At 33.7% G+C, this 57,536-nt stretch carries 61 protein-coding genes, 1 tRNA gene and 2 pseudogenes (1 of these 64 running past the window's edge); 36 read left to right on the top strand and 28 right to left on the bottom strand.

The window, feature by feature from the left end:
• The 9 genes in view from ACR1PN_RS06795 to ACR1PN_RS06755 are tightly spaced (at most 49 nt apart) and all read left to right on the top strand, a layout consistent with a single transcriptional unit that may run on beyond the window.
• Window positions 1-1,218 carry the 3' end of a TraG family conjugative transposon ATPase gene (locus tag ACR1PN_RS06795; RefSeq protein ID WP_433979396.1) on the top strand. It extends 1,293 nt beyond the left edge of the window, so 1,218 of the gene's 2,511 nt are visible here — the last part of the coding sequence; its start codon lies beyond the left edge, outside the window; its stop codon occupies window positions 1,216-1,218.
• A gap of 49 nt (window positions 1,219-1,267) precedes the next feature.
• Complete coding sequence (locus tag ACR1PN_RS06790; protein WP_433979535.1) at window positions 1,268-1,873, top strand: DUF4141 domain-containing protein; 606 nt, start codon at window positions 1,268-1,270, stop codon at window positions 1,871-1,873.
• Between the two features lies 1 nt (window position 1,874).
• Window positions 1,875-2,867, top strand: coding sequence for a conjugative transposon protein TraJ (gene traJ, locus ACR1PN_RS06785; RefSeq protein WP_433979395.1), 993 nt, complete (start codon window positions 1,875-1,877; stop codon window positions 2,865-2,867).
• A 15-nt stretch (window positions 2,868-2,882) separates the two neighbouring features.
• Complete coding sequence (gene traK, locus ACR1PN_RS06780) at window positions 2,883-3,506, top strand: conjugative transposon protein TraK (protein WP_433979394.1); 624 nt, start codon at window positions 2,883-2,885, stop codon at window positions 3,504-3,506.
• Between the two features lie 9 nt (window positions 3,507-3,515).
• Complete coding sequence (locus ACR1PN_RS06775; protein ID WP_433979393.1) at window positions 3,516-3,797, top strand: hypothetical protein; 282 nt, start codon at window positions 3,516-3,518, stop codon at window positions 3,795-3,797.
• Complete coding sequence (gene traM / locus ACR1PN_RS06770; RefSeq protein WP_433979392.1) at window positions 3,781-5,076, top strand: conjugative transposon protein TraM; 1,296 nt, start codon at window positions 3,781-3,783, stop codon at window positions 5,074-5,076. Before ACR1PN_RS06775 ends, traM begins: the two co-directional genes overlap by 17 nt.
• Before the next feature lie 14 nt (window positions 5,077-5,090).
• Window positions 5,091-5,987, top strand: coding sequence for a conjugative transposon protein TraN (gene traN, locus ACR1PN_RS06765; protein WP_433979391.1), 897 nt, complete (start codon window positions 5,091-5,093; stop codon window positions 5,985-5,987).
• A gap of 1 nt (window position 5,988) precedes the next feature.
• Window positions 5,989-6,543, top strand: coding sequence for a conjugal transfer protein TraO (locus tag ACR1PN_RS06760; protein WP_433979390.1), 555 nt, complete (start codon window positions 5,989-5,991; stop codon window positions 6,541-6,543).
• A gap of 10 nt (window positions 6,544-6,553) precedes the next feature.
• Window positions 6,554-7,000, top strand: a complete 447-nt coding sequence (locus tag ACR1PN_RS06755; RefSeq protein WP_433979389.1) for a DUF3872 domain-containing protein — start codon at window positions 6,554-6,556, stop codon at window positions 6,998-7,000.
• A 323-nt stretch (window positions 7,001-7,323) separates the two neighbouring features.
• On the opposite strand, the gene ACR1PN_RS06750 is transcribed toward ACR1PN_RS06755, so the two are convergent.
• A complete protein-coding gene (locus ACR1PN_RS06750; protein WP_433979388.1) occupies window positions 7,324-7,929 on the bottom strand; it encodes a hypothetical protein in 606 nt (201 codons plus the stop codon).
• A 295-nt stretch (window positions 7,930-8,224) separates the two neighbouring features.
• Here ACR1PN_RS06750 and ACR1PN_RS06745 point away from each other — a divergent pair, with 295 nt between their 5' ends.
• Window positions 8,225-8,629 (top strand): hypothetical protein, encoded by a 405-nt coding sequence (locus tag ACR1PN_RS06745; RefSeq protein ID WP_433979387.1) that lies wholly within the window; start codon window positions 8,225-8,227, stop codon window positions 8,627-8,629.
• Window positions 8,630-9,180: 551 nt separating this feature from the next.
• Here the strand turns inward: ACR1PN_RS06745 and ACR1PN_RS06740 are convergent.
• The 6 genes from ACR1PN_RS06740 to ACR1PN_RS06715 all read right to left on the bottom strand — a co-directional run bounded on the left by ACR1PN_RS06740 (window position 9,181) and on the right by ACR1PN_RS06715 (window position 12,676).
• Window positions 9,181-10,077 (bottom strand): NmrA family NAD(P)-binding protein, encoded by an 897-nt coding sequence (locus tag ACR1PN_RS06740; RefSeq protein WP_433979386.1) that lies wholly within the window; start codon window positions 10,075-10,077, stop codon window positions 9,181-9,183.
• 12 nt (window positions 10,078-10,089) lie between these two features.
• Window positions 10,090-11,019 carry an alpha/beta fold hydrolase gene (locus ACR1PN_RS06735; protein WP_433979385.1) on the bottom strand — a complete coding sequence of 310 codons (930 nt, stop codon included), beginning with the start codon at window positions 11,017-11,019 and terminating at the stop codon, window positions 10,090-10,092.
• A gap of 70 nt (window positions 11,020-11,089) precedes the next feature.
• Window positions 11,090-11,653: a Crp/Fnr family transcriptional regulator gene (locus ACR1PN_RS06730; RefSeq protein WP_433979384.1), complete on the bottom strand. Its 564-nt coding sequence runs from the start codon at window positions 11,651-11,653 to the stop codon at window positions 11,090-11,092.
• A 59-nt stretch (window positions 11,654-11,712) separates the two neighbouring features.
• Window positions 11,713-12,066 (bottom strand): VOC family protein, encoded by a 354-nt coding sequence (locus ACR1PN_RS06725; RefSeq protein WP_433979383.1) that lies wholly within the window; start codon window positions 12,064-12,066, stop codon window positions 11,713-11,715.
• A gap of 188 nt (window positions 12,067-12,254) precedes the next feature.
• A complete protein-coding gene (locus ACR1PN_RS06720; RefSeq protein ID WP_433979382.1) occupies window positions 12,255-12,419 on the bottom strand; it encodes a hypothetical protein in 165 nt (54 codons plus the stop codon).
• Window positions 12,420-12,421: 2 nt separating this feature from the next.
• Window positions 12,422-12,676: a hypothetical protein gene (locus ACR1PN_RS06715; protein WP_433979381.1), complete on the bottom strand. Its 255-nt coding sequence runs from the start codon at window positions 12,674-12,676 to the stop codon at window positions 12,422-12,424.
• Window positions 12,677-12,865: 189 nt separating this feature from the next.
• Between ACR1PN_RS06715 and ACR1PN_RS06710 the strand changes: the two genes are divergently transcribed.
• Window positions 12,866-13,447: a TIGR00730 family Rossman fold protein gene (locus ACR1PN_RS06710; protein WP_433979380.1), complete on the top strand. Its 582-nt coding sequence runs from the start codon at window positions 12,866-12,868 to the stop codon at window positions 13,445-13,447.
• Window positions 13,448-13,503: 56 nt separating this feature from the next.
• Here the strand turns inward: ACR1PN_RS06710 and ACR1PN_RS06705 are convergent, their stop codons facing one another.
• Complete coding sequence (locus tag ACR1PN_RS06705) at window positions 13,504-14,907, bottom strand: MFS transporter (protein WP_433979379.1); 1,404 nt, start codon at window positions 14,905-14,907, stop codon at window positions 13,504-13,506.
• Between the two features lie 142 nt (window positions 14,908-15,049).
• On the opposite strand from ACR1PN_RS06705, the gene ACR1PN_RS06700 reads away from it, so the two are divergent.
• Window positions 15,050-15,520, top strand: coding sequence for an Lrp/AsnC family transcriptional regulator (locus tag ACR1PN_RS06700; protein WP_433979378.1), 471 nt, complete (start codon window positions 15,050-15,052; stop codon window positions 15,518-15,520).
• A gap of 54 nt (window positions 15,521-15,574) precedes the next feature.
• Window positions 15,575-15,900 (top strand): annotated as a pseudogene (locus ACR1PN_RS06695) (DMT family transporter).
• Between the two features lie 75 nt (window positions 15,901-15,975).
• On the opposite strand, the gene ACR1PN_RS06690 reads toward ACR1PN_RS06695, so the two are convergent.
• From ACR1PN_RS06690 to ACR1PN_RS06630, 13 genes and pseudogenes are all read right to left on the bottom strand, one after another.
• Complete coding sequence (locus ACR1PN_RS06690; protein WP_433979377.1) at window positions 15,976-16,320, bottom strand: hypothetical protein; 345 nt, start codon at window positions 16,318-16,320, stop codon at window positions 15,976-15,978.
• Window positions 16,280-17,035, bottom strand: a pseudogene (locus tag ACR1PN_RS06685) (hypothetical protein). Before ACR1PN_RS06685 ends, ACR1PN_RS06690 begins: the two are co-directional and overlap by 41 nt.
• Window positions 17,036-17,248: 213 nt before the next feature.
• Window positions 17,249-17,389 (bottom strand): hypothetical protein, encoded by a 141-nt coding sequence (locus tag ACR1PN_RS06680; RefSeq protein WP_433979376.1) that lies wholly within the window; start codon window positions 17,387-17,389, stop codon window positions 17,249-17,251.
• A gap of 242 nt (window positions 17,390-17,631) precedes the next feature.
• Window positions 17,632-18,051, bottom strand: coding sequence for a DUF1761 domain-containing protein (locus ACR1PN_RS06675; protein WP_433979375.1), 420 nt, complete (start codon window positions 18,049-18,051; stop codon window positions 17,632-17,634).
• A gap of 24 nt (window positions 18,052-18,075) precedes the next feature.
• Window positions 18,076-19,053 carry an aldo/keto reductase gene (locus ACR1PN_RS06670; RefSeq protein ID WP_433979374.1) on the bottom strand — a complete coding sequence of 326 codons (978 nt, stop codon included), beginning with the start codon at window positions 19,051-19,053 and terminating at the stop codon, window positions 18,076-18,078.
• Window positions 19,054-19,148: 95 nt separating this feature from the next.
• Window positions 19,149-19,541 carry a RidA family protein gene (locus ACR1PN_RS06665; RefSeq protein ID WP_433979373.1) on the bottom strand — a complete coding sequence of 131 codons (393 nt, stop codon included), beginning with the start codon at window positions 19,539-19,541 and terminating at the stop codon, window positions 19,149-19,151.
• An 80-nt stretch (window positions 19,542-19,621) separates the two neighbouring features.
• Window positions 19,622-20,314 carry a helix-turn-helix transcriptional regulator gene (locus ACR1PN_RS06660; RefSeq protein ID WP_433979372.1) on the bottom strand — a complete coding sequence of 231 codons (693 nt, stop codon included), beginning with the start codon at window positions 20,312-20,314 and terminating at the stop codon, window positions 19,622-19,624.
• A gap of 57 nt (window positions 20,315-20,371) precedes the next feature.
• A complete protein-coding gene (locus tag ACR1PN_RS06655) occupies window positions 20,372-20,695 on the bottom strand; it encodes a type II toxin-antitoxin system PemK/MazF family toxin (RefSeq protein WP_433979371.1) in 324 nt (107 codons plus the stop codon).
• Window positions 20,683-20,931: an AbrB/MazE/SpoVT family DNA-binding domain-containing protein gene (locus ACR1PN_RS06650; protein WP_433979370.1), complete on the bottom strand. Its 249-nt coding sequence runs from the start codon at window positions 20,929-20,931 to the stop codon at window positions 20,683-20,685. The genes ACR1PN_RS06655 and ACR1PN_RS06650 overlap by 13 nt, the downstream gene beginning before the upstream one ends.
• 47 nt (window positions 20,932-20,978) lie before the next feature.
• Entirely contained in the window at window positions 20,979-21,584 is a 606-nt protein-coding gene (locus ACR1PN_RS06645; RefSeq protein ID WP_433979369.1) for a recombinase family protein, read from the bottom strand.
• A 290-nt stretch (window positions 21,585-21,874) separates the two neighbouring features.
• A complete protein-coding gene (locus ACR1PN_RS06640) occupies window positions 21,875-22,318 on the bottom strand; it encodes a JAB domain-containing protein (RefSeq protein WP_433979368.1) in 444 nt (147 codons plus the stop codon).
• 59 nt (window positions 22,319-22,377) lie between these two features.
• On the bottom strand, window positions 22,378-23,451 hold the full coding sequence (locus ACR1PN_RS06635; protein WP_433979367.1) for a DUF932 domain-containing protein: 1,074 nt from the start codon (window positions 23,449-23,451) through the stop codon (window positions 22,378-22,380).
• Window positions 23,452-23,493: 42 nt separating this feature from the next.
• A complete protein-coding gene (locus ACR1PN_RS06630) occupies window positions 23,494-23,913 on the bottom strand; it encodes a single-stranded DNA-binding protein (protein WP_433979366.1) in 420 nt (139 codons plus the stop codon).
• 492 nt (window positions 23,914-24,405) lie between these two features.
• Between ACR1PN_RS06630 and ACR1PN_RS06625 the strand changes: the two genes are divergently transcribed.
• The gene (locus ACR1PN_RS06625) at window positions 24,406-24,621 is read left to right on the top strand and encodes a hypothetical protein (RefSeq protein ID WP_433979365.1); all 216 of its coding nucleotides are present in this window, start codon (window positions 24,406-24,408) and stop codon (window positions 24,619-24,621) included.
• Window positions 24,622-24,721: 100 nt separating this feature from the next.
• Window positions 24,722-26,284, top strand: a complete 1,563-nt coding sequence (locus tag ACR1PN_RS06620) for a recombinase family protein (RefSeq protein WP_433979364.1) — start codon at window positions 24,722-24,724, stop codon at window positions 26,282-26,284.
• Here the strand turns inward: ACR1PN_RS06620 and ACR1PN_RS06615 are convergent.
• Window positions 26,250-26,323, bottom strand: a tRNA-Arg gene (locus tag ACR1PN_RS06615). The genes ACR1PN_RS06620 and ACR1PN_RS06615 overlap by 35 nt on opposite strands.
• Window positions 26,324-26,371: 48 nt before the next feature.
• Here ACR1PN_RS06615 and ACR1PN_RS06610 point away from each other — a divergent pair.
• The 3 genes from ACR1PN_RS06610 to ACR1PN_RS06600 are packed head-to-tail and all read left to right on the top strand — an operon-like array spanning window position 26,372 to window position 30,152.
• Window positions 26,372-27,418, top strand: coding sequence for an ABC transporter substrate-binding protein (locus tag ACR1PN_RS06610; protein WP_433979363.1), 1,047 nt, complete (start codon window positions 26,372-26,374; stop codon window positions 27,416-27,418).
• 42 nt (window positions 27,419-27,460) lie between these two features.
• Window positions 27,461-28,105, top strand: a complete 645-nt coding sequence (gene mtgA / locus ACR1PN_RS06605) for a monofunctional biosynthetic peptidoglycan transglycosylase (protein ID WP_433979362.1) — start codon at window positions 27,461-27,463, stop codon at window positions 28,103-28,105.
• Between the two features lie 13 nt (window positions 28,106-28,118).
• Window positions 28,119-30,152, top strand: a complete 2,034-nt coding sequence (locus ACR1PN_RS06600) for a recombinase (RefSeq protein WP_433979361.1) — start codon at window positions 28,119-28,121, stop codon at window positions 30,150-30,152.
• Here the strand turns inward: ACR1PN_RS06600 and ACR1PN_RS06595 are convergent.
• The 4 genes from ACR1PN_RS06595 to ACR1PN_RS06580 are packed head-to-tail and all read right to left on the bottom strand — an operon-like array spanning window position 30,130 to window position 32,855.
• Complete coding sequence (locus ACR1PN_RS06595; protein WP_433979360.1) at window positions 30,130-30,426, bottom strand: hypothetical protein; 297 nt, start codon at window positions 30,424-30,426, stop codon at window positions 30,130-30,132. The two genes, ACR1PN_RS06600 and ACR1PN_RS06595, sit on opposite strands and share 23 nt — an antisense overlap.
• A 2-nt stretch (window positions 30,427-30,428) precedes the next feature.
• Window positions 30,429-31,013 carry a hypothetical protein gene (locus ACR1PN_RS06590; RefSeq protein ID WP_433979359.1) on the bottom strand — a complete coding sequence of 195 codons (585 nt, stop codon included), beginning with the start codon at window positions 31,011-31,013 and terminating at the stop codon, window positions 30,429-30,431.
• 3 nt (window positions 31,014-31,016) lie between these two features.
• Complete coding sequence (gene recF, locus ACR1PN_RS06585) at window positions 31,017-32,096, bottom strand: DNA replication/repair protein RecF (protein WP_433979358.1); 1,080 nt, start codon at window positions 32,094-32,096, stop codon at window positions 31,017-31,019.
• Between the two features lie 3 nt (window positions 32,097-32,099).
• Complete coding sequence (locus tag ACR1PN_RS06580) at window positions 32,100-32,855, bottom strand: hypothetical protein (protein ID WP_433979357.1); 756 nt, start codon at window positions 32,853-32,855, stop codon at window positions 32,100-32,102.
• 18 nt (window positions 32,856-32,873) lie between these two features.
• Here ACR1PN_RS06580 and ACR1PN_RS06575 point away from each other — a divergent pair, with 18 nt between their 5' ends.
• The 14 genes from ACR1PN_RS06575 (at window position 32,874) to ACR1PN_RS06510 (ending at window position 48,720) form a co-directional block, all read left to right on the top strand.
• Window positions 32,874-38,819: an alpha-2-macroglobulin family protein gene (locus tag ACR1PN_RS06575; RefSeq protein ID WP_433979356.1), complete on the top strand. Its 5,946-nt coding sequence runs from the start codon at window positions 32,874-32,876 to the stop codon at window positions 38,817-38,819.
• Window positions 38,820-39,121: 302 nt separating this feature from the next.
• Window positions 39,122-39,607, top strand: a complete 486-nt coding sequence (locus tag ACR1PN_RS06570; RefSeq protein ID WP_433979355.1) for an ecotin — start codon at window positions 39,122-39,124, stop codon at window positions 39,605-39,607.
• Window positions 39,608-39,759: 152 nt separating this feature from the next.
• Complete coding sequence (locus ACR1PN_RS06565) at window positions 39,760-40,215, top strand: DUF1569 domain-containing protein (protein WP_378182405.1); 456 nt, start codon at window positions 39,760-39,762, stop codon at window positions 40,213-40,215.
• Between the two features lie 90 nt (window positions 40,216-40,305).
• Window positions 40,306-40,776 (top strand): hypothetical protein, encoded by a 471-nt coding sequence (locus ACR1PN_RS06560; protein WP_378182408.1) that lies wholly within the window; start codon window positions 40,306-40,308, stop codon window positions 40,774-40,776.
• A gap of 5 nt (window positions 40,777-40,781) precedes the next feature.
• A complete protein-coding gene (locus ACR1PN_RS06555; RefSeq protein ID WP_433979354.1) occupies window positions 40,782-41,180 on the top strand; it encodes a hypothetical protein in 399 nt (132 codons plus the stop codon).
• Between the two features lie 89 nt (window positions 41,181-41,269).
• Complete coding sequence (locus tag ACR1PN_RS06550; protein ID WP_433979353.1) at window positions 41,270-41,641, top strand: VOC family protein; 372 nt, start codon at window positions 41,270-41,272, stop codon at window positions 41,639-41,641.
• Between the two features lie 66 nt (window positions 41,642-41,707).
• Window positions 41,708-42,157: a VOC family protein gene (locus ACR1PN_RS06545; RefSeq protein WP_378182417.1), complete on the top strand. Its 450-nt coding sequence runs from the start codon at window positions 41,708-41,710 to the stop codon at window positions 42,155-42,157.
• A 497-nt stretch (window positions 42,158-42,654) separates the two neighbouring features.
• Window positions 42,655-43,047, top strand: a complete 393-nt coding sequence (locus tag ACR1PN_RS06540; RefSeq protein WP_433979352.1) for a DUF1398 domain-containing protein — start codon at window positions 42,655-42,657, stop codon at window positions 43,045-43,047.
• An 85-nt stretch (window positions 43,048-43,132) separates the two neighbouring features.
• Window positions 43,133-43,807 (top strand): DUF2490 domain-containing protein, encoded by a 675-nt coding sequence (locus tag ACR1PN_RS06535; protein ID WP_433979351.1) that lies wholly within the window; start codon window positions 43,133-43,135, stop codon window positions 43,805-43,807.
• Window positions 43,808-43,911: 104 nt separating this feature from the next.
• Window positions 43,912-45,522 (top strand): Na+/H+ antiporter, encoded by a 1,611-nt coding sequence (locus ACR1PN_RS06530; RefSeq protein WP_433979350.1) that lies wholly within the window; start codon window positions 43,912-43,914, stop codon window positions 45,520-45,522.
• A gap of 108 nt (window positions 45,523-45,630) precedes the next feature.
• On the top strand, window positions 45,631-46,656 hold the full coding sequence (locus ACR1PN_RS06525) for a glutaminyl-peptide cyclotransferase (RefSeq protein WP_433979349.1): 1,026 nt from the start codon (window positions 45,631-45,633) through the stop codon (window positions 46,654-46,656).
• Between the two features lie 90 nt (window positions 46,657-46,746).
• On the top strand, window positions 46,747-47,652 hold the full coding sequence (locus ACR1PN_RS06520; RefSeq protein WP_433979348.1) for a hypothetical protein: 906 nt from the start codon (window positions 46,747-46,749) through the stop codon (window positions 47,650-47,652).
• Window positions 47,653-47,676: 24 nt separating this feature from the next.
• Window positions 47,677-48,291: a deoxynucleoside kinase gene (locus ACR1PN_RS06515; protein WP_433979347.1), complete on the top strand. Its 615-nt coding sequence runs from the start codon at window positions 47,677-47,679 to the stop codon at window positions 48,289-48,291.
• A gap of 78 nt (window positions 48,292-48,369) precedes the next feature.
• Window positions 48,370-48,720: an ArsC/Spx/MgsR family protein gene (locus ACR1PN_RS06510; protein WP_034675394.1), complete on the top strand. Its 351-nt coding sequence runs from the start codon at window positions 48,370-48,372 to the stop codon at window positions 48,718-48,720.
• A 73-nt stretch (window positions 48,721-48,793) separates the two neighbouring features.
• Here the strand turns inward: ACR1PN_RS06510 and ACR1PN_RS06505 are convergent, their stop codons facing one another.
• Together ACR1PN_RS06505 and ACR1PN_RS06500 are read right to left on the bottom strand one after the other, a co-directional pair.
• A complete protein-coding gene (locus ACR1PN_RS06505) occupies window positions 48,794-49,099 on the bottom strand; it encodes a DUF493 family protein (protein WP_378182441.1) in 306 nt (101 codons plus the stop codon).
• Between the two features lie 41 nt (window positions 49,100-49,140).
• Complete coding sequence (locus ACR1PN_RS06500; RefSeq protein ID WP_433979346.1) at window positions 49,141-49,818, bottom strand: DUF4197 family protein; 678 nt, start codon at window positions 49,816-49,818, stop codon at window positions 49,141-49,143.
• Window positions 49,819-50,246: 428 nt separating this feature from the next.
• Between ACR1PN_RS06500 and ACR1PN_RS06495 the strand changes: the two genes are divergently transcribed.
• From ACR1PN_RS06495 to ACR1PN_RS06480, 4 genes are read left to right on the top strand one after another with little or no spacing between them, the layout of a single operon-like run.
• The gene (locus ACR1PN_RS06495; protein WP_378182447.1) at window positions 50,247-53,141 is read left to right on the top strand and encodes a SusC/RagA family TonB-linked outer membrane protein; all 2,895 of its coding nucleotides are present in this window, start codon (window positions 50,247-50,249) and stop codon (window positions 53,139-53,141) included.
• Between the two features lie 12 nt (window positions 53,142-53,153).
• On the top strand, window positions 53,154-54,584 hold the full coding sequence (locus ACR1PN_RS06490; protein WP_433979345.1) for a RagB/SusD family nutrient uptake outer membrane protein: 1,431 nt from the start codon (window positions 53,154-53,156) through the stop codon (window positions 54,582-54,584).
• Window positions 54,585-54,588: 4 nt separating this feature from the next.
• Window positions 54,589-56,001 (top strand): glucoamylase family protein, encoded by a 1,413-nt coding sequence (locus ACR1PN_RS06485; protein WP_433979344.1) that lies wholly within the window; start codon window positions 54,589-54,591, stop codon window positions 55,999-56,001.
• Between the two features lie 60 nt (window positions 56,002-56,061).
• Entirely contained in the window at window positions 56,062-57,447 is a 1,386-nt protein-coding gene (locus ACR1PN_RS06480; protein ID WP_433979343.1) for a glucoamylase family protein, read from the top strand.
• The last annotated feature ends 89 nt before the right edge of the window (window positions 57,448-57,536 follow it).

The raw sequence follows: 57,536 nt of genomic DNA, 5'->3' as shown, positions 1-57,536 counted from the left end.
AAACAGGGGATTATCACCAACCGAAACAAGTTCATCCTAGGACCATCAGGAAGCGGAAAATCTTTCTTCACGAATCACATGGTAAGACAATACTATGAACAGGGAGCTCACGTCCTCTTAGTAGATACAGGTAATTCATATCAGGGATTGTGTGAACTGATCAAAGGAAAAACCAAAGGAGATGACGGAGTTTATTTTACCTATACTGAAGACAACCCTATTGCCTTTAATCCTTTCTATACCGATGATGGGGTATTTGATATTGAGAAAAGAGAAAGTATCAAAACACTCATCCTTACTTTATGGAAAAGAGATGATGAACCTCCTACACGATCCGAGGAAGTTGCTTTATCCAATGCAGTAAGTGGGTATATTGAAAAAATCAGGAACAATGATTCTTTTCCATCTTTCAATGGTTTCTATGAGTTTATCAAAGAAGATTATCAAAAGATATTGGAGCTGAAGAAAGTCAGAGAGAAAGATTTTGATATCGCCAATTTCCTCAATGTACTGGAGCCTTATTATGAAGGAGGCGAATATGATTATCTGCTTAATTCAAAAGACCAGCTTGACCTCTTATCGAAAAGATTTATTGTTTTTGAAATCGATGCAATTAAAGACCATAAAATCCTTTTTCCTATTGTTACCATTATCATTATGGAGGTATTCATCAATAAAATGCGCCGACTCAAGGGAGTTCGTAAACTCATTCTCATTGAAGAAGCCTGGAAAGCCATTGCTAAAGAAGGAATGGCAGAATATATCAAATATCTTTTCAAAACAGTCAGAAAATTCTTCGGTGAAGCAATTGTGGTTACGCAAGAGGTTGATGACATCATACAATCTCCTATTGTAAAAGAAAGTATCATCAACAATTCCGACTGTAAAATTCTTCTTGATCAACGTAAGTACATGAATAAGTTCGATGATATCCAAGCAATGCTGGGATTGACAGAAAAAGAAAAAGCTCAGGTTTTATCCATCAATATGAACAACGATCTTAGAAGACTTTATAAAGAAGTCTGGATTGGCTTAGGAGGAACTCATTCGGCAGTGTACGCAACCGAAGTATCAACGGAAGAATACTTAGCCTACACTACTGAAGAAACAGAAAAAATGGAAGTCATGAATCTGGCTTCTGAACTTGATGGCAATGTAGAACATGCTATTAAGAGGATTTCTCTTAAGAGAATCAAATCGAATACAAAAGAAAAGTAAATCAATTTAAAATTTTACAACAATGAAAAATCTAATCATCACATCAGTTATGGTTTTTGCTTCAGCATTTACCTCAACCTATAAAGCTCAATTTGTAGTCACAGACCCTGCAAATTTAGCTTCAGGAATCTTAAACTCAGCCAATGAAATTGTTCAGACATCTTCTACAGTATCCAACGTAGTCAAAAACTTTAATGAAGTAAAAAAAGTCTATGAACAAGGAAAAGAATATTATGACAAACTTAAAGCTGTCAATAATCTGGTCAAAGATGCCAGAAAAGTTCAGCAGACTGTTTTATTGGTTGGTGATGTTTCTGAAATGTACGTCAACAACTTTGGGAAAATGTTGAATGACCCCAGTTTTAATGCCCAGGAATTGACTGCCATTGCAAATGGATACTCTACTCTTTTAAATGAAAGCACGGAGCTTCTAAAAGAACTAAAACAGATTGTGAACGTATCCAATCTTTCACTTAATGACAAAGAGCGTATGGAAATTATCGACAGAGTGTATAAAGAAGTGAAAGATTATCACAGTCTGGTTCGCTACTTTACGAATAAAAATATTTCCGTGAGCTATCTCCGAGCAAAGAAGCAGAATAATACACAAAGGGTTTTAAACCTTTACGGAACGTCCAATCAAAAATACTGGTAAGATGGAACCCACTAATTTACATGAGGTATTGCGTTCGGTCTATGATGAGATGATGCCATTATGCGAAGATATGGCAACAGTTGCAAAAGCTGTTGCCGGTCTTGGCGCACTGTTCTATGTTTCCATTAAAGTATGGCAGGCATTGAGCCGTGCAGAACCTATTGACCTTTTTCCGCTATTAAGACCTTTTGGTATCGGAATCTGCATCATGTTCTTTTCAACATTGGTTTTAGGAAGCATTAATGGTGTTTTAAGTCCGGTCGTTCAGGGAAGTCGTTCGATGTTGGAGAATCAGGTTTTAGATTTAAATGAGCTTCAACAAAAGAAAGATCTTTTAGAACGGGAAGCTATGCTCAGAAACCCTGAGATGGCTTATTTAATTTCCAATGAAGAGTTTGATAAAAAGCTTGAAGATTTGGGCTGGTCACCTTCCGATTTGGTTACAATGTCGGGAATGTATATCGAGCGTGAAATGTTTGCCATAAAAAAAGAAATTCGTGACGGTTTTCGGGAATTTCTTGAAATTCTATTTCAGGCTGCCGCCTTGGTGATTGATACGATAAGAACATTCTTTTTAATTGTACTGTCAATACTCGGTCCCATTGCCTTTGCAATTTCTGTGTGGGATGGTTTTCAATCTACGCTGACCCAGTGGCTGACGCGTTACATCAGTGTTTATTTATGGCTTCCGGTTGCTGATATTTTCAGTTCCATTTTAGCTAAGATACAATCACTGATTATTGAAAGAGATATCGAAATGCTCGCTGACCCCAACTTTATTCCTGATACCTCCAATACCGTTTACATTATTTACATGATTATAGGAATCATTGGATACTTCACGATACCTACGGTTACAGGTTGGGTCATTCAGGCAGGAGGCGCAGGAAACTTTACACGAAATGTCAATCAGACCGCTCAAAAATCCGGAAATATTGCAGGAGCTGCGGTAGGTTCTGCAACAGGGAATATTTCAGGAAAACTTTTAAAATAATTAAAACAGATACTAATGGAATTTAAAACCTTAAGAAATATAGAAAACAGTTTCAAGCAAATACGGTTGTTCACCATGATTTTTGCTGTTCTGTGTTTTGCAGTGGTAAGTGTTGTCGTTTTTAAATCGTACACATTTGCAGAAGCACAGCGACAGAAAATCTATGTCTTGGACAATGGCAAATCCCTTATGGTTGCCCTTTCACAGGATATGTCCATCAACAGACCTGTTGAGGCCAGAGAGCATGTGAGACGATTTCACGAATTGTTTTTCACGGTAGCACCAGATAAAAATGCTATTGAAAGCAATGTGAAGCGTGCTTTTTATCTGGCTGACGAATCAGCATTCAATTACTACAAAGACCTTTCTGAAAAAGGATATTACAACAGAATTATCAGTGGAAATATTCAACAGAGAATTGAAGTAGACAGCGTCGTTGCAAATTTTGACAGTTATCCGTATCAGGTTAAAACTTTTGCAAAGCAATATATTACCCGCTCCAGTAATCTGACTACAAGAAGTTTGATTACCAACTGCTCACTGGTCAATTCAGTGAGATCTGACAATAATCCTCAGGGGTTTACCATTGAGAAATTCAATGTTGCAGAAAATAAAGATGTGGAAACTGTTAACCGATAAATGTTGATTATGAAAAAATTTAGAAAATCAGTTGACCAGTATCTGGAATTACTAGAAAAACGATGGCAAAAACTTCCAAAAGCAAGACAAGTCTTATTCACAAAAATCTTCTTTACAGGATATGTGTTTTTGACTTTTATGGTAGTTCTACAGTTGTGGTTCAAAGGCAGTTCCTCAAAGGATACCTTAACCATAGGGCATATCAATAATATTCCCAAAGGAATTATTAAAAAACAAACCTTATCTGAAACGATTCAACTTAAAAATGACAGCCATGAGAAATACAAATAGCAACAGCATTCGAGTGACTGAAGGAAATCCCAAAACATCAGATTCCATTGAAAATCAAAATCCAAAACTGAAGTTTGAAAATTTCAAAAAACCTCTGATTTATTTTTTAATGGCAGTGGCTTGTGCAGGATGTCTATATCTTATTTTCAAACCAAAAGACCATAAAATTGCAGAGAAAGCTGGATTTAATACAATGATTCCACAGGCTGCAGGTGACCAACTCCAAGCTGATAAACAGAAAGCTTACGAACAGCAACTTTTAGAACAGAAAAACGAAGAAAATAAAAGTAAGCTCACTACACTTGCCGATTACTGGAACAATTCAGATTCGCCTCAGGAAGATTTACAAAGTTCCGCAAAATCATCTCCCAGTACGGTTAAGGATCAGAATGCGTTAAACAGCTATCGGAATGCTCAGCAGACTTTGGGTTCTTTTTACAGCAGAGACGAGCAGGAAGTCAATAATCTCAGAAAAGAAATCAGCAGACTGAAAAATGAAGCCAATCAAAAAAGTTCGGAGCCTGCAGGAATGGGAATCAATGACCAACTGGAGCTGATGGAAAAATCGTATCAGATGGCTGCAAAATATCTTCCTTCGAACTCTAAAAGCGAAGAAATTGTAGAAGAAAAAAAAGCTGAAAATCTTCCTCAGAAAGAGAAAGACTTTACAGTTTATGCGAAGCCAGTTAAACACTCAGTTGTTTCAATCCTCTATCGAGAACCATCAGACAGTGCCTTTCTAAGGCAACTCAATCAGAACACTTTTAAAGGAATACAATCAGAAGAAAAGCATTCACAAAGTCAGAGCAGAAACAGCATCCATGCGGTTATTCACGAGACCAAAACTTTGACCGGAGAATCTACAGTTTCAATAAGGCTTAATGAGAGTTTAAAGCTAAAAAACAGGATTATTCCCAAAGGAACATTATTAAAAGCCATCAGCAAATTTCAGGGAGGAAGATTGCATTTAAAAATTACCTCCGTTGAATATGACGGAGACATTATCCCGGTTGAAATTAACATTTATGATAATGATGGTCAACTGGGTCTATATGTTCCTTATTCGCCTGAGCAGAATGCCTTAACCGATATTGCAGCCAATATGAGCCAAAGTTCAGGAACGAGTATCATGATGACACAATCCGCAGGACAACAGGTCGCAGCTGATTTAAGCAGAGGCTTGGTTCAGGGAGTTTCGGGATATTTCCAGAAAAAAGTACGGCAGCCAAAAATCACTGTCAAGTCAGGACATCAGGTTCTCTTAGTTTCTAAAAAATAATTAAAACAATCTTTATGAAAATATTAATCAAATCTTACTTAGCCATTTTATCGATATTCATGCTAAACAAAGTTAATGCACAGTCGGTTGAAGGTTTTGCCTCGCTTACTGAAGCAAGACTGGAACCTTTTAAAATGGAGGTTACCTACAATAAAACATCACACTTGTTATTTCCATCCCCTATTCGATATGTGGATCTTGGAAGCGAAAATCTTATCGCAAATAAAGCAGAAGATGTTGCTAATGTCTTAAGAATAAAATCATCTGTGAAAAATTTTGAGGAAGAAACCAATTTTTCGGTAATTACTCAAGATGGAAAGTTCTACAATTTTGATGTTTTTTACAGCTCATATCCAGATACTTTAAATTATGATCTGCTTAAACTTCAAAGAAAAAATGAGAGGGATTACGCTACCGATGTTTTGTTTGAAGAACTAAAAGGGGAATCCTCTACACTGACCGAGCTTTTAGTAAAAACATTATATGAAGAACCTAGACGAACGGTTAAGCATCTCGGTTCAAAAAGCTATGGAATTCAGTTTATTTTAAAATCTCTGTATGTTCATGAACGCAAATTCTATTTCGTTCTAGAACTTAAAAACAAGAGTAATATTTCTTATCAAATAGATTTTGTCAACTTTAAAATTGTCGATAAGAAAAATCTTAAAAAGACAGCTTCACAGGAAAAAGTTCTTTCACCTCTCCGAAACTACCCGAACCTTGAGAGCGTTCAGCATCAATCAAAATCATCGATTCTGTATTTATTAAACCAATTTACTTTGCTTGAAGGACAGGTTTTAGAAATCGAAATTTGGGAAAAAGATGGTGGTAGACATCAGAAATTCCAGCTTGAAAATTCAGATTTGGTGAACGCCAAAGTTGTGGATACGTTAAACTTAAAAATCAGATAAAATGAGAGGATTGATTTGCATTATTATGTTGATGCTTTGTCATACATCGATGAAAGCTCAGAGAATGACCCCCAAACAAAAAGCGATTGAAGTAAGCGCAGGAACACTTTTGAAAAAGCATCACGACAACTACTTTGTTAATCTTGGATTAGTCGTTTATGCTAAGAAAGGCAATTACTTTTTGTATTCATTGGAGTATTCTAAAAGTATAACTGACTATAAAACTTTTAAGATTCCAATCGAAAATTATCTTGGAGAAGCAGGACTCAGTGTAAATCTGATTTCTAACAGTACAAAAAGCCTGATGATTAACAGTTCAATTTCTGCTGTTGGTGGATATGAAGAAATCAACAAGAACGAAACAGATTTACCCGATGGAGCTTTATTAAGAAATGAATCAAGTTTAATTTATGGAGCTTCAGGCCGCTTAAGTCTGGAACTCTACCTGTCAGACCGGTTTGTTCTTCTTGGTTATGGAAAAACAAGAATACTTTGGAACACTTCACTTGAAAGTCTAAGACCTTCAGCAGGTCTTGGACTCAGAATAAATCTTTAAAAATGACACAATGAAAAATATAAAAGCTACATTAAAAAGAATTCTTGGAGTTTTGGCAATCATCCCGGTTCTGCTGTTGATTGAATACAGTTTATCGTCCTGTACTAACGAAGATCTTGATGTTGAACAGAACTTTCCATTTGAAGTTTCAGTGATGTCTGTTCCGTCTGGAATTACTAATGGTCAAACTGTTGAAATAAGAGTTAAAATTCTTCCACAAGGAAAATACAAAGAGAATAAATATTTTCTGCGGTATTTTCAGTTTGAAGGAAAAGGCAGTTTAAGATATTTCAACAATAAACCTTATCTTCCTAATGATTTGTATGAAATTCCACAGAATGAATTCAGGCTTTATTACAGTTCACAATCTGACGAATCGGAATCATTTGATGTTTGGATTTCTGATAGTTTTGGTAATGAAAAGAAATTAAGCTTTGAATTTGACAACATGCAATAACAAAATAGAAAATCCGCAAAAAATAAAATTTTTGCGGATTTTTAACGAGTAAGCTACGTCCTCCAAATTGAGTATGTATTTTACAACCACTCTGTATTTTTGCATAAACAATAACTTTTTAAAAAAGTTATCTTAACTTATTGGTTTTTTAATAAAACATATCGTTTTTTGAGATTTTAATTGCAATTACGTTTTGTGTCATGGCGATGGTAGGCAATCGAAGCATAGTCTTCAATTTTGCACAAAAGTTCAATTGGAAAAAATACCGTTGAACTTTGCAGTCTCGCCCCACTATTTCAAAACCTTTGCTATCCATTTGCTTTTTAATAACATCCAATTTTTGGAATACATAATTTTGGTGCAAGTCCACCAAATACTGAAATTCCAATTTTAGTTTCTTCAATATCAAAATATAAAATGTTTTCTTCAATATATTTAGGCAGAAAATAAGGCATTGGTAAATCATAAATTACAATTTGATTATTTTTTTTATTAATGAAAGTGACTTCGCTTTTTCCTCTTGGAGATAACATTTGACCAATTCCATAAATTTGAAAATTTGTTATTACGTGATAAGAGTTGTTTTCATTTAAATCCTTTATTATTCCTAAATATTTTATTTCAGTTTTTGTGTGTTTGTCAGTTATCGTTTTAAGGACGTTAATATTTTTTGGATTTATAAATTTTTTGTAAAATTCAAGTTTGATTTGGGCGGATTTAAATTTTTCATTTAATATTTCACCTTTCATATTTTCGGTAAAAACTAAAGTGTCATAAATAATTCCCTGTGATTTTTCTATCACAATATTTTCTGATGGCTTAATTTCTATTTTCGATTTTTGTTTTACAATCTTACTCTTAGGTTTATTGTTTTCTGAATTACAACTCAAAACCAAAATGGCAACAACAATTATTATCGATTTATCCATTTCACTTTAGTCTTTTGGATGAATTTTAAAACAAAAATAGTTATGATTTTATTATCCTCTTTATTAATTACGAATTGTAAGGAGGAAATGAAAAAGTGAGTAAGCCAATCTACCGATACTAATGTAAACTATATAATGATTTAACAGATCAGTTGATACCTTATTTTTTTGGTGAAGATTATTTAGGTAAAAAAAATATTTTGATAGTTTAAGAGTTCATGATGACGATTTATATATCGAAGAGAGGACAAAAGCGCACAACAAACTTTTTAATCATCCTGAAAAATTTTGCAATTTGTATATAGATTCTACTAAAAATAAAAACACAGATTTTGCAACAGATAGTATTGAAAATAATATAAAATACATAGAAAGAAAAAAGGATTTTTTTAAAGACTTTTCTAATAGTCCAGATATTATTAAAAATTTAAGTATACGAAGTACTATAAAAGCAATTCAATTTAATTTGTGTACCGCAAAAGTCCTGGATCTGGCAGAGTATGATAAACATAAAAATGAATGTGAGATAGGTGTTGTCTATTTTTCAGAGATTGTATTTGATCCTTCTAAAAAAAGAGCATTAGTATTTGTCGACCTTCGTATAAAAAATTATTTCCATAGAAATGCTGTATTTAAACTAAGATTGAATAATGATAATTATTGGGAAATAAAAGATGCTACGTTATTGTTAACTTCCTAATTTCCGGCTCTTTACCCTATAGCGCAAATTTGTGATCCGTGCCTGTAAAAACAACAAAAACTTTGCAATCTGCAAAGTTTTTGTTCTATTAAAGCAGTAATTACATATCTTCGTATGCAAGTAATATGGAGGAAAAGGAAATCTATTGGATTCATCCGGATCACTTGGGAAGTTCGTCTGTATTTACAATTAGTAATGGAGAAATAAGTAACTGGTATTAATATATGACATTTGGTGAGCCATTGATGGAATTTACAAGGGATCACAAAATTCTGCGGCGCTTCTGTTTTCAAACCACAATTTCCTAGATCGACAATATTTGTCTTAAGCATTCATCCGATAGCCAAAGATTACTTCATTATACAGTCCTTTGCGGCATTAAAAAATGATAATCAGATACTCTCTCCCGATTACTGGGATTTTGTAAAAAGGACCTTGATAATTTTGAAAACTTAATATATAATTCTCAAAACGATCAGTTAAAAAATACCAGCCGCCTGCCCGAATTCCTTGAACTATGGACAGATGGCAAAGTCTTTTTGTGGGAGTTATTACCGTACAAATGTTTTTAAATAATTGATACCTGTTGTCCATACAATATTTTCATAACGATCGTTTGCGAGATCATTGTTCTGCGTCGTGAACATTGAGTACATATACTGTCCCTGCTGGAATTTTGCATATAACTCATTTTCACCTGCCGGATCGTTCGCTCTTTGTTTTTTAATGTATTCCGCAAAATTCTCTAATGTTGTAATCTGGTGCAAGTTGAATGTCTGTCCGGAGATTTCTTTCACATCATCGAAAATCATATTCGGACTGATCTGAAAACTTGTGATCTGCAGATTTCTCGGTGCTCTATCGTCCAACGCGGCTTCGGCTGTAAAAGATGCTGTATTGTCCATTGTTGTGAAATCCAGTTTCCAGTCGGCTTTGTCTCCCCAATATCCGATACTTTTATCTTTCAGATTCAGGATGGGTGTATTGTATTTTAAAATGTCTGCGAAACAGCCATTAAAAATAGATGTAGCTTGGATAGACGATTGATCAATGTACTTTTTAAAAGTTCTTCTTAAATCGAAATTTCTGTTTTCACCTTCCTTCAAATCATTGTAATCAGTACAGAAATCGGAAGGGATGAATCTTGGGACACCTGCTTTTATAGCGCCGTCTAAAATCTTTTTCTGAAGATCAATAATAACATCTCCTAATCCTGCAAGTGCAGAAACTACGCAGTCAACATCTTTGCATTCAGCAAATATCGCATCAATATCATTCAAATCAATTACTTTAACTTCAACGCCCATTTTTTCAAGAATCTCAATCTTGTATATGTCAGTTGATTCCCGAACAATTGCTTTAACCGCAGCGCCGCGTTTTACTAATTCTCTGCAAATTCTGCTTCCTAAATTCCCTGTTGCGCCTGCAACTAAAATTGTTTTTTCCATAAATCTTTTTTTTTACGATGCTAAAAAGGGTAGTACGACATCAAGCACTTCCTGTGGTTTTTCTTCAAATAAATAATGCCCGCTGTCCATAATTCCGACAACTTGGAGATTGGTAGCAACAAACGGCAATCCGTAATTCATATAATTGTAGCTGATGTAGCTTCCAATTCCTAAAACCGGCATCGTCAATTGTGGATAATGTTTGGAATCCTCAATGTCCTGATGAAAAGTCTGATACCATGCATTGGACGCTCGGATGCTTTCTTTATCGTTGTAAGCTGTTGCATACACCGCTCTTTCAACTTCTGTCATTTTGCTTTCGTCAATCATTACGTAATTAAAAAGCCAGTCCTGCAGTAAATGAAATCTGCCTTCCAACAATTGCTCGGGCAAACCTTTAACCTGATTGAACCCCATCCACCACGCATAAGGCATATTGCCATCCATTTTTTCATTGAAAGTTCTGGGAGAAGGTATCAGTGGCATTTGGTACATTCCTTCACTTGGATGTGAGCCGTCAAGAACAATCAGTTTTTCAGTGGATTCAGGGAAATTAAAGGCAAAACTCATTGCTACCATTCCGCCAATATCGTGTCCCATCAAACTGACTTTCTCAAGACCTAACTGTAACACAAGCTGATGAATATCTGTAGCCATTGTTTTTTTATCATAACCCGATTCAGGTTTTTCTGAAGTTCCCATTCCTCGAAGATCAATGATGATGACACGGTATTCTTTTGCCAATTGCATCGCAACGGGTTGAAATGAGAACCAGGTTTGCGGCCAGCCGGGAAGACAGATCAATGGTTTACCGGTTCCTCCCTCAACATAGTGTAGTTTGATACCATTGACGGTAATATATTTATTTTCAAAGCCGGGTAGATTCTTGATCAATTCTGTATCAGAATATTGATCAAAGATATCATTTGAATTTTCGTTCATATCAATTTTAATTTGATACAAAGATAAATGGTCTTTTTGCCGGCAAAACTACCATCTGGTAGTAAATGATTTATTTGATATTTTTTCGTATTCTGCTCAAAGCATTTGGCGTGATGCCTAAGACACTTGCCAATTGTTTGACAGGAATTTTTTGCAGAATCTCTGGTGTTTTAACGAATTCCAGATATCGTTCTTCAGCAGTAAGCGTTTGAAAATTAAGAATCTGATCGATCATTCTGACAGTCGTTTCCTCCCAAATTTTCCTGCCGAACTCATGCCAAACAGGGAAGTGACCATAAAGGAAGTCCATATCTTTCTTATCGATGACAACCAGTTCTGAATCTTCTACAGCGATGATGTTGAACCTGGTTGGTTTTTGCGGATTAAGGCTAGAGATTTCTGTGAAAAACTCATTTTTAAAAACGACCCAGGTTGTATTTTCACTGGTCGGGCCTTCATAAAAGAAACGCAGACCGCCGGAAATAATAAAAAAATACTGATTGGCGATCTGCCCTTTTTTCAGAACGAGTGTTCCTTTCGGAACCGACTTTTTTCTGCATCTCGATAGTACGATTTTCAATTCGGTTTCATCAATACTAATGGTTTTTTTTATAAATCTTTCGAAGTTTTCCATTAAAAATTACAGATTTTATTCTTTTTAAAACTGAGCTTTTATCTTATTTTCATAGAAGTCTAAACAATGCATGCTCCATTCGTTAATGCTAATTCTAAAAGTCCGGCAATGTCCTCTACCTGGAATGTAATATGTCCAAATCCTCTTTGATTAGCTACGTGCTTTTCAGCATTTACCATTTTTGAATACTGATAGATCTCTAATGTTGGCCCATTATTGCCGTAGCCGGGTAGACGTAATTGAATTCCTTCTAAATCAGCATTTACAAGACCTGTGCCTTTGTCAAGCCACTCTCCCTGATAGATTCGTTTAGGTGGAATTGGTATACAATTAAATACGATTTCATAGAACTTTGAAAGTTTCTTCCAATCCTTCGTTATAATGTTGGTATGTGCATACTTTATTTTTATCATGAAAATTTGGCTAGGTTGTTCAAAACGTCATTAATGCCAACACTTGTTCATTATGATGTATCTTGATGTGATAAAATCTCTTGTGCTTCAAGCTAAACAAAAGTATAATTTTGTTTTCATATCTCTGTAATATAATTATATGAGATTTTAAGCTAATGTCTGTTAAAGTCAACCATCATTTTTTTAAACTAAAAAGACTTTCCTTTATCAAACAATGGAAGATTACAATATGCATTTAAGTAATTTTCACCAACAGAATCTGGAATTACATATTCCATTTCTACCTCATAATCCTTTAGCTTTGTGGAATAAACATTTTTTCCGTCTTTATCGTAAACAGCTATCTGTATCAAACCTAATTCCTATTATCAAAGTCCACCTTGAACAATATTGATTCATGACCATCTATAATATTTTTGCCCTTAGCTGAATAAAACAAAATATTTTTAGAAATCTTTTTAATCCAAATTGTATTATTTGTATTTAATGCCATGTAAGTTTTTTCTTCAGTTTCCAAAGATGTAAAAATCGGAAGCCAAGTTTTTTGTGAATAAACAAAATTGATAATTATTAAAAAGGCTAAAGCTATTGTTTTTTTAATTGTTCTCATTCTTCTGATTATTATGGTTATTAGTAATATCACTCACTATAATTTTTTACATTTAATTTTTGATGAAGTTTAATCTTATTAACTTAACATAATGGAAATTACAGCAATATTTTATAATAAGACAGTTATAGATTATATTTGCATTAAATAATTTTTAAATTTATATAATAACTTATCTCAAATTAAAAAATGAAAAGTATTACAATTTTTTGTGGCTCAAGCTACGGTACAGATAAAATATTTAAAGAACAAGCATTTTTAGTTGGAAAAACTTTAGCTAAAGAAAATATACAACTGATATATGGTGGAGCAAATGTTGGTTTAATGGGGGAAGTTGCTGATGGAGCGATTCAAAATGGAGGTAGAGCTATTGGAGTACTTCCAAGATTTTTACAATCAAAAGAAATAGCCCATACAAGTTTAACAGAACTAATTTTAGTGGAAACTATGCATGAAAGGAAAACGAAAATGAATGAACTTTCAGATGGTGTAATAGTACTTCCTGGAGGGTATGGTACATTAGAAGAATTTTTTGAGATGATAACATGGGCACAATTAGGACTACACAAAAAGCCAATTGCTCTATTAAATATTGGAGGTTTTTACAACGATTTAATTTCCTTAGTTCAAAAAATGGTTGACAAAGGTTTTTTAAAAGCAGTAAATCAGGAAATACTCTTAGTTAGTGAAAATATTGATGACCTTTTATCAAAGATGAAGAATTATGAATCTCCAAATGTAGAAAAATGGATTTCTAAAGATGAAGTGTGAATTTCATTGAAATATTAAAAAAAGAGTTCCAAGAAAAATTTGGAACTCTTTTTTTCTTAAAACTTGATAACCACGTTTATTATCCCCTTTAATTTTTTTTTATATTTTTTTGAAGTAGTATTTACAATTAAGATAATTAATGCCAGAAGGGCAAAAATAAGTAATGCTACAACACTCAAATTTCCAACTACAAAATTTGTTGTATTAAACTGACCAATTAGGGTAATAAACGATAAACCAAGCCCTCCTCCTAGAAAATAACTTGTATTAGTAAAACTTGATGCAATTCCAAAATTTGAAGCTTTCATATCCTGAACTCCCAGAATCGAAAGTCCAGTAAAACAAATAGTCATACCTATTCCAGAGATGCAAGCAATTCCTACCATTACAATATATAGTGAATGACCAAAAGAAATTGCTAATAAAAGAGAAATAGCCCCCACTAGCATAAAAATCCAACCAATTAATGAGGTTTTTGCAGAGTTTAACCGTTTAGAAATTTTTGGTAGTACAAATTTTGCTATTAATGCTGACATGACACTAAACGGCACCATTATTAATCCTGTTAATGCAGAATTATATCCCATATCTTTTTGCAGAACTAAGGATATCAAAAATAAAAATCCTATAAAAAAAGCACCAAGGCAAAAGAAAGCAATATTAGCTGTTAACAACGATTTATATTTAAATAAATTTAAATCAATTAAAGGCGATCGTACAATTTTTAATCTGTAAGAAAGTAGTACCAAAACAAATATTGAAAATACAATTGAACCAATAACTATTATTGGACTTTCATTTATATTTATTAATTCATGTGTGCCATAAGTCAAAGTTAAAAGACCCGCTATTAATAAAATTGCTGAAAGAAAGTCTGTCCTACTATGATTAATATTTTTTTCATCTGTTGGTAAAATTTTGTAAGCTAATATAATTGTAATTAATAGTATGGGAACATTTATTAAAAATACCCACTGCCAACTTAAATACGTGGTGATGATACCTCCTATAGACAAACCACTTCCAGAACCGATTGCTGCAAAAGAACTAAATATCCCAACTGCCTTATTTCTTTCTTGACCTTCACTAAAAGTATTTATTACAATGGACATTGCGGAAGGCATTATAAATGCAGCACCAAAACCTTGTAAAGCTCTAAATAGAGCTAAACTATTAAATGAAGTGGATAAGCCTGCTCCCAATGAGGTGAACATAAAAATTATGGCACCAATTATAAATATTTTTTTCCGTCCTAATTGATCTGATAATTTACCTCCAATTATTAAAAAACCACCAAAGAATAAAACATATAAAGTTTGTAACCATTGAGCTGTTCCATAGCTAATATTAAATTGTTCTTGTATAGCTGGAATAGTTAGATTTATAATTGCAATATCCAACGCTTCGACAAAAGTTCCAATTGATGCTAGAATTAAAATAATATTTTTTTTATCTCTCATAAATATAAATTTCATGCAAAATTATATTATATGGAACATTCAAACTAGTATTTGCAATAATTTAGTACATTTGATATTTTTATTTATAATACGAAGAACATAAATACATATATTAATATTTATTATTAAAAATTAAGAACATATGACTGCAAATCAAAATAATCTAGACGAAAAAGATATATCTATTTTGAAAGTACTGGAAAAAAACTCTAAGCTAAGTATTAGGGAAATCGCAATAAGAGTAAATTTAAGCCCTACGCCAACACATGAAAGAATTAAAAAGATGGAAAAAAATGGTGTAATCAAGGATTATACTATCAATATAGAACGAAAAAAAATTGACAAAGGACTAATGGTTTTCTGCATGATAGCTTTGAATGTTCACAACAAGACAACTGCCGGAAAATTTATAGAAGATACATCAAAATTAAAAGAGGTTATAGAATTACATAATATTAGTGGTGATTTTGACTTTATGCTTAAAATCATAGCAAAAGATATGGATGATTTTCATACTTTCTTTTTAAACAAGCTTTCTGAAATTGAAGGTATTGGACAGACCAAAAGCATCTTTGTAATGAATACTTTAAAAGAGAATATACCAATTATTTAACAATTGTAAAATGATTTTTGAATCCGAATATAGAAATTTGCAAAAATTTAAAAAATGAATTGGATATTATTGATTATTGCTGGGGATTTAGAAATTGCTTTCACTACTTGTCTTGGAAAAGCAAAAACGACAACAGGTATTGAAATGTATTTTTGGTATGGGGGTTCTTTTGCTGTATGGTTGCTACTCTGGCATTAATGAACAAAGTATTTGAAACTATACCTTTAGGTACTGCATATGCAGTTTGGACAGGTATTGGTGCATTAGGAAAAGTTCTCGTTGGTATGATTCTTTTTAAAGAACCTGCTAACTTTTGGAGAATATTTTTCATAATTACACTAGTAGCTCCCATTATGGGATTAAAAATGATGTCGAAATGATAGCTAACTTTTCAAGACTTCTCAATCTAATTAAAACTCAAATATTGTATTTATAATTCAATAATATCCATTTTTTTATTCAGGTTGATTATACAATTCCGATTGTTGGTGCTTGCTGAGTTCATCAAAACTTTTATAGTCAACATAACCTTCTGCAGAAAAACCATAGAAAGTATCACGGTCGGGAGGTGTCAACGGAAGATTATTTTTAAGTCTGTGAACAAGATCCGGATTTGAAATCAAAGGACGTCCAAAAGCCACAAGATCAGCCAGATTTTCTTCAATTAAATCTTCTGCTTTTTCTTTTGTCAAAAATCCTGCGAATATGATATTTCCGTCGTACCAGCTTCTAAAATTTTTGATAAAATCAAAATGATCATTATATAAAGTTCCCTGATCGTGAAAGGTAAATGTATGCAATTTCACGCTTGGAAATCTCCTTAGCAATATATTCGTAAAGCTCATCTATTCCATCAAACAAAGACATATCGTGCTGTGTTCCATAAGGCGAAAATCGAATACCAATTTGATCTGCTCCAATAGCTTCTGAAATAGCATCAATAACTTCAAGAACAAATCGTGCACGATTTTCTACCAATCCACCATATTGATCCGTGCGAAGATTGGTATCCGGATTGAGAAACTGATCAATCAGATAAGCATTCGCCGCGTGAATTTCAATACCGTCAAATCCAGCATCTATTGCATTTTTAGCGGACTTGATGTAATCTTCAATGATTTCTGAGATTTCTGATATAACAAGTGCTCTTGGTTCACTTACCTGTACTCTACGTTCAACACCATCTTCAATTCCCCACGCTGTACTGGCTTTGGCAAGAATTGCTGAAGGAGCAACTGGCTGAAAATGATTAGGCTGATTTGAAATATGTGAAACTCTCCCAACGTGCCATAACTGTGTAAATATTTTCCCGCCAACAGAATGCACAGCTTCTGTCACGTGCTTCCAGCTCTATGTTTGCGCCGCATTATATAAACCCGGAACATAGGGATATCCCATTGATGTTTCAGAGATAGAAGTTCCTTAGGTAATAATTAATCCTACTGACGCTCTTTGTTTGTAATATTCGGCGTTCATTGTTGTGATAATACCATTTTTAGAACGTGTACGCGTCATTGGTGCCATTACAATTCTGTTTTCTAGAACTGTTTCTTTTAAATTGAATTTATCGAATAACAAAAATTATTTTTCAACAAAATTAGAAGAGATAGACGGCATAATTATGTAAAATAATTTCATTTATTTGTAGTATTGTTTCAACTCAAAGCCTTTCAATTCCGCAGTTGGTCGCAAGGTTTTTTCAGCTTCAAATTCATTCAAAGAATGTTGTTATTTTATTTTTAACGGAAAATCGTGGTTGGCTAATGCAGTTTTTCCAATCGTCACCAAATCTGCTATTCCTTCTAAAAAGATCGATTTTGACGAGTCTTCCGAATGAATTTTTCCATTTAGTAAAAGTGTAATTTTCAAAGTTCTTCTTGCTATCTGAGCTAGTGAAAGAACTTCAGCAGTCTTGTATTTGTTATCATTAAAAGCAAGAGCCGTTGCATCAAATTCAATTAATGAACATAATCAACTCCAGCGTTTTCCACAATTTTAAAAATAAATTCTGCTTCTTCTTCATTTTCCCATTTATAAAAATAGTCATTAACCACTGTTTCCATTCTGTTTGGTTTGCCGGAGCCGGATAAAATCATTCTTCCTCCATACTATTATTTCAATCCCAGAATAATGATATTAGAAATAGTAAACCCAATCAAATGATAAATTCCGACTAAAAAACCATAATACAGAGGCTTAGGCATGTTGGGGTTTATAGCAATATTGATAGTGTTGGATACTAAAAATCCCAACCCGAGAAATAATGAATATCCTAACACCTGATTATATCTTTGAAGATCAAGTATGTAAATCAGAATAGCACTTGCAATAACTGTTACAAGCGTGGTAATCATAGGGCCGACTATAAAGATGGGCGCAGGTTTTTGAGGGGTAGTTGGTAAATCTTTTCCGAGAGCAATATAATATTGCTTTTTAAAAAAAACTTCAAACCAAAGGTAACCCAATATAAAATAAGGGATGAAGGCTACTAAAATACTAAGCCAGTTTAGATTTGTTAATTGTTTAATCATGTTTTTAGTTTAAGTTAAAGTTTCTTACTGCATATCTATATTTTTCATTACAGCCTCGCTGTAACGTAAACCTGTTTCTGTTTCTAATGGGATTATCCCTTCAAGTCTGTTCAAATCTTCCCTAGTCAAAATCACTTTTCCAGCATCAATATTTTGTTCTACGTATTTTCTTTTTTTTGTTCCGGGGATGGGTACATATCCTTTGGCAATTATCCACGCTATTGCTAATTGTGCGGTTGTAATACTTTTCTCTTTAGCAAATTTTTCTATTTCATTTAGTATCATAAGATTCTGATTGAAATTTTCTCCCTGATAGCGCGGTATTGTTCTGCGAAAATCATCTTCTGAAATATCTTCAAGACGTTTAATGTTTCCTGTAAGAAAGCCTCTACCCAATGGTGAATAAGCAACAAAACCAATTCCCAATTCCTGTAAAGTGTCAAGAATACCCAATCGTTCTATAGTTCTTTCAAATAAAGAATATTCGGTTTGTACTGCTGTAATCGGATGTACATCATGAGCTTTTTTAATGGTTTGTGCGGAAACTTCAGACAACCCGATATATTTAACTTTCCCTTCTTTTACCAATTGCGACATTGCGTATATGGTTTCTTCAATCGGCGTAGTTTTATCCAGCCGGTGTAAGTAGTAAATATCTATATAATCTGTTTGAAGATTTTTTAACGATCGCTCTGCAGCTTTCTTCACATAAGCTGGACTAGCATTTATATTGAATGTAAATTGTCCTTGATCGTCTACCTCTTCGCCAAATTTAGTTGCAATAATGTATTCCTGCCGTTGTCCTTTTATTGCCTTTGCAATCAACCTTTCGTTGGTTAAGGGGCCATAAACATCAGCGGTGTCAATAAAATTTCCACCTAGTTCTTTTGACCGATGAATAGTTGCAATCGCCTCGGCTTCATCTGCTTTCTCTCCGTAAACATCATTACCTGCAAAAGTTGTCATGGTCATGCAACCCAAGCCTATTTCTGGTACTAGCAAACCTTGACTACCTAGCTTTAATTTTCTGATTTCTGACATACAAAAAGGTATTAAAAAACGGTAGGGCGATATTATCCTACCGTTTAAATTGTGTATTATTTTACAACTGTAGCTTCTAATTCTACTGTCAAAGTTGCAAAAAGACCTTTCACTTCTAGTAAAGTTGTCGCCTGTTGTATTCCATATTTCATAAGAAACGGAACATAAACATCCATACAAGTATTGAAAAAATGATTTGTGTTAGTTGTGTAAACATTCAATCTAACAATGTTATTACATTCATAACCAGATTCGCTTATGAGATGCTCTAAATTGGCAATAGTCTGTATGAGTTGGCTTCTCATATCCGCAGAACTTGGAACACCATTTTCATCTAAAGCTACCTGTCCTGAACAGTAAAGCGTTCCGGTTACATTTTTTACTTCTACAGCTTGAGCTGAATTTGTGTTTTTGCCCCATGCCCAAGGGTCGATTGTTCTTTTTTCCATTTTGAAAACTTATTACTTGTTTAACTTGGAGCAAAGATATAGCAGAGTTTTGACAGCCTTATGTCAGGGGTTAAAGTGAATTAATAAAATTTATCAAAATATTGTTGTAAAGTCATTTTATGTGGCTCGAATTTTTCTATTAGAACTTGCATTTTTTCTATTCTGTCTAGTCGAAAATATCTAAATTCTTTCCTAGAACGGCACCAGGCAATAAGCAGCCAATTTTCTGTTGTGTTGATTAAAGAAAACGGCTCAACGATACGTTGCGATGATAAATTATCTTTGTTTACGTAATCAATACTGATTAATAAATAATTAGTCAATGCATATTGTAATTCAGAAATATAATTACTATTTCGTTCTCTTTTGACATTTTGATCAAAACGAGTACGTTCTTCTAATAAATTAACCTTGTTTTTTGCGGATTCTTTTAAGATTGCTTTGATTTTGTCAATGGCATCGCAATAGTCTTTGACAAAAGATTGATCTTTATTTTTTAAAACCAGTTGTTCAGCAAGAATTAATGCGTTCGCTTGTTTTTCTGTAAACATAAGAGGAGGTAATCGATAGCCATTCATCATACAATAGCCTTTGCCGTCCTCAGTCAAAATTGGAACTCCTGCCTGCTCCAATGCTCTGATGTCTCGGTATATTGTCCTAACGCTTACATTGAACTTTTCAGCTAAACTTGTAGCTGTCACAAGTCTTGTTGTTTGAAGCTGTGTTATAATTGCTGTTAGCCTTGAAAGACGTTTGATATCTTTATCATTCACTGTAAGTATTCTATTAATAATTTTTATGATTTTATCGTTTTATAAAGATTATTCTAATTAAGAAAACATCTTTTTTAAAGTTTCAATTATTTCATCAGCAGTAATATCGTCAAGAATTGCAATTTTTCTCTTTAATCTTTTCTTATCTATCGATCTTAAATGGTCTAATGCAACTTGTCCATTTTTACCGTCTACGATACATTTAACTCTCATTGGATATGCTTTTATTGTAGAAGTGAGGGGAGCAATGATTATTGTATTCAGTGCATTATTCATTTCGTTTGGTGAGATAATAACACATGGCCTGATTTTATTAATTTCACTTCCTATCGTAGGATTAAGATCAATAAAATAAACTTCAAATCTTTCTACCATGTCCATTCTGATTTATCAAAATCATTTTCAAAATCTTCTAAATACTCATTGTCTTTAAGAGAACCTGCTTTTAATAATAGTTCTTCCCAATTTTCACGAGGATTTTCTTTTACTGCTTCGATAATAATTTTAGAATCCTTAACAAATAGATTCACTTCTTTCTTAACAGCCACCTGATCAAGAATTTTCTGACTTATTATAATACCAACAGAATTACCTATTTTTCTGACTTTTGTTTTCATATTTCAAAGTTATAACATTGTTATAACATAAACAAATTAAATTTTGTTTACTTTTTAGCTTTCATATTCTTGATTTCCTCATCCGTATGATTATCCAAAATTTTAGCATAGCCGTAAAAGGTTGCTCTAGTCAATCCAAATGGTTTATAAATATCTTCCGGACTCAGTGATGGATCTTTATAAATTGAACGTAAAAGAAGCAACTTTGAAATTGTTTCGGCAGTGTAACCTTTAGGTCTGTCTCCAAGTCTACCTCTAGCTCGGGCTGATTGCAATCCTGCATTAGTTCTTTCTCTTATCAACTCTCTTTCATATTCAGCCAAAGAAGCCATTAGATTAAGAAATAATCTGCCGTTAATAGTGGAAGTGTCAACACCATCCACAAGACCTTTTATAATAATTCCTTTATCACTCAAACTTAAGACAAGATCAATAATATTTTTTAGGCTTCGACCCAATCTGTCCAATCGCCAGACATAAATTTCGTCACCTTCTCGAAACTGTTCAATCATCTTATCAAGTTCGGAACGACTCTTTGTTGCACCAGAAATTTTCTCCTGATAAATTTTTTCACAACCAGCTTTTTCTAACGCTTCAATTTGTAGATCTAAATTTTGTTCTTTGTTTGAAACACGTGCATATCCAATTTTCAAATTTTGTTACATTAAACTCATACTTCGTAAATTTATGAAACTTTGTTTAATGATATGAGATTTTGAGAAAACAATAAGAGAAAATAAAGTGCTCGGACTCGATAACTTATAAAATCTCAAAATACCACCTTAATATCAAAACAATATGTTAGGTATCACTAGGATTATCTTAACCACATTTAATTAAAAAAATTGCGAAAAGACGTTTCCGACCAAAGGGAGGAATTGTCTTTTCGCCCGAACAATAAAACAGACGACAAAATTTATGACCGTCTGTTTTTCTTTAGTAATTACAAATGTCCGTCATCTGCAAATGATATGTACGCTGTAGAACTTAATATACAATGGTCGAGCAATTGAATATTTAAAAACCGTGAAGCTTCTTTTATTTTTTGCGTAATATTTAAATCTTCCTGGGATGGCTTTAAGTTTCCCGATGGATGGTTATGTGCTAAAATAATCCCTGATGCATTGCACAAAAGTGCTGCCTGCATAATGATTCTAACATCAACAATCGTTGAAGAAATTCCAGATTCTGAAATCTTTTTTATTCCTAAAACTCTGTTGGCTTGATTTAAATAAAGGGCAAAAAAAGATTCCCGGTAATCCATTTCATCACTGTCAAAATGCTCTTTAAATATTTTGACAGCATCCCGTGAAGTTGTAATCAATCTTTCACAATTTCCCTTTCTTGAATAGCTTAGTTTTATTTCGTTTACGATATTGAATTTCATATTTTGTACTCTGAATACGGCAGAGATTTGTTTTTCCCGTAATTACAATGATTAAAAAATCAGTTCATCAAAATTGAATCTGCTCCAAAACCTGCAAACTTTTCGCATAGCTCAAAAGCTTTTTGAGATTTCATTTGAGCTGTTCCACCCATGACAATAGATTGTAGTTTGGCTTCATCATCTTTGTAGGTTTTTACATTCTGATAAAAGCCCGTCACTGCATTATAAGCACCGAATAAGGTCCCCTTAGTGGTTTCCATTTGTTGAGTGTCACTCATCATTGCATAGGCAAAAGCATCATCAACGGTGTTTTTAAAAACGGTTGACAGTTCGTCAAGATTTCCTTTTTGCAGATGTTTTAAAGTTTTTTTATTTGGGCAGAGTGCCAACTGAATTAATTTTTTCATTTCGTCGTCACCGACTTTAATTTTTGCCCAATAATTAAAAGTTTCTTCTAATTGATTACTTAATGTATTGGCTAGCCCCATGACTTTATGAGCATCTTCCAAACGTCGTTTAGCTCCTGCGGTATGTCTGATTCTTACCACATTGCTCATATTTTTGAGCGAAGCATTTAAAGTATTTTGACAAACAATACGAATAGGTGTAAAAGCGGCGGTAATACTTCCGCTCCCATCGTGTGAGGTGGTTAAGAAAATGTATTTCTCTGTAATATCGTCACCGTTTCCAACTCGGATATAATCGGGAAGTTTTGCGGTAATAAAAATACGCTCACCATTTCCCAAAGCTCCTGCAGTTTCGTAAAGAATTCCATCTTTTCCGCCTACAATAGAATCAAAAAAAGAAAACGCTTCACGGTTTTGTACAATTTGATAATCTTTTCCCACCACTCCTAAAACTGTATTGTTATCGGTTCGGATATTTGCAAAATAATGAGGTACTTCCAATTCAGAATCATTCATAATGATATTATCATCTTCTTCAATGATACCTGAACCTTTTGTAAATAATACAGATTTTTCAACCTCGTAATCCAAACCCGCAAATTTTATTGCTTCTTCACTTGTGGGATATTCTTCTACAACTTGCCCCAAGTTATGCCAAGCTTTTTCTTTAACTGTGAAAAATGAATATTTTCCTGTTCTGCTGTTGAAATTTAAATTATGTGCCATGATGTTGTATTTTAAAAATTAGAAAAATGTTTGAGAATGTTTTTAGAATGGTAAATCATCATCTTCATCACTTTGATTTGATACTGATTTTTCGGTTTTAACCTTTGCTGATTTAGAACTGTTTTTAGAAGCCGTTTTAGTAGTTTCCGCCTTATTTCCTCCTCCATGAAATTTGATTCGAGAGGTATGAAAATTTAATCCTGCATGAGCTTCCCCGTCTTTTCCTATCCATGCACTTGTGTAGGCTCTTCCACTTAATTCTACTAATGCCCCTTTGGTAAGAATCTCAGCTACTTTTGGAGAAATCCAGTAAGAGCAATCAAAGTAGGTAGTTTGCTCTATTCTTACGCCTTGCTTGTTGCGATAATTGTCATTGGTAGCAATTGAGAAATTGACTACTTGTTTTTTGTTTGACAGTGTGCGTACTTCCGCATCTTTTGTCAGTCTTCCGATAATGTTCATAACATTGCTTTTTAAGATTGTACATTTTTCTTTGTTCACAATCTCTTCTCCGTCCTTTCCCTGAAAGCCTCTTGGGCTTCGCTGAATATTTTTCAAAAGAAAAACCGGAAAAAAGAAAGCAGATAATATTATAGGGCAATAGGAAAAGCCAAAAGGAAACGGAATAATTGGAGGGTACCTTCAGGGAGGAAACCGTTTATGCCGTAGTCTTTTGGCTGGGATTATGAATAGGATGAACTATATACCTTAGCTGCCTTTTTATCGGTTGCATTTGAGAAAATGTTTTACTACAATATTTGTATCAATATAGTTGTAGAATTTGCTTTCCGTGCTTTCATGAATTTTGGTGAACTCTTACTTTATAAGAAATATTATCATTTAAAATCGTCAGAATAATAAAGCCAATCTATGACTTAGAAAGAAGTAAAAATGAAGTGATAATGTTGCTCTCTAAATTACAATTATTGAGTTACAATTCTCAATAAGATTGTCATGAAGAAAGAGAGATCAAAGAAGCAAACTGGCCAAAAAGTTAAAATCGATACATACATTCCGTCAATACAGTTAAAAAAAATTCCATCTGAAAGAGCTTTACAATTATTAAATAAAGCTGGTTATGAGGTAAATCAAGAAGAATCAGAAGAAATTATGGAATTTTTATATACTATTGTAAAACTTACTTTAAAAGAATTTTTTGCATCTGATTGATAATTTGTATCTTAGCTGTATATCGGAATGGTGAATTTCTATGGCATCAATAATTCTTTGATGCATTCTAAATCTAAATTTTAACGAAATCAATACAATTATGGTTATTGCAGATTTGTATATAAGGGTATCAACAGATGAACAAGCTGAGAAAGGTTATTCCCAAAGAGATCAAGATGAACGATTAAGAAAATATTGTTCTAATCACAATATAGTTATTAATAGAGTTATTTATGAAGATCATTCAGCTAAGAGTTTTGAACGTCCAGAATGGAAAAAATATCTCATTGAAATTAAAAAGAAGAGCCATAAAAGCAGTTTGGTTCTATTTACTAAGTGGGATCGATTCAGTCGCAATACTGGCGATGCGTATCAAATGATAAGTTTACTTCAAAAAAATCACATTATTCCTCAAGCTATTGAACAGCCCTTGGATATGTCGGTTCCTGAAAATAAACTGATGCTGGCAATATACCTTTCTACTCCTGAGGTAGAAAACGACCGAAGAGCCTTGAATACTTTCCACGGAATGCGAAGAGCAAAAAAAGAGGGGCGATTGATGGGAATCGCACCTTACGGATATATCAACAGAAGTCAGGAAGACGGTAAAAAGTATATTGCTGTAAAAGAACCGGAGGCATCAAATATCATCTGGGCGTTTAATGAGATTTCAAAAGGACATATTCCGGCTGACCACGTGAGACTGCAAATGAATAAAAGGGAAGGAATTTCCATGTCACGAAGTGCATTTGCGAAAGCAATGAGAAACCCTGTCTATTGCGGTAAAATTTATATCGAGGACTATAAGCAGGAAGAAGCTTACTATACTGATGGAAAACATGAAGCACTTGTAAGTGAAAAACTGTTTTATCAAGTTCAACAGATAATGGACAAGAAAAGGAAAGTGGAGGGACCTGGTGGAAGGGTTCTGGGTAATGAGAGGTTTCCACTTCGGGGGCTTCTGACTTGTCCAAGATGTGGAAAGAATCTTACCGCGAGTGGCGCGAAAGGGAAGTCAAAAACTTATTATTATTATCACTGTCATTACAAGTGTGGTTTTAGATTTGACTCTGCTAAATTAAATGAACTATTTGAAAAGGAAATCTCAAAATTAGAATACAATCCAATCATCAAAGACTTGATGAAAGAAATACTCTTAGACAATTATAAACAATTCACTTTTGATATTGATTCGAAAAGAAAATCTATTTCAAAAGAGATTAGCTTGCTTCATGAAAAAGTTGCCAATGCGAGAGATAAATATCTTTCCGATAAATTGGATGAAGAGGATTATAAAGAGGTAAAGATGCTCACAAAAACCCAAATCGAACAGTTAGAATTGGAACTTCAATACATTGTTGCAGAAAGCAAGGAACTTGATATCAAGACTAAAATTGAAAATGCGCTGGATTCTATGGAAAATCTCTCAAACCTCTATCAGCAGGGCGATTTGCTAACAAAAAGGACGATAGGGTGTTTGATATTTCCTCAAAAAGTCGAATTTGACGGAAAAAGTTTTCAAACACCTAAAATGAATATTGTTGCTCAGTGTATCTATCAGTATAACAATGGGTTAGAAAATAAAAAAAACCGACATAAGAGAGTAAAATCTACAAATGTCGGTCTAGTGACCTCGACAGGATTCAAACCTGTAACCTTCTGAGCCGTAATCAGATGCGCTATTCAGTTGCGCCACGAGGCCGTTGTTTATTGGTTTGCAAATATAGTACTTTTTTGCTTTCTTTGAAAGATGAAAGCAAAATTTTTACTGTTAGTCGCGTTTTTTCTTCTAATCAACTGTAAAAGAGAACAAAAAATATCATCATCCGATTGGGAAAAAATATCAGAAAGAGTACAATTGAAAGATGATAATGGAAAATTAGAAATAAAGTCGGGAAATTTTACATATAATTTCGATAAAAATAAGGTTCCTTTTTCTAAAATTATACTCTTGAATGCAAGTTTAATGGGCTATGTTTCCGAACTTGGCGCTGAAGACTCAGTAATTGGAATTGCAAGTCCCGAATATATTTACTCAGAAAAAATTCACTCCTTACTAAAATCTGGACAAATACAAAATGTAGGAAATGAACAGAAGTACGATGTCGAAAAAATTATTTCGATGAAGCCTGATGCCGTTTTTACCAATTATATTGCAAGTTTTGATAATACCTATCAGCTTTTAAAAAACAACAATATTCAGGTGATTTTTCTGGATGAATATATGGAGCAAAGTCCGATGGTAAAGACTTCATACATCAAACTTTTTGGAAAGCTTTTAGGGAAAGAAAAAGAAGCTGGAGATAAGTTTAATGAGATTCAGAAAAACTATGATGATTTAAAGAGACTTGCTTTAAAATCAGTTTCAAAACCAAATGTTTTAGCCAATGAAATGTATGGCGATGTGTGGTATTTGCCGGGTGGAAAAACTTTTACGGCAAACTACATTAATGATGCTAATGCCAATTATATTCTAAAAGATAACGCTGCAGAAAAAGCAGTTACAATGAGCTTCGAAGAAGTTTTTTCTAAAGCTAAAAATATCCAGTTTTGGGTAAATGCTGGAAACCACCTTTCCAAGAAAGAAATGTTGAATATCAATCCTTTTTATGCAAAGCTTGAGGTGTTTAATAAAGGAAAAATTTACGGAGTTTCAGGTAGAGAAAAACAAAAGGCCAACGACTTTTTTGAAAGCGGAGTTGTGCGTTCTGATTTGGTTTTAAAAGATTATATCAAAATTTTTCATCCAGAGCTTTTACCCGGATATCAGTTAACTTATATGAAGGAATTAAAGTAAGGATTCGGTTATTTTTATATTTTTGCACTAACTTTTTAGCATATGTGGAAGAAAATTAAACAGTTCATTTTTATTGTTCTTATTCTGAATGTAGTTTTTATTATTTGGGGAAGGTTTTTTAATCCGCCCATTACGATTACTCAGATTGGAGGTTTGTTTCAGTACGGGAAATTAGACCGCGATTATATTTCTTATGATGAAATGGGGAGCAATGTAAAAAAAGCCGTTCTCGCTTCAGAAGATCAGAAGTTTTTTGTTCATAATGGTTTTGATTATGCTCAGATCGAAAAAGCGATGAAAAACAATGAAAAAGGCAAAAAGCTGAGAGGAGGAAGCACAATTTCGCAACAAACCGCAAAAAATATTTTTCTTTGGCAGGGAAGAAGCTGGATAAGAAAAGGGCTTGAAGCAATTTATACATTTATAATTGAAAAAGTCTGGTCTAAAGATATTATCCTCGAAAGATATCTTAATTCTATCGAAATGGGACAGGGCGTTTTCGGTGTAGAAGCTGCTTCCAAGTATTATTTCGGGAAATCTTCCAAAGATCTTACGACTTCCGAAGCCGCATGGATAGCCGCAGTTTTACCAAACCCTAAAAAATATGACCCGAAAAACCCGTCGCCTTATCTGAGAAAGAAACACAACTGGATTATGAGACAGATGAGGAATGTAAGTTTGAAATAGTATCTTTGCACTCATGAAACTGCTGAGTTCAAATACAAAAAATTTTGAAGCTGTTCTTAAAAAATATTTTTCCTTTAAGAATGAAACTGCCTCGCTGGAACCTTTAGCTGAGTTTTTTGAAGCTATAAAAAAAACAGATTTCAGAGAGGTACTTCTATTTTTGAGAGAACATCAGAACTTTTCAGACAATTTCAGGCATTATATTTACATTATTTTTAAAGGGAGACCTTTCAATCTTTCTTTAACGGAAGCCAATATTCTTTCGGAAAATGCATTCTTTCCTGAGCTTAAAAAAAGAATATTAAATAAGGTTTTACCGCCCGTAGAAAACGAAAATACGGTTTGGTATCTCATCGACAACATCAGTTTAAGCCCAAAAAAAGATCTGGAATATCTTCATAATCTTCCCGAAGAAGAAGTGAATGAATTGATGCACATTTTGGGAATATCAGATTTTATTCTGAAACCGAATGTGAAAAACGAACTGATATTTTCGATGAATATTCTTTCTTGGCGTGTTACGGGGATGGCTCTTGAAGTTGATGTTGTAAGAATGGCTCCTGAATATAGAAATTTCGACAATCCTTTTCTCGCTTTACAAAATGAATTGGAAGCTTTGGCAGAAGATTTTAAAACCAATTCTGCAATGCAGTTGAACTCTAAAGACAGCCGCTATAAACAGATTAAAATTTACGCTGAGCAATGTCAGGATTTTGTAAATATTGCTTTTAAAAACTCCTCAAAATACGGTATTTCCGGGAAAATTAACCAGTCACTTCTCAAAATTCGTCAACAAACACAAAGAATTTCAGAAATTATAAATCTATTGATCATCGATCAGTCAGAAGATGTGATTGTAAAATCCAAACAGCTGATTTTTAATATTCTGAGTTATAAATCTCATAAGAATAACATTTCTGATCTTATTAATGACAGCACACGGTTAATTTCACATTTAATTACCAATCATACCGCAGAAACCGGAAGTCATTATATCACTTCAAACCGCAAACAGTACATGAAAATGTTCTATAAAGCAAGCGGTGGTGGAATTATTGTCGGTGCTTTATGTATTCTGAAAATGCTGTACGGATTCATGCCCGGAAGCGACTTTTTTCACGCATTTTTGTATTCGTTAAATTATGCGATGGGATTTGTAATGATTTATCTGATGGGATTTACGCTTGCCACAAAACAGCCTGCAATGACGGCTGCAACCATGACGAAAGTATTATCTGAACAGGAAAATCTTAAAAGTAATTACACAGAATTTGCTGATCTGGTTTCGAAATTGTTTAGAAGTCAGTTTATTGCTTTTGTCGGCAATGTTCTTCTTTCTTTTCCTGTTGCCATGCTGATTATTTATGGTCTTGACGTTTTCTTTTCGCAAAATCTGGCAGTTGAAAAATCAGACCGTTTGTTGAAAGATCTTGATCCCTTTAAATCTAAAGCGATTCTTCACGCTTGCATTGCAGGATTTTATCTTTTTATTTCAGGAATTATATCAGGAAATATAGGCAATAACTCCGTGTTTTATCAGATTCCGGATAGAATTGCAAAAAATCTTCCGATAAAAAGGTTGTTTGGAGCCCGTTTTGCAAAAAACCTCTCGACATATTATGCTAAAAACTGGGCAGGAATTATTTCTAATTTTTGGTTTGGTGTTTTTCTGGGAGCGACTGCTCCGATTGGGCTTTTCTTTGGTCTTGACCTTGATATTCGTCACATTACTTTTGCGGCAGGTAACTTTGCAATTGGTCTTTATGGAAAAGATTTTATGGTTGATGCATCCACTTTCTGGACTGCTTTTTTTACTGTTTTTCTGATCGGTTTCTTTAACTTTTTGGTGAGTTTCAGTTTGTCGATGTTTTTGGCATTCCGTTCGAGAAAAATGAATTTTGGTGAAGTAAGAGAGATTTACAGGGAAATATTCAGATATTTTTTAAGAAATCCTATGAAGTTTTTCTTTCCGTTGCGTTCAAGTTTTGATTTGCGATCAAGTAATCTTGTTCAGAATTCAATTCCTACAAAATCTGAAGATCATTAAATTTTTCTTCACCGAACTGAGCCTGAAACTTTTTCAGATAAAAGCTCTTTCTCATTTTGAAATCATTTTTCAGCAACGGTGAATTTATTTTAATCTGAATAATTTTATCATCAAGATTTACGCTTACAATTTCCTGAAAAAGACTTTCATCAAGATAATCTTCCAGAAAATCTTTAATTTCAAAAGCAATCAGCTTATCTTCAAAACCATGTATTCTCGCAAAAGATTTTACAAGTTCTGAGGATTGAAATTCTCGTTTTTTATTTTTTCGCATAACTACTTTCTAATATATTTTGTTTCTAAGCTATTGTCTTTGAAGAATTTTTCTAATTTAGAATAAAAATCATCACACATATCATTAATTTCTAATGATTGTTTTGAATTGAAATCTATTCTGTGACATTCAAAACATATCTCTAAGATTTCAAAAACTTTATCGTTTTCGTCATAAAACAAAATAGCATTTCTAGGAAAAAAGCATTTGCTAATTTCCCGCATATCATTCTTAAATTGACCACAAGTGTTGTAAAGTAAGTCTAATAATTCCAAAGTTTCTTTAAATGTAAGCGTTTTTGATTGATTAATTCCTTCAATACTCTCTCTGTATAATATGTTTTTTAGTTTGATCGGGTATTCTTGATTAACAATGATTTTTTTGATTATTGTTGAATCACCGTTTTTTCCAACAGGAGGTAATGGTATTGGAAATTCACTTAAAAAATCTGTATTATAAGATATGATTTTTACTTTTGCAGTTTTATTGAATGGAAAGGCTTTTAAGATTTCATTATTTGTAAATTTCTTTTGTCCAAAAACTAATATGGAGAAGAAGAGAAATAGACCAAGCAAAAATTTATGCATAACTTAAATTTCAAAAATAATACTTTCCTCATTAATCTTCTTTACAACACTTTCCGTACGTTCACGATGCGTATCCGTAATAAAAATCTGTCCGAAATTCTCTTGATTCACTAATTCTATCAATTGAGAAACTCTCGAATCATCAAGTTTATCAAAAATGTCATCTAAAAGAAGAATTGGGGTCTTTCCGGTTAATTCTCTTATTAAATTCATTTGGGCCAGCTTTAATGAAATTAAAAAAGATTTTTGTTGTCCCTGCGAACCTATTTTTTTAATGAGAACAGCATCCATCTCAAAAAGAAGATCATCCTTGTGAATTCCTTTTGAAGTGTAAGTCAGCATTCTGTCTCTCTCTAAACTTTCCGACAAAAGATTTTCGAAGGAATCGGTAAGCAAATGCGAATCATAAATAACGGAGACCATTTCTTTTCCACCGGAAATGATTTTGTAAAAATTCTGAACGATAGGATTTAGTTTTGCGACAAACTCTTTTCTTTTTTCAAAAATTTTGGTTCCGGATTTGGTGATAGGACCGTCATAAATTTCCAGCGAATCTTTATCCCAGATCCTGTTCTTTGCAAAATATTTTAATAAAGCATTTCTCTGCTGTATCGTTTTTTGATATTGAATCAGATCAAAAAGATAAGAAGAATCAGTCTGTGAAATCATTGAATCTAAAAACTTTCTGCGACTTTCCCCGGAATCGGAAATCAGGTTGGAATCATAAGGAGAAATCATCACACTCGGTAAATAACCGATATGATCTGCCATTCTATCATAGCTTTTATCGTTCTTTTTTATGATTTTCTTCGCTTCTTTCGGTTGAGAAATTTTTATAATGTCTTCATTTTCTTCATTCTGAATTTCAGCGTCGATTGTAAAAAAATCTTCTTCCTGTTTTATATTGTTGAGGTCTGTATTTCCTAAAAAGCTTTTCCCGACAGAAAGGTAATGCAATGCATCGAGAATATTAGTTTTTCCAACTCCGTTATTTCCTACAAAACAATTGATTTGTGGTGAAAATTCAAACTTTTTTTCGGAATGATTTTTAAAATTGTATAAAGAAAGCTTCTTAATTATCATTTGTCAAAAATACTTCATTATTAGTAAAAATAAAAAGGGTAGAGCAGAACAGCTTTCCACCCAAAAAGAAAAATAAGAATCTTTGTTTGAATTTTCAGAAAAATAAATCAGTATAAAGGTTAAAACTGAGGTTAAGAAAAAGCTAAGAGCAAATTCAAATTTTAAATAAAAAGCAGACAGAGTGCTTGCAATAAATACCAATAAATAAGCAAAGTACTTTGTATTTTGCACTCCGATTATTTTAGGAAAAGTCTTTACCGTATCGTTCTTCATATCACGGATATCGAAAGGTAAAACCAGTGCTGTGATAAAGAAAAAACTGATTAAAAATATAGGCAAATCAAATTCGGGTAAAGTCAGCCAGCAGTTCATCAATCCCCAAACCAAACCTACGTAAAATACTTTCAAAAAAGGAATTTTCCGGATGTAGTTTTCAAGAAAAAAGCTGTTGTAGAGTAGACCTAAAACAACTATGATAAACCATTTCAGCAACCGTATTTCGTTATGGTTGAAAATAATTAAAACCGCTGAGATAAGCCCCGCAAAAAAGTTGAGTACTAAAATTTTATAGAAATGTTTCGTCTTCTGGTACTTGGTGTATAGATAGCCACTGAAATACGTAATGAAAAGAAGCGCAATTGTAGGCCAACGGAATGTGTTTTGCTCGATCATGAAAAATACTGCAAAAAGAGTTCCCATTAAGGACACATAAACTTGACTGTCTATAACAGATTTTTTCAGTACTTTTAAACAATTCATTTATCAAAAATAACACTTATGCAAAGATTTTCCAAGGTTTTGTTCCTAGTCCTGCTTTTATCATGTTTTTCAGATGCTTTTGCCCAAAATAATTACGATGCCCAATGGAAAAAAATAGAAGAAAATTCCAGAAAAGGAGTATACAAATCTAATCTTCCTGTAGTTTTAGAAATCCAGAAACAAGCTATGAAAGAAAATAATGCTGTGCAGCTGATCCGCTCCCTGAAAGCAGAGTTCAGTTTAATTAATCAGACGACTGATGACGAGAAAAATGATGTCGTATCAAATTTTTTTGCAAAATTAACTTCGGCAGGGAAAGAGTTGAAAAATGATGACCAGCTGATGTATAAGGCTTTACTATCGAGTTTCCTGATGGATTATTACAATGAAAATTCATGGAAAATAAACGGAAGAACAAACGTCAATTCACAAGATCTGACTCAAATTGAAACTTGGAGCAAACTTGATTTTAAAAATTATTTAACCCAGAATTTTAAAGATCTTGATCAGCAAAACCAGGCAATGAAAAAAGTCTCTCTTGCAAAATATAAAGATATTTTTTTGAGTACTGAGAATGTGAATTTTTTCCCGACGTTATACGATTGGTATTCTTTGAAAAAAATAAGTTTCTTGTCTGATAATGGTCTTTTTACAAAAAATGAATTAACAGAAAACAGAAAGACCATCAATACACTTTTTGATGAACTGGTTGCTCAGAATAACGGAAATCCGAAGCTGTACTTTATGCATCAGAAATTATCTGAAAACTGCAATTTTAATTCTTGCAAAGATAAATTGGAGCAGCTTCAGAATCTTATGAAAACCAATATTGAAGGAGATTATAAAGTTCTGATCGCTGAAGAGATGATGAATGAATTGGTTTTAAAAAACAAAGAAAAAGAAGCCCTTCAACTTGGAAATAGCATTGTAAGTCAATATCCGAAATCTGTTTTTATCAATAATATTAAAAATAAACAAAATCAGATCACCAATCCTTCACTGAATATTAAATATGAAGAGCAGACCCAACCCAATTTACCGATTCATCTTGTTGCCGAATTTAAAAATGTAAATGAATTTTCGCTGAATATTTATGAGGTGAAAGATAACCTGTTATCGTTCATGCAATATTCAAAAAATCAGTACGACAATTCTTTTTCAAAGGTGAAAAAAACTTTGGTGAGAAAAGAGGTTTTTCAGTTGAATGATCCGAAAGATTATCAGGCTCATAAAACTTCATTGGAGATAAAACCGCTTCCATCGGGAATTTATGTCGCAGAATATCAGGTTTCAGGCATAAAGAATGAAGAACGGCATTTTTATTTTTTAGTTTCAGATTATAAAATTATTTATCACAGCAAAAGTGGTAATCAGCTTTCTAATGAATTAAAACTGGTTAATGCTGAAAACGGAAAGTCTGTTGTCAATGAAAATCTTACTTTTTATGAATTTGTACAGAACAAAACTCTGAATAAAGTTGAAGGAAAAACCAATGATAAAGGAATTTTTAAATTTCCTGCAACCGACAGCAAGGAATATTACAGAACGATTTTAATACAACAGCCGAAAACGAATGATTTTCAGATGATGCAGTTGTACGGCTACAACAATCGTGAGGAATACAATCCGAATAAGCAGACTCAGACAAAAGCTCAGATCTTTATAGATCGTGGAATTTACAGACCGGGACAAACTGTTTATTTTAAGGTCATCAATACAAGACTTGAGAAAGAAATAGAATCTGTAATGTCTGGTTTAAAGCAAAATATTACTTTAAAAGATGCCAATAATCAGGAAGTTTCTGTTCAGAGTTTTACCACAAATGAGTTCGGATCTTATCACGGAAGTTTTATTCTGCCTAAAGGAAAACTAAACGGAAACTTTACTCTATCAACGGACGGAAATTCTAACGGATATAAATATTTTCAGGTTGAAGAATACAAAAGACCCAAATTTGAAGTGACTTTTAAGCCGGTAAAAAATGAGTACAAATATGGACAAACCATTGAACTGAAAGGCAAAGCCATGATGTTTTCGGGTGTCGCTTTAAGCAATACAAATGTTAATTACGAGATCAGAAAACAAAATATTCGCTGGAGATATTTTCCTTGGTATCCTAATGATTATGAGAACGAAAATTCTATTTTGGGTGAAGCAAAAACCAATGATAAAGGAGAATTTGTTATAAAATTAGATCTTAAAAAAAATGAAAAGCTGGAAGGAATTCAGATTGATAATTACCAGATCAACGCTTCGGTGACCGACATCAACGGTGAAACCCAGACTGCAAATACAAATTTGAAAGTGGCTTCGGTATCCCATTACATTAAAGCAGATGAAGTAAAAAATGTTTTTGCGGATGAAAATGTAAAATTAAAAGTAGAAACTAAAAATTATAACGAGCAAAATTTAAAAAAATCATATCAGGTTAAATTATCAAAACTGGAAGCTCCGCAGAGAATTTTCAGAAGTAATTTTGAATTTCAAGTTCAGAATTTGCCGAAGTTTTCAAAAGAGGAATTCATAGCTAAATTTCCTCATGATCTTTATGATAAAAATGACCAGCAGGAAAACTGGAAATCAACGTTAGTTTTCGAAAAAACGCAACAACCAACAGATAATCACCAACAACCAGTAACCAATTTGGATTTAGGAAAATTAGAATCCGGTAATTATAAGCTGGAATTGTATAATATCGAAGGCAAAGACACAATAAGATCTGTGCAGAATTTTAATGTTTGGGGTAAAAAAGTTTTAAAAAATAATCAGAAAACATTTCTTTCTGTTTTAAATCCTAAAGATGAAGTTTTGAGAGGTGAGAAGGCAAGAATTAATGCGTATTCATCAATTCCGAATGCCTTTGTCGATGTTTTTGTACAAAACGGATTGGGAAAAACAATTTCCGAAACTCACCAGTTTAAAGATGGAGTTTTAGAGTACGATATTGAAATTCCAAAAGATAAAGAGGTAAACAGTTTGAATATTCAGTTTCAGCTTGTGGCGTTTAATGATGTTCAGACAGAAACGGTAAATTTAAAAATAAAAAATTCAGAACAGCCTTTAAAAATTGAAACGATTACTTTCAGAGATAAAATTGAGCCTAATTCGAAGGAAAAATGGTCAGTGAAAATTTTAGGAAACGAAAAAGAAAAGATCAATGCGGAAGTTCTTGCCAATATGTATGATATGTCTTTGGATCAGTTTTCTGCAAACAGTTTCAATTGGCAGAATTTGTACAGACCTTATTCTGTAGTTACTTCTTATGCTATTGCTCAAAATTTGGAAGAAAAATATTTTAGTAGAGATTTTAATTACCTGCAGACAAAATATGTGGATGTTCCGCAGTTTAACTGGTTTGATAATTCAGATTTGTATTATTTTAGACGGGGTAGAGGCGATTATAGTGGGAGTTCAGATAAAGTTGTAGTGGTACAAAATGTTGTTCCCGAACCTGTAAGAGCTCCGAAAGTTGCTATGTCTCCTGCTCCTGCGATGAGATTGTCTAAAGAAGTAATAAACGATGAAGCGATTGATATTGTTGCTTCAGGAAGAAAGTTAACCGAACAGGAGAAAAAAGTATATTCTGATTATGACGGTGTATTAGATAAGGGAGATTTGAACAACGTTCCTGTTCGTCAAAATCTCAACGAAACCGCTTTCTTCTATCCTGATTTAAAAACCGATTCTGAAGGTAACGTAAGTTTCGAATTCACTTCTCCTGAAGCATTAACAAAATGGAAACTGATGTTTCTTGCTCATACAAAAGAAGCCAGAGCAGCAACATTGGAAAAAGAAGTGGTCACCCAGAAAGAATTTTCAGTTACACCCAATTACCCGAGATTTTTAAGAGAAGGAGACGAGCTGAATTTACAATCGAAATTATCTAATCTTACAAGCAAGAAACTGAATGGTTCCGCCCAATTACAGATTTTAGATGCCTTTACCAATGAAGATATCACAGAGAAATTCGGATTAAGTACATTGACTGCAGTTGCGGGCTACAATAAAGAACAGGCTTTCTCTGTCGATGAGAACGGAAATTCTGCTTTAACATGGAAAATAAAAGTTCCGAATAATGTTTCGTCTATTATTGTGAAAGTCGTGGCAAAAGCCGGACAATATTCTGATGGTGAGCAAAAAGCCGTTGCTGTTCTTCCTAACAGAATGCTCGTAACCGATGCGGTTCCTGTTTTCGTGAAAGAAGGAGAAACAAAAATTTTTGAGTTGGAAAACCTTAAAAATGCCAATTCTATGACGATTTCGAATGTTTCGAATACTCTAGAATTAACGACGAATCCGATTTGGGAAATTATGTTTGCGCTTCCAAGCCTGAAAAACGATCAGAATAATTCTGCGGATGTCATCTTTAATAAATGGTTTGCCGATGTTCTGGCTTCTGAGATCTTCAAAGCGAATCCGAAAATGAAAACCGTTTTCGAAGAATATCAAAATAAAGGTTTATTAAATTCTAATCTTGAGAAAAATCAGGAGTTGAAACAATTACTGCTGGAAGAAACACCTTGGGTTTTGGAAAGTAAAGACGAAAACGAGCAAATGCAGAAATTGGCTTTGTTGTTTGACGCTAATACAATGAAAAATTCTATCAATCAGGACTGGAGTGATTTCAGCAAACTTCAGAATCCTGACGGAGGTTTTTCTTGGTATCAAGGTTATCCGAGCTCGTATTCAACGTCACTGTATATTCTGAAAAATTTAGGTAAAATCAATTCCTGGCTGAAAGATAATGTAAAAGATTATCAAAATTCAGAACAAAATGAATTAGTGAAGAAACTGGTAGGATATGTCGATAATGAAATCAATAAATATGTTGATGTGAAAGACAAAAATATCTGGACCAACTGGGCATTAGACTATCTTGATACAAGAAATTACTGGGAAAAAGAATATCCGTTAAAAGGTAGAGGTGCAGCTTTGAAATCTTTGGTGAAGCAAAAAGCTAAAACCGCAAAACTTACCGATTTTACTTTCTTCGGATTGCATCGCGCGGCTTTATTGATGAACGACTATGGTTTGAAAGAGGTTTCAGATAAAGTCATGAATTATCTTAAAGAAACTTCCGTAGACTCAAAAACACAAGGTGTTTACTGGAAACAAAATCTTGACGATTGGGGTTGGTTCAGCTCAAAAGTTGTGAATCATGCAGGAGCTTTGGAAGCATTCAATAAGTTGAAATCAAACGACCAAAAATTCATTGAAGACATGAAAATCTGGCTGATTACTCAGAAAGAAGTCAATTCATGGGGAAGTTCAAGAGGAACTTCAGAAGTTATTTTTACGATTTTAAATTCAGGAAAATCCTGGACGAGTGCAGAAAGCGATAAAGCGACAATTGTTTGGGGCGGGAAAGAACTGCAGCCGCAAACTCAGGCAACAGGTTATGTGAAATCTGCCATAAAAACTGATGTTCTGGATAAAAAACTAGCAACTGTAACGGTAACAAAACCAGGCGCAGGAATTATTCAGGGTGGTTTATTCTGGCAATATTATGAGGATTTAGATAAAATAAAATCTTCTGAAAATTATCTTTCAGTTACCAAAGAATTGTACAAAAAAATCAAAACGGTAAACGGTGAGGAATTGCAGAAAATTACCGATAAGTCTCCGTTGAAAGTTGGAGATAAAGTGACCGTAAGAATGATTTTGAACACCGATCGTCCGATGGAGTTTATTCATGTTAAAGATATGAGGGCTGCAGGATTCGAACCGATAGATGTGATTTCAGGCTACCAATGGAAAAATTCTTTAGGGTATTATCAGTCTACAAAAGATGCTTCAACCAATTTCTATATTCAGTATATGCCAAAAGGAAAGTATGTCTTTGAGTATGATCTCGTTTGCAATGCTTCAGGAAGTTTTTCAAATGGTTTGACGACGATTCAAAATTACTATGCACCACAAATGAATGCACATACAAAAGGAACCAATGTGAGAATTTCAGAATAACGAAATTATTAATCAACAAAAAACTGCAGTAATATCACTGCAGTTTTTATTTTCATTAAAAGGATTTGCTTTAATTTTCTAAACTTATTTTAAATTGAAAATCCGTCTTGTATTTAGAATGTGTATTTCGGAAATAACTGAAACGGCTTTGTTTATCTTTAGTTAATCTTTTTCTAAAAATCCTTTGTCTATCCTTACGATTAAAACGATGAAGTAAAATACTTAAAAAAAAATTAAACAATTGTTTAATTTTGGAATAGTTTTTGATTTTAAGGAATTTGTAAAATTTAAACAGTAAAATTATGAAATTTTCAAAAATTATTTTGTCGGTATTTATGATGATTATGGGAGGTTATGTTTTTGCCCAGAAAAAAGCAGAGAAATTTGAAAAACTTCAGATTGAGATGTTTCCTAAGGCTAAAGAAGGATTCAAGCAGGTTTATATTCAGCTTCCTATTGCGAAAAATGAAAATGATCTTAAAGTAGAATTCTTTGTCGGTGCAGAAAAAATGCTTGACTGCAATAAACATTTCCTGATTGGTAAAGTAAATTCTCAGGATCTTCAGGGATGGGGTTACAATTATTACGAGGTAGAATCTAAAGGAGAAACAGGCGGCACCTTAATGGCTTGCCCGGATCAGAAACTTACCAAAAAGTTTGTTTATCTTCAGCCGGAAACGGTAAGATATAACAGCAAACTACCTTTGGTTTTCTACATTCCCAAAGATATGGAGGTTCGTTATAGAATTCTTCGTCCTGATGTGATGAAAAAAGCGGTTCAGAAATAAATTTCAAAACTTATTTATACAAAACTCTTTGCAGATATGCAGAGAGTTTTTTTATGCCGCAAAACTTTATATTTCACTTTTTCAATTATTAAAAAAATATTCAAATCAAACAAAAAAACTGATATATTTGTTTCTATACAATTTGACTAACTATGGAAAACGTTTTTGATGCTAAAGTTGCTCAGAATTACATTGATAGAATTAATAATCTGGTAGAAGAAACTCATGGTTTATGGGGAAGAATGACGGTTGACCAGATGTTGGCACACTGCTGTGTATCTTATGAAATGGTTTACGAACCGGAAAGACATAAAAAACCTGGTGCGATTGCTAAATTTATTCTAAAAAATTTCGTAAAACCTAAAGTGGTGAGTGAAAAAGCATACCCTCATGATTCACCGACAGCGCCACAATTTCTGATCAAAGAAAGAAAAAATTTTGAAGAAGAAAAGAAAAGACTGATTGGATATATTCAAAAAACGCAACAATTGGGAGCAGAAGCGTTTGACGGAAAAGAATCTTTTTCTTTCGGAAAACTAAAATCTCAGGAATGGAATAATATGTTTGCAAAACACCTGAATCATCATTTAAGCCAATTTGGGGTTTAATAGAAATACCATCAGTAAATCAATAGAAACGTGCTTTGTGCGTTTACAAAAACATAAATTCCTTTTTGGCTTTAGCCTAAATTATTAAATATGAAAAAACTTTTATTATTCCTCATTTTCACATCAGGTTTTGTTTTTGGTCAGATGCCGAATATTGAAACCGTGTGGAAAAACAACAGCAAACCTTACATTGGAACAATCGGTAATAAAGGTGAGGAGATCAGGCTGAAGATCAATATATCTGAGCAAAACAAAAAAAATGACCAGGAATATTTCGTAGCAGGATATTCTTTGGTAGATACCAATTATACAAAGTTTGAAGGAAAACTCACAATTACAAAATACAAAGACTCCAAGAAAAAAGGAGTTGTATACGGAACGTATGAATTGGCAGAAGAGTCGAAAGGAAAGCATTCCGGGATGTTTACCGGAAAATTTGTCTATACTTTTACATGGAATAAAAATTCTGAAAAGATTGAAAATCAGGATATCGAATTGATCGGCGACTGGAAAAGCTATGACAAAACTTTGGAATTTAAAACCAAATTAAAAAACCAATAATAATCATGCTAAAAAATATACTGGCAGTTATTGCCGGCATTATTACCGGATCGATCTGTATCTGGCTGGTTGAGACACTCAATCATATTTTATATCCTTTTCCTGAAGGAATAAAGCCAAATGATATGGAAGGTTTTAAAAGCTATGTTGAAACTCTACCTTTTTTAGGGAAATTTATGGTGATTGTAGGATATGCTGTCGGAGCGGTAGTTGCAGGGTTTGTGTCAACAAAGATTGCTAAAAACGGAAAACTTACGGCTGCAGCAATCTGCGGAATTATTTTCATGATTTTCACCATTTACAATATGACCGTTTTACCAACTCCTGTATGGTTTTGGGTTCTGGGGATTGTAGTTTGGGGACTTGTTTTTCTGGGTGGCAAATTGGCTTTAGATAAAAATTAATTTCTCTAACAGATTTAGAATTATATTGATTTTTAATATGCTAAATCAGCAAAACCTGCGTGAGTTAAAAAAATAAACACATAAAAAGTATGAAGTTAGGCGTATTTTCACTCAGTTTAAGTGTAAAAGATCTGGCAAAATCTAAAGAATTTTACGAAAAATTGGGTTTCTCGTCAATGGGTGGAAATATAGAGAATAATTATCTCATCATGAAAAACGGAAGCACTCTGATCGGGCTTTTTCAGGCGATGTTTGATGGCAATATGTTGACATTCAATCCGGGTTGGGATGAAAATGCTCAAATCCTTGAAGAGTTCGATGATGTAAGAGCAATTCAAAAAAGGCTTATTGAAAGTGGAATCGAATTAGAAAGAAGAGCGGATGAATCAACAACCGGTCCTGAGCATATTTATCTGAAAGATCCCGACGGAAACATGATTCTTATTGATCAACATCGTTAATCCAAGTTTCGTATTCCGAGTTTCGAATCTCGAACCACGAATCTCAAATCAACTAAATTATATATTATGGCAACAGTAAATGTTTATCTTACTTTCAACGGAAACTGCAGAGAGGCATTCGATTTTTATAAATCAGTTTTCGGTGGAGAATATCCTTACATCGGAACTTTTGGCGAAATGCCACCTCAGGAAGGTATGGAAATGTCTGAAGAAGACAAAAACAAAATTATGCATGTCACCCTCCCAATTTCAAAAGAAACAGTTTTGATGGGAAGCGATACCGGCGGAGAGTGGGCTTCAGATTTTACAATGGGAAATAACTTTTCAGTTTCCATCAACGCAGAATCAAAAGACGAGGCAAATACACTTTTCAATGGGCTTTCAGAAGGCGGAAATGTTACGATGCCTTTAGCGGATACGTTTTGGGGAGCTTATTTCGGAATGTTTACCGATAAATTCGGAATCAACTGGATGGTAAATTACGACGATCCTGCAAAAATGCAACAGCACCCTTAATATCCTTTTTTGAATACAATAAATAGCTATAAATAACCGACAGAACTTTTTGTCGGTTTTATTTTTAAAATATTTTTGTTTTCTTAAAGTTAAAAACAGAAATTGATTATTACAAACCTTTACCTTAGCTGAGCGAAATCGAAGATTCGACGTAGTCAAAAGCTTTTGCGAACGGAAATGTTTTCAAACATTTTAAAAAAATTGTGCTATTGGATTTAGAAAATAATATTAAAACAACCTGTTGTACATTTAGAATTTTGTTTAACGCAAAGTGAAACGCCTCTGTCTAACTTTAAAAACAATATTTTTTAATAAAAACTTTGTTTGGCTTTGCGATAATAAACGTAAGGCAAAACAAAGAAAATATAAATTTCACATTAAATTTAAGAAATACAAAGACATTTTATTCATTAAAGATATGTAAAGATTTAATAATCAATTAATTAAATTCAAATCCTAAATACACAACAGGTTAAAATATTTTAAAAACAATCAAAATGAAATTTACAATTGATGAAATCGAAGCTGAACACCAAAAAGTAAAAAGCGGAGCAGATTTTCCAAACTATATTCAGGCAATAAAAAATCTCGGAGTATCTCATTACAAAGCACTTGTTGCTGATGGAAACACGAAGTATTTTGATCTTGAAAACAACTTTGCGGAAACAGGAGCTACATATGACACTCTAAGAATTTCTGAAAACCTAAATCTTGAACAGTTTAAATCAAGATTAAAACTTCACCAACAAGGCGAAACAGATTATATAACTTTTTGTAAAGACTGCGCAGAAAACGGAGTGAAAGGTTGGAAGATGGATTTAAATGATATGACCTGTACCTATTTTGAAAAAAACGGAAATGATATTTTAGTGGAAATAATTCCTTCATAAAATAAGTTTAGAGTGGTTTGTGATTATAGATTTTTATTATTAATTTTGTTGGTATTGATAGTTAATATAAATTAATATTAAAAGTATGAAAATTCTAAAAAAACTTGCTGTTTCGGTTTTATGTTTGGGAAGTATCTTGTCATTTGCTCAGGAAAATGATTTGGGAGCTTGGTATATGTATTTCGGGAATAATAAGATCAGCAAAAAACTGAATTTTCATAATGAAATTCAATACAGAAATTTTGATGCAATCGGAGATCTGGAACAATTGCTCATCCGTACAGGGATTGGATATGATCTTACTGAGAACAACAACAATGTTTTGTTGGGATATGGTTTTATTTTAAGCCAGCCTTATGTAAAAGGAGAAAAAACAGAGAATATTGAGCACCGTATTTTCCAGCAGTATATTACAAAACAGAAGTTTGGAAGGTTCAATCTTCAACATCGTTATCGGTTGGAAGAACGTTTTTTACAGGATGATTTCAGGATGAGGTTTCGTTATTTGTTAGGTTTTAATATTCCGATCAATGATAAAGAGATGTTACCGAAAACTTTTTATGCATCGGTTTACAATGAGATTTTCCTTCACTTAGACAGTCCGGTTTTCGATAGAAACCGAGTGTACGGAGCTTTAGGGTTTGTCATTAATAAAAACATGAGAGTTGAGGCGGGGTATATGAATCAGCTTCAGGAAAATAAAAACCGCGGACAAATACAAATCGGTTTTTACAATAACATCCCTTTTACAAAAAATTAAAGTAAAACAGATCTCAGATTCGGTCTTTAAAAACAGAATCTGAAAGAGTTTTCAAAACTCAAAAAACGATAACACTTTTTTAATAACTAATAAAATCACAAACCATGATTCACGACTATGTAATTATTTCCATCGCTGTACTTCTTTCGGTGATGATTTTGGTGATGGTAGGGCAGAAGCTCAAAGTGGCTTATCCTATTTTTCTTGTGATTGCAGGCTTACTCGTAAGTTTTATTCCGGGAATGCCGCAGATAGAAATCGAGCCTGATCTTGTGTTCCTCATATTTCTTCCTCCTATTTTATTTGAAGCAGCCTGGTTTACGTCTTGGCAGGATTTTCATAAATGGAGAAAACAGATTTTCTCAATGGCATTTGGGTTAGTTTTCCTTACCTCAATAGTTGTTGCTTATCTTTCTTCATCCATCATTCCGGGATTAACGGTTGCAATGGGTTTTCTTTTGGGTGGTGTAAACTCTCCGCCGGACGCGGTTGCGGCAACTTCTGTTTTAAAGAACATGAAAATTCCTAAAAAAATCACGACGGTTTTGGAAGGGGAAAGTTTAATTAATGATGCCTCGAGTTTAATTGTATTTAAATTTGCTTTGGCGGCAGTCATTTCAGGACAGTTTATCTTCCGTGAAGCAGTGACAGATTTCTTTACGATGGCAATCGGCGGAGTAGCTGTAGGAATAGGAACGGGTTTGGTCTTTGGTAAATTTTTAAGGCTAATTCCATCTAATTCAAATATTGATACGGTGATTACCCTGATTGTTCCCTATGTCATGTATGTTGCAGCAGAGCATTTTCACTTTTCCGGGGTTTTGGCAGTTGTAGCAGGAGGTTTGCTGATGTCTTATAATTCGCATTGTTATCTGAGTCACACCTCAAGAATTCAGTCTGGTAATGTTTGGAGTGTTCTTATTTTCCTTATGAATACGATTATTTTCATTCTCATTGGTCTTGAATTGCCGATTGTTGTGGCTGCAATGAAAGATTACACCATTTCGGAAGGTATTTTTTACAGTATTGTAATTGGTGGAGCTATTATTTTTACACGTTTGGCTTACAGTTATGCTATTGTTTATATTCCAAGGCTTTTGTCTAAAAAAGTCCGTGAAGAAAATCCCAAACCTGATTGGAAAGAACCTTTCATCATTAGTTTTGCAGCAATGAGAGGGGTTGTTTCGTTGGCGGCGGCACTTTCGATTCCGGTGTATATCAGTCCGGGAGAAGCTTTTCCGCATAGAAATATTATTTTGTTTGTGACTTTTGTGATTATTCTGATTACTTTGGTCGGGCAAGGTTTATTATTGTCTCCAATCCTGAAATTCCTTAAAATTGAAGATGCAGGAAGTGAGCTTCCGGAAGAAAAGCAGGAAGCGATTTTAATGAAAAAATTAAAAGAAACAGCACTTCAAAAGCTTACTTCAGATTTCTCTGAGGTTTCTGAAAATAACAGTCTTGTGAGGCACCAGATTTACAAACTCGAAAACGAAATGAAACTCATTGCTGATAAAGCACAATGTATGGGTTCAACGGTAGATTATGCTGCTGCAATGAATGAAAATAAAGATGTTTTAAGGCAGGTGATTCAGGCGCAGAGAAACGAACTTCACAGAATGAAGCGTGAAAAAATATTTGATGACCACGTGATGCGAACCATTGAAATGCAGCTGGATTTTGATGAAGCTAAAATTACCGGTTTTGCCCATTAAAATACTTAAAAAATGTCAATTTTAGTTAAATCAAAGTAATCGGCTGATTGCATATTAGCAGAGCGTTATAAAAATTGCTATTTTTGATGAAATTTTTAGAAATAACAAATGAAAAATAAGATAATTGTTGGTTTTGCAGCTTTGCTTTTGGTGATGTCTTGTAAAAATGACGAGAAAATATTGACTTCTTTAGCTGATTACAATGCATCAATGGAAACCCAAGGTTATCATTTCGGTGATAAAATAGAACTTCCGAAAGAAGTTACAGATAACGTGGAAAGTATTGTTATTAGTTTTGGGGAGAAAGAATCTACAAGTCTTATGGTTGATCCAAAATATTTTACGCTTGGTGATAATGCTGTGACATTTAATATTAAAACAAAAAGCGGCGAAACACTTTACCAGGATGCAACCATTAATGTTTATAGTAAAAGCCCTGAAACAGCAATCAATTACGAAATTGTAGCAGAATATCCTCATGATCCTAAAAACTTTGTACAGGGTTTCCAGATTGATGGAAATACAATCTACGAAAGTGAAGGGCAGTATGGTTCATCAAGATTAATAACATATAAACTTGGAGAAACTATTCCGATTAAAGAAACGAAGCAACCTGATGATGTTTTTTCTGAAGGAAGTACAATAGCAGGAAATAAAATATATCAATTGACTTGGGAAAACAAGAAAGGATTTGTTTATGATAAAAATACATTAAGTTTATTATCAGAATTCCCTTATCCGGACATGATGATTAAAGGTTGGGGATTAACTTATGATGGAAAGCACCTAATTGCTTCTGACGGGTCTAAAAATCTTTATTTTTTAGATGTAAACAATCCTTCAAAAATGATTAAGTACATTTCAGTAGCGGGCAATACTTCGGTCTATGACCAATTAAATGAATTGGAATATTATAATGGTTTTATATATGCAAATGTTTGGCATAAGCCTATTATATTAAAAATTAATCCATCAAATGGCGAAGTTGTAGGTAAATTTGATTTCACAAAAATAGCGGATCCATTCACGAAAGCAGATAGTGAAAATGTTTTAAATGGTATTGCTTTCAAAGGGGATAATATGTTGGTTACAGGGAAAAACTGGCCGACAATTTATGAAGTTGCCATTAAATAGTTAAAATTGAATGCCCCTTCATTCATCCAGAAATAAAATATGTAAATTGGTAGCGCTCCGAAGGAGCGCTATCTTAGTAAAAAAGATTTTTTGAGATTACTGCAATTCTTATCTGTTTTTATTTTCTGTACATTGTATGCACAGAAAGCTCTTCCTTTTGATTCTTTAAAGCTTAAGGAGGCAAGAGATATGTTTGCTGATGATTACGGAAATCTTTATCTCTATAAAAACAAAGATTTCAGCTTTACGAAATACGATTCTTTAGGAAAGCAGCTGGGAAAAATGATGTTCACCGTTCCTTTCAAAGTTCAGGGAGTTCAAAATCCTTTAAGTATAGCGCTTTTCTCGGAAAATGCACAGGAAATGAAGTTTGTAGATCAGAACCTTAATGAAATTCAGAAGCTTGATTTCAAACAGAAATTTACCTTCATAAAACATGCTTATGCTGAAGATCTGCAACAGATCTGGCTCATGGATGAAAGTACAAAAAGGCTGATTCAGTATAACTTCAGAAACGATGCAACGATCAATTCTTTTCCTTTTGATGCAAGTTTTGATGACCTGATCGATCTTTTGGTTTTTGAAAATAAGGTTTATATTTTATCTAAAAACCAGTTCAGGGTCTATAATTTGAAATTTGAAAAACTCTTTGAAGCTCCTGTTGAAAATGCAAAACGATTCAGAAGAGAAAACGAGATCATCCTGATTGTCGCAAAGAATACAATTTTCAAATATAACCCGGAAAAAGGCTTGACCAAAATTTTTGAAGATCCCGATGCGCAAATTGTGGATAAAAATTCGTTGGCTTATTTTGAAGTAAAAGGCAACAAGCTTTATCTTTACACCCTTGAAAATATAGCAAATATTAAAAAGCTCAAAGACGCCGAAAACCAGAAAAAAGAACTGGAAAAATCCATAGAAAAGCTCGAAAAAGAAAAGTCTGAAAAGACCGATATCATTAAGCTGATGGACGAAATCGAAGATCTGGGCTTTTAGTAATAAATAAAGAACAAAGAAGATATGCATATTGCGGTTACGGGAAATATTGGAGCAGGAAAAACAACTCTTACAAGAATGCTGGCAAAGCATTACGGTTGGGATGCGCAGTTCGAAGATGTAGATCATAATCCTTACCTTGAAGATTTTTATGCTGATATGAGCAAATGGAGTTTTGCTTTACAGATTTACTTTTTGGGCAGCAGATTTCGTCAGGTAAAAGAAATCAGAGAGAGTGGGAGAAATATCATTCAGGATCGTACGATCTATGAAGATGCCCATATTTTTGCTGAAAACCTTAATGATATGAAGTTGCTTTCAGATAGGGATTTTAAGAACTATGCATCTTTGTTTGATCTGATGAAAAGCTTTGTTTCTGCACCGGATTTGTTGATTTATCTTAAATCTGATGTTCCGAATCTTGTAAAGAAAATTTATAAGCGGGGAAGGGAGTATGAAGCTTCCATAAGCATTGAATACCTTTCTAAGCTTAACAAAAAATACGAAAAATGGATTTCCAATTACACAGAAGGTAAATTGCTGATCATTGAAGTTGATGACTTGGATTTTGTGGAAAAGCCTGAAGATTTCGGTTTAATTTTAGAAAAAATTGAAACAGAACTGAACGGATTGTTTTAATTTTTATACTTAACATAATATTTGGTTCTAAATTTGTTGGATTCAAAATATATTCTAAATCTTTAAAATCAGACTAAAATGTTGGTAAAAGTTCTTCATAACGGAAATTGCTCAAAATCGAATGCTGTTTTAGAATATCTAGACGAAAACGGAATTCAGTTTGAAATCATTAATATCGTAGAAGATCCTTTAAGTGTTTTGGAGCTTAAAACTGTTTTGAAAAAGCTTAATCAGAGTGTTTTTCATATTATCAGAAAGGAAGAAAAACTCTATCTGGAGAAGTTTGCTTCGCAAAATTATTCTGAAGAAGAATGGTTGCAGATTTTGTCGGAAAATCCGTCACTTATTCAAAGACCCATTTTAATTAAAGGTTCAGTTGCCATGTTGGGAAGACCTTTGGAAAATGTCAAATTTTTTATTGAAAAATAGAAGTTTAAAAAAAATTAATACTAAAAAAGGTTAGTCGTAAAACTAACCTTTTTTTATAGCAGCAAATGATAACTTAAAGTAAAATTACATTTTCAATTCTTGCAACTTCCTGATAAATTTTCACCACCTGATCAGCATCCAGAACAAATGCATTGATATTGCAGGCCGTATATTTACCGTTTTTACTTTCCCTGTTGCTCATAGTGAACTTTATACCGTCAAAAACTTTATAAATCTCAGTAATTTTAGCCTCATCTGTCGGAATGATAAATTTAAATAAATAATCTTCTGGAAAGTCGTGGTGACCTTCTAATTTTTCCTTCAAAGAACTATAAAATTCTTCAGGATTTGCGTGCTGATTTCCTTCTAATATATCCATCTTTTCTACCTTATTTATATATAAATATAATGAAAATAAAACTATTTTCCAAACGCACCCAATAGTGAACCTGAATTTTGCTTTTCGTGATCTTCAATAATGTTGAAAAGACCATCTACGATTTGCTCTGAAGCCAGCATACTCAATCCTCCTGCATTCACATTGCTTTTATTTCCACCCAATAAACTGCCCAGTAAATTGCTTCCCGACAAAGCCGTGTTAATTGTTTTAACGATTCCGTATTTATTCAGTTCCTGTTCAACTCTCGGAGCGATTGCCTGTACAAGCTGAGTCTGGGTTTTTTCTTTTAAGATTAAAGTGGCAGTTCCTTTTTCACCTTGGATAATTCTTGTTACATCCTGTGCATTTAAGCTGTTTACTGCAGATTCTAATATCGGTTTTGAAATACCGACCGTATAAACTGCAGCTTCAGCTATATATTCTCTTTCTTTTGCTACAAGAGACGGAGCTATTTTCTCTAATGTTGTGTTGATGTCACGAAGTTCTTTTGGTAACGCTTTGTCTACTAAATTGTTTTGAAGAAATGCCTCTTTGTTTCCATAGATGTTTGCTCCTTTATTGATTCCGCCAAGCAAAACTCTTTTGATAACAGCAAGCCCTAAATCTGAGGTTGCTATAGAAGTGCAAGACTGCATTGTAGTATTAATGATCGCTCCTGTACCCAAAATAACAGCTGCTGCGATGATATATTTTTTCATTTCGTTCTTATTTTAAACTGCGCCAAAGTTAATTACTTATACTCTTTCAACAAAATTTCATTTGACAAGGTATAATGTAATCAATTCACTATTTCCGTACCACAATTAAAATTTTTTTATTCAAATCTTAAAAATTTCCCTCTCATTGCTTTTTTTGGTGAAATTTATTGCTTCAAAATGAAAAAATGATTTTTTTTTCAATATTAAATTAATAAAAATCACCTTAAATTTTAAGAATAAATTAAATAAATATTATAATATCTTAACAGATAATTAAACTTAAACGCATTATCAAAATTTTTTTAAGTAACTTTAACAAGATTAGATATTTTTTCTATTTTTGGTTAATGTCTACTTTTGAGACATGGAAGTATGAATATTTGATTCATCTTCAGAAAATATGAATGTACAAGATAAAATTAAACTATATGAAACAAACTAATTTAAAGTATTCTTGTCTTATTGCTGTTCTCTACTTTGGTATGAACGTCAATGGACAGACTACTCCTCAAGACACCGTTCCAAAAGAGCAAAAGATTGAGGAGGTTGTGATGATTGGGTATGGTAAACAGAAAAGGGGTGATCTTACTTCATCAATATCATCTGTAAAATCAGAAGATATTACAAAGCAGCCTGCAACAACAGCTATGCAATCATTGCAAGGTAAGTTATCTGGAGTTACGATTGTAAATACAGATCAGCCTGGAGCTACCCCTAGTGTTATCGTAAGAGGTTTAGGAACAGCTTTAGGTGGACGCGATCCACTTTATGTAGTTGATGGAATGATCGTACCTAATATTACTAACATTAATCCACGTGATATTGAATCGATAGATGTTTTAAAAGATGCAGCATCTACTGCAATATACGGTGTTAGAGCTGCTAATGGTGTGGTAATTGTTACTACCAAAACGGGTAAAAAAGGTAGAACTAAAATATCATTTGATTCTTATTTTGGTGTTAAATCAATTCTCAATAAAGTTAAAATGGCCGATGCGAGCCAGTATGCACAATATTTTAATGAGGAAAGAAAAGCTAACGGTAAAACTACCTTTTTATCTCCCAATCAGCAGTATAATACAAATTGGCTCGATGAATTAACTCGTACGGGAATTGTGCAGGATAATAATGTTACAATTAGCGGTGGAGGTGAAAATGTGAATTATTTTTTAGGTGCAGACCATTTTACTGAAAATGGAATTTTAGAGGGGCAAGATTATCGAAGAACTACTATTAGAAATAATAATACATATAAACTCTTCAATAACCGTGTACGTATAACTCAAAACGTGAGTTTTTCTAATACTAAAGAAAACATCAAACCATTAGGGGCCTTTGATACAGCTCACAGGCAAGCACCGGTCATTCCAGTTAAATATGAAAATGGTAAGTGGGGAATGCCTTATTGGAATGAAAGTACAGGATTAGCCACATATCCAGGTATAACTCTCAACTCTCATGGTAACCCTCTTTCATCAGTTTATTATACAAATGAAGTTGCTAGAACAAATACTTTGCAAGCATTTTTGCAGGCAGATATTGATGTTACAAAAGATTTAACTTTTACATCAAGAGCAGGAACTACTAAATACTGGTATAGCAAAGAAACTTTTGTTCCTACAAGAGCTACGTGGTTAGCGGCCGACCCAACTAGAACTGATGCTCAATTTCAGGCTTTACAGGATGCAAACCCAACGAATGCTAGCTATGTAAATAATTCTTTTGGTATAGAGAAAATTGATACTTTCCGTTGGCAGTGGGAAAATTATTTCACTTATAATAAAAAAATTGGTAGACATAGCATAACTGCAGTTATTGGAACTTCTTCTGAAGAAGTAGGTGTTGGTGGTAGAATGTATGGAAGAGCATATAATTTATCTGATAAAAGCCAATATTGGAGCTTAGACTTAGCAGGTAGTGGTCCAAATAAAACTATTGAACAAGTTTATTATACTCCAGTTCGATATCTCTCTTATTTTGGACGTTTACAATACGATTTTGATAAAAAATATTATGTATCAGGTATTATTAGACGAGATGGTACTAGCCGCTTTAGACAAGATGAGAAATATTGGGATACTTTCCCATCTGTGAGTGCAGGATGGAATATTTCTAATGAAGATTTTTTAAAGGATAATTCTTTCATTAATTTCTTAAAAGTCCGTGGAGGTTGGGGAACGCTAGGGAATGATAACATAGGTGTAGTTAATGTTTCAAATACAGGAAGCGGTCCAGGAAGCCAAGATTATAATTATGTATTTGGTCCAGGACAAGATTTAATCTTTGGAGCTTATTTCGGTTCTCCTGCATATCCCCTTGGTTGGGAAATTACAAAAGAATGGAGTGTTGGTACTGATTTCGAATTGCTTAACAAACGTTTAACAGGTTCATTTGATTACTATCAAAAGAAAAACACTAATACAATTTTAAAAATTAAACCTATTCTTTCAGGACCATATAAAGATGATTTTTATGATCACGGTGCTGTTGTAATGAATAAAGGTTGGGAAGTCGCATTAAGATGGAAAGATTTTTCTGAATCTGGAAATTTTTCATATGAAATTGGTGCTACTTTTAATAGTAATGACAATAAGGTTCAAGAGGTTAAGCCTGCATATGGAGGAATGACGGGAGGATCTTTAGGAAATGGAAGTATTACCAAGAGACTGGAGGTAGGACAATCATTAGGTTCTTGGTGGATGTATGAGGTAGAAGGTGTTTGGCAAAATACTACTGAGATAAATAATAATGCGCATTTATCGGGTGCAAAACCTGGTTTTTTAAGATATAAAGACCAGAACGGAGATGGTGTAATAGATGATAGAGATAAAGTATTTTTTGGAAGTTATATCCCAACATATAATTATAGTGTTCATCTAGGATTTACATATAAAAATATTGATTTTAGTATTGACGGTTATGGGGCTGGAGGAAATAAAATATATAATGGATTGAACAGTACTCGTATTGGAGGGGAAAATGTTTCTCAATATATGTTTAATAACAGATGGACAGGAGAAGGTTCGACGAATACTAATCCAGGCGCCAATAGAGATGTAGAAGCATCAAATTATTATTTAGAAGATGGTGATTATTTCCGAATCAATAATATTACATTAGGTTATAATTTTAAAGATGCTATCCAAGGTTTGCGTAATTTGAGAGTTTATTTAACTGCACAAAACCCTTTTATTTTTACAAAATATGAAGGGTATACACCGGAACTTAACTCTAATGGTGATCCTTATGGAACTACGGGGGTTGAACTATCTGCATATCCCAATTTAAGAAGTTTTATTTTAGGAGTAAATGTTGAATTTTAAATAGTTGGTAAAATGAAAAATAAAAATATTATATTAAAATGTTTATTATCAGGAAGCCTGATATTAGGTTTGTCTTCTTGTTCTAGCAGTTTTTTAGAAGATGTAGAATCGAGAGAAAAAGTTGATGCTGTTGATGCTGGTACAGTTTATGATCCTGTGATGTTTGTAAATGGTACCTATGGTATGCTTACAGACTGGGATTATGCCTTTTCATGGTTAGGTGTTACTGAAATTATTTCAGATAATGCAGATAAAGGTAGTTCTGCGACTGATAACGGATCAGATAAGTTAATATTGGATAATCTTGAGCATACAAGTGCTACTGGATCAATTTCAGCCATGTGGACACGTTTTTATAAAACAATCGGCAGGGCTAACGAATCTATTAAATATACAGAAAACTTTGGATTAACAGATCAGGCATATAAAAATCGATTAATAGGTGAAGCTAAATTTTTAAGAGCACTTCATTACTTTTGGTTGGTACGAATGTTTGGTGATGTTCCTATTCAGACCCTCGAAGATTCTCAGTCATGGTTTGTAAGAAAGCCTAAAGCAGAAGTTTATGCTTATATAGAACAAGATTTATTAGATGCTATAACACTCTTGCCAAAGAAAAGTGAATATGCTTCAGCCGATTTAGGAAGAGCAACACAAGGTGCAGCTCAGGGGTTATTAGCGAAAGTATACTTGTACGAACAAAAATGGCAACAAGCATATGATATGGCTGGAAATGTAATGACTTCAGGGCAATATGGTTTGGAATCTAACTATGCAAATATTTGGAGATTATCGGGTGAAAATGGTATAGAATCTCTTTTTGAAGTACAAGCTAGGGGAGTTGAGGTTGCTCATGGTGTAAACCAATACTCGGAAACCCAAGGTGCACGCGGAACTGGAGGCTGGGGCTGGGGGTTCAACATCCCTTCTCAAAATCTGCTCGATGCATTCAACACTGCAGGAGATTCTGTAAGAAGAGATGCAACAATAATTTTTAGAGGAGAAACGTTATATGATGGTAGATTAGTTCCAAATACAGTAGAAAATCCAATGTACAATGAAAAAGCTTATTCCAGTGCGAGTTTAGGAGCAGGAGATGGAGATAAAAATGTGAGAATTTTACGTTATGCTGAGATTTTATTAATTCGTGCAGAAGCAGCAGCGCGTATTGGAGCAGATGCAGCTACACCTTTAAATCTTGTTCGTAACAGAGTAGGGCTTCCTAGTATTTCTAATCCTACAGTACAACAAATTTGGAACGAAAGAAGATTAGAATTAGCATTTGAACATGATCGATGGTTTGATATAGTAAGAACGGGACAAGGTAAATCTGCAATGTCAGCAAATGGTAAAAATTTTGTTGTTGGTAAGCATGAATTATTTCCTATACCGAATGCTCAAATTATTCAGACTCCTACTATAGGACAAAATCCTAATTGGTAATTTAATGTATTTTAAAATATTAGTTACTACAACTTTAACAACTGTCACACTATTTTTGTGTGGCAGTTGTTCTAATAGAGATGTAGTGGATTCTTCTGTTACAACTATATCTGGCAGTCCAAATAATCCTGAAATTCCTGTTAATAATTATACCGACACCCAACTCATCGAAATGGTACAAAAGGACGCCCTTAAATACTTTTGGGATTATGCCGAAACGAATTCTAAACTGGCCAAAGAAAGATACCATACCGATAATCCGGCACAAGATGCTCACGTTGTTTCAGCGGGAGGATCTGGTTTTGGATTAATGACAATTTTGGTAGGAATCAAAAATGGATATGTGGCGAAAGCTGAAGCGGTTTCAAGATTGTCTACGGCACTTAATTTTCTACAGAATGTAAACCGTTTCCATGGAGCATGGCCACATTGGATGAACGGAAACAACGGACAGGTTATTCCTTTCAGTCAAAAAGATGATGGAGGAGATTTGGTAGAAACTGCATTTTTAGCACAGGGATTAATCTGTGTAAGAGAATATTTTAAAAATTCTACAGATGCTAATGAATTAGCAGTATCTCAAAAAGCAGATACGCTTTGGAAAGAGATAGAATGGAATTGGTACACTCAAGGTCAAAATGTTTTGTATTGGCATTGGTCACCCAATTATGATTTTCAGATGGATCATAAACTTCAGGGTTATGATGAAACCTTAATTACCTATGTTCTGGCTGCAGCTTCTCCTAACTATTCTATTACTAAACCTGTTTATACTGAAGGCTGGGCAAGGAGCGGTAGCATAGCTAATGCAGGTAGTCTTTACGGTAATCCGCTTGTGGTTTCACATAACGGAGCTGCGGGAAGTGTTGGTCCTATGTTTTGGTCACACTACTCATTTTTGGGACTTGATCCGAGAGGTCTGACTGATGATTACGTTAATTACGGAAATGCCACGACAAATCATGCTAAAATCATGTACCAATATTGCGTTACGAATCCAAAAGGATGGCAAGGATACAACTCTAAAAGTTGGGGACTTACAGCCAGCTATTCTAGACATCCTAATACTGGTGGAGATGATTATGCAGCGCACCAACCAAATAATGATTTGGGAATAATTACTCCAACGGCAGCATTGTCAAATATGCCCTACACACCTACGGAAAGTATGAATATGTTACGGTTTTTATATAATGAAAATTACAGTAAATATGTAGGCGTTGCAGGACCTTATGATGCATATTCTGTGCATTACAATTGGGTTACGCCGAGATATTTAGCCATCGATCAGGGAACAATTGCTCCGATGGTTGAAAATCACAAAAGTCAGTTTCTTTGGAATTTATTTATGAATGCTCCCGATGTAAGACAAGGATTACTTAAATTAGGTTTTCATTCTTCACAACACGGGTTTTAATCTACAACTTTACCAAAGTTTAAAATCTTTGACAAAGTTTATTACAAATAAAATTTAAAAATGAAAAAATTTGCACTGACGGGAATTGTAGCATTAACTATAATTTCCTGCACTACAACATCTTCTAATAATCATAATAATTCTAAAAACAAAACCGTTCCGGAGAATATTTCCGATGAGCAATTAATGAACAAAGTCCAAAAAGATGCTCTCAAGTACTTTTGGGATTACGCAGAACCAAACTCGATGTTGGGAAGAGAGCGTTATCACGAAGACAATATCTATCCGGATAATGACAAACATGTGATTACAACCGGAGGTTCAGGATTTGGATTGGCAACAATTTTAGTTGGGGTCGAAAGAGGTTTTGTACCAAGAAAAGAAGCAGTGAAAAGATTGACTACCATGATGGATTTCTTGGCAAAAGCCGATCGTCACAAAGGAGCTTGGTCGCACTGGATCAATGGTGAAACAGGAAATACCGTTCCCTTTGGAAAGAAAGACAACGGTGGAGATTTGGTAGAAACCGCATTTCTGACTTCAGGAATTCTAATGGTTCGCGAATACTTCAAAAACGGAAATGCTGAAGAAAAAGCACTCGCCAAAAAATGCGACGAACTTTGGAAAGGCATTCAGTGGAACTGGTACACAAAAGGTGGTGAAAAAGTTCTGTATTGGCATTGGTCACCCGAATATCAATGGGAAATGAACTTCCCGTTGCAGGGCTACAACGAATGTTTAATTACCTACATTTTAGCCGCTTCATCACCAACCTATTCGATTGATGCAGAAACCTACTACAAAGGCTGGACAAGAAACGGAACCTATCTTTCAGATAAAGAAAAATACGGACTTCCAATGTACGTGAAGCATAACGGAGCCGAAGACTACGGCGGACCGTTATTCTGGACTCAATATTCGTACATTGGTTTAGATCCAACGAATTTATCAGATAAATTAATTAAAAATTACTTCGATTTAAATAAAAATCAAGTTTTAATCGACTATAAATATTGCGTAGAAAATCCAAAAGGCTGGAAAGGGTACGGACCCAATTATTGGGGATTAACGGCAGGTTATTCAAGAAATAAAGATGGAAGTGTCGGTTATGATGCCCATTTCCCACAAAATGATCATGGCGTGATTACTCCGACGGCGGCTTTGAGCAGTTTTCCTTACACTCCCCAAGAGTCTATGGATTTCCTGAAGTTTATTTATACTCAAAAGCCTGAATTTATCGGTTCCGCGGGACCTTATGATGCTACTTCGATTCATTATAAAAATTGGACGACGCCAAGATATTTAGCCATTGACCAGGGAACAATTGCCCCCATGATTGAAAATTATCGCACCGGATTTTTATGGAAACTGTTTATGAATGCGCCTGAAATCCAGCAGGGATTAAAGAAATTGAGTTTCAAATCAGAAAAATATAACATTAAATAGTATTTTTAAGGAGCTTAATCCCGCTCTCCGCACTCGCTATTTTTTGGGTTTCGGGGGGGGGGGTGTCTCCGACACAAAACAAAAAAAAA

Source organism: Chryseobacterium sp. RLHN22 (genome assembly GCF_051011795.1).
Classification (GTDB): Bacteria; Bacteroidota; Bacteroidia; order Flavobacteriales; family Weeksellaceae; genus Chryseobacterium; species Chryseobacterium zhengzhouense.
This window is presented reverse-complemented; position numbering and strand designations above follow the sequence as displayed.

Bases quoted from the DNA above. Each gene is read 5' to 3' on its own strand.
- ACR1PN_RS06790 (WP_433979535.1), top strand. From the start codon at position 1,268: ATGGTTTTTGCTTCAGCATTTACCTCAACCTATAAAGCTCAATTTGTA.
- traJ (WP_433979395.1), top strand. From the start codon at position 1,875: ATGGAACCCACTAATTTACATGAGGTATTGCGTTCGGTCTATGATGAG.
- traK (WP_433979394.1), top strand. From the start codon at position 2,883: ATGGAATTTAAAACCTTAAGAAATATAGAAAACAGTTTCAAGCAAATA.
- ACR1PN_RS06775 (WP_433979393.1), top strand. From the start codon at position 3,516: ATGAAAAAATTTAGAAAATCAGTTGACCAGTATCTGGAATTACTAGAA.
- traM (WP_433979392.1), top strand. From the start codon at position 3,781: ATGAGAAATACAAATAGCAACAGCATTCGAGTGACTGAAGGAAATCCC.
- traN (WP_433979391.1), top strand. From the start codon at position 5,091: ATGAAAATATTAATCAAATCTTACTTAGCCATTTTATCGATATTCATG.
- ACR1PN_RS06760 (WP_433979390.1), top strand. From the start codon at position 5,989: ATGAGAGGATTGATTTGCATTATTATGTTGATGCTTTGTCATACATCG.
- ACR1PN_RS06755 (WP_433979389.1), top strand. From the start codon at position 6,554: ATGAAAAATATAAAAGCTACATTAAAAAGAATTCTTGGAGTTTTGGCA.
- ACR1PN_RS06750 (WP_433979388.1), bottom strand. From the start codon at position 7,929: ATGGATAAATCGATAATAATTGTTGTTGCCATTTTGGTTTTGAGTTGT.
- ACR1PN_RS06740 (WP_433979386.1), bottom strand. From the start codon at position 10,077: ATGGAAAAAACAATTTTAGTTGCAGGCGCAACAGGGAATTTAGGAAGC.
- ACR1PN_RS06735 (WP_433979385.1), bottom strand. From the start codon at position 11,019: ATGAACGAAAATTCAAATGATATCTTTGATCAATATTCTGATACAGAA.
- ACR1PN_RS06730 (WP_433979384.1), bottom strand. From the start codon at position 11,653: ATGGAAAACTTCGAAAGATTTATAAAAAAAACCATTAGTATTGATGAA.
- ACR1PN_RS06725 (WP_433979383.1), bottom strand. From the start codon at position 12,066: ATGATAAAAATAAAGTATGCACATACCAACATTATAACGAAGGATTGG.
- ACR1PN_RS06715 (WP_433979381.1), bottom strand. From the start codon at position 12,676: ATGAGAACAATTAAAAAAACAATAGCTTTAGCCTTTTTAATAATTATC.
- ACR1PN_RS06710 (WP_433979380.1), top strand. From the start codon at position 12,866: ATGAAAAGTATTACAATTTTTTGTGGCTCAAGCTACGGTACAGATAAA.
- ACR1PN_RS06705 (WP_433979379.1), bottom strand. From the start codon at position 14,907: ATGAGAGATAAAAAAAATATTATTTTAATTCTAGCATCAATTGGAACT.
- ACR1PN_RS06700 (WP_433979378.1), top strand. From the start codon at position 15,050: ATGACTGCAAATCAAAATAATCTAGACGAAAAAGATATATCTATTTTG.
- ACR1PN_RS06675 (WP_433979375.1), bottom strand. From the start codon at position 18,051: ATGATTAAACAATTAACAAATCTAAACTGGCTTAGTATTTTAGTAGCC.
- ACR1PN_RS06665 (WP_433979373.1), bottom strand. From the start codon at position 19,541: ATGGAAAAAAGAACAATCGACCCTTGGGCATGGGGCAAAAACACAAAT.
- ACR1PN_RS06655 (WP_433979371.1), bottom strand. From the start codon at position 20,695: ATGGACATGGTAGAAAGATTTGAAGTTTATTTTATTGATCTTAATCCT.
- ACR1PN_RS06650 (WP_433979370.1), bottom strand. From the start codon at position 20,931: ATGAAAACAAAAGTCAGAAAAATAGGTAATTCTGTTGGTATTATAATA.
- ACR1PN_RS06640 (WP_433979368.1), bottom strand. From the start codon at position 22,318: ATGAAATTCAATATCGTAAACGAAATAAAACTAAGCTATTCAAGAAAG.
- ACR1PN_RS06635 (WP_433979367.1), bottom strand. From the start codon at position 23,451: ATGGCACATAATTTAAATTTCAACAGCAGAACAGGAAAATATTCATTT.
- ACR1PN_RS06630 (WP_433979366.1), bottom strand. From the start codon at position 23,913: ATGAACATTATCGGAAGACTGACAAAAGATGCGGAAGTACGCACACTG.
- ACR1PN_RS06625 (WP_433979365.1), top strand. From the start codon at position 24,406: ATGAAGAAAGAGAGATCAAAGAAGCAAACTGGCCAAAAAGTTAAAATC.
- ACR1PN_RS06620 (WP_433979364.1), top strand. From the start codon at position 24,722: ATGGTTATTGCAGATTTGTATATAAGGGTATCAACAGATGAACAAGCT.
- ACR1PN_RS06610 (WP_433979363.1), top strand. From the start codon at position 26,372: ATGAAAGCAAAATTTTTACTGTTAGTCGCGTTTTTTCTTCTAATCAAC.
- mtgA (WP_433979362.1), top strand. From the start codon at position 27,461: ATGTGGAAGAAAATTAAACAGTTCATTTTTATTGTTCTTATTCTGAAT.
- ACR1PN_RS06600 (WP_433979361.1), top strand. From the start codon at position 28,119: ATGAAACTGCTGAGTTCAAATACAAAAAATTTTGAAGCTGTTCTTAAA.
- ACR1PN_RS06595 (WP_433979360.1), bottom strand. From the start codon at position 30,426: ATGCGAAAAAATAAAAAACGAGAATTTCAATCCTCAGAACTTGTAAAA.
- ACR1PN_RS06590 (WP_433979359.1), bottom strand. From the start codon at position 31,013: ATGCATAAATTTTTGCTTGGTCTATTTCTCTTCTTCTCCATATTAGTT.
- recF (WP_433979358.1), bottom strand. From the start codon at position 32,096: ATGATAATTAAGAAGCTTTCTTTATACAATTTTAAAAATCATTCCGAA.
- ACR1PN_RS06580 (WP_433979357.1), bottom strand. From the start codon at position 32,855: ATGAATTGTTTAAAAGTACTGAAAAAATCTGTTATAGACAGTCAAGTT.
- ACR1PN_RS06575 (WP_433979356.1), top strand. From the start codon at position 32,874: ATGCAAAGATTTTCCAAGGTTTTGTTCCTAGTCCTGCTTTTATCATGT.
- ACR1PN_RS06570 (WP_433979355.1), top strand. From the start codon at position 39,122: ATGAAATTTTCAAAAATTATTTTGTCGGTATTTATGATGATTATGGGA.
- ACR1PN_RS06565 (WP_378182405.1), top strand. From the start codon at position 39,760: ATGGAAAACGTTTTTGATGCTAAAGTTGCTCAGAATTACATTGATAGA.
- ACR1PN_RS06560 (WP_378182408.1), top strand. From the start codon at position 40,306: ATGAAAAAACTTTTATTATTCCTCATTTTCACATCAGGTTTTGTTTTT.
- ACR1PN_RS06555 (WP_433979354.1), top strand. From the start codon at position 40,782: ATGCTAAAAAATATACTGGCAGTTATTGCCGGCATTATTACCGGATCG.
- ACR1PN_RS06550 (WP_433979353.1), top strand. From the start codon at position 41,270: ATGAAGTTAGGCGTATTTTCACTCAGTTTAAGTGTAAAAGATCTGGCA.
- ACR1PN_RS06545 (WP_378182417.1), top strand. From the start codon at position 41,708: ATGGCAACAGTAAATGTTTATCTTACTTTCAACGGAAACTGCAGAGAG.
- ACR1PN_RS06540 (WP_433979352.1), top strand. From the start codon at position 42,655: ATGAAATTTACAATTGATGAAATCGAAGCTGAACACCAAAAAGTAAAA.
- ACR1PN_RS06535 (WP_433979351.1), top strand. From the start codon at position 43,133: ATGAAAATTCTAAAAAAACTTGCTGTTTCGGTTTTATGTTTGGGAAGT.
- ACR1PN_RS06530 (WP_433979350.1), top strand. From the start codon at position 43,912: ATGATTCACGACTATGTAATTATTTCCATCGCTGTACTTCTTTCGGTG.
- ACR1PN_RS06525 (WP_433979349.1), top strand. From the start codon at position 45,631: ATGAAAAATAAGATAATTGTTGGTTTTGCAGCTTTGCTTTTGGTGATG.
- ACR1PN_RS06515 (WP_433979347.1), top strand. From the start codon at position 47,677: ATGCATATTGCGGTTACGGGAAATATTGGAGCAGGAAAAACAACTCTT.
- ACR1PN_RS06510 (WP_034675394.1), top strand. From the start codon at position 48,370: ATGTTGGTAAAAGTTCTTCATAACGGAAATTGCTCAAAATCGAATGCT.
- ACR1PN_RS06505 (WP_378182441.1), bottom strand. From the start codon at position 49,099: ATGGATATATTAGAAGGAAATCAGCACGCAAATCCTGAAGAATTTTAT.
- ACR1PN_RS06500 (WP_433979346.1), bottom strand. From the start codon at position 49,818: ATGAAAAAATATATCATCGCAGCAGCTGTTATTTTGGGTACAGGAGCG.
- ACR1PN_RS06495 (WP_378182447.1), top strand. From the start codon at position 50,247: ATGAAACAAACTAATTTAAAGTATTCTTGTCTTATTGCTGTTCTCTAC.
- ACR1PN_RS06490 (WP_433979345.1), top strand. From the start codon at position 53,154: ATGAAAAATAAAAATATTATATTAAAATGTTTATTATCAGGAAGCCTG.
- ACR1PN_RS06485 (WP_433979344.1), top strand. From the start codon at position 54,589: ATGTATTTTAAAATATTAGTTACTACAACTTTAACAACTGTCACACTA.
- ACR1PN_RS06480 (WP_433979343.1), top strand. From the start codon at position 56,062: ATGAAAAAATTTGCACTGACGGGAATTGTAGCATTAACTATAATTTCC.